Here is a 57,111-nt window from a genome sequence, read left to right on the forward strand (position 1 = left end):
ATATATAAATCGTCAGGGCGCTCAAACACAGGCTCACCGCGCACAAAACCGAGCGGTAAGCTCTGCTGCTCTTGTTGTAAGGCGAAGTCGCTGCTCATTTAAAACTCAAAAGGACTCGGGTCACCTTGCCCAACCCGAATGAGGCTCACATCACCGTCTGCTAAGTCCACTACAGTGGTAGGCTGCTCGCCAATTCGGCCACCATCAATAATCACATCCACCTGGTTCTCTAGGGCATCGCGAATGGCTTCGGGGTCTGCCTCGGCAAATGTTTCTCCTGGCAAAATCAGTGTAGTGGACATTAAAGGCTCTCCCAGCTCTGTTAACAAAGCCTGCGCCACTACATGGTCGGGAACACGCAAACCAATAGTTTTTCGCTTCGGGTTTAATAGCCGGCGTGGTACTTCCTTCGTGCCTTTCAACACAAAGGTATAAGCCCCTGGCGTATTGTTTTTAATCAAGCGAAAGGCTTGGTTGTCTACCCGCGCATACTCGGACAGCTCGGACAAATCGCGGCACATCAAGGTGAAATTATGGTCTTTGCCAATGTCCCGAATACGGCAAATGCGCTCAAGGGCGTCTTTATTTTCCAATTGGCAGCCAATGGCGTAGCCTGAGTCTGTGGGGTACACCACAACAGCGCCCCGACGAATTAAATCGGCTGCTTGGGAAATGGTTCGACGGTGCGGATTCACCGGGTGCACCTCAAAATACTCTGCCATATGCCTCACTCCTTACGCTAAATTCCAACTCGCCCAAATGGGCCGGCACTCCGCCGGTAATGTTAGGTTTCGGCCTAGTTCGCGCCAGCGACCTGGGTAATGAAAGTCTGACCCAACAGAAGCGGCCAAGTCATAGTCTTGGGCTAATTGCGCCAATAACTGGCGCTGCTTCGGCTCTTGTTGGCCCGACGCCACTTCCATGGCTTCGCCTCCAGCTTCTTTGAAGGCCACAATTAAGCGCTTCAGCCATTTGCTGCTCAATTGGTATGCCAATGGGTGGGCTAAGCCCGTAAAGCCACCGGCTGCTTGAATAGCTGCAATTGCTTCGTCAATACTGCACCAGGGCGTAGGGACATACGCACACTGCCCTTTGCCTAAATAACGTCGAAAGGCGTCTTGCACACTGCTCACATAACCGTGAGATTGCAGCGCAGCGGCAAAATGGGCACGGGTTAAAACCTGGCCCTCAACGGGCGGTGGTAAATGCTCAGCTGCAACGCCTTGTTTCACCAGTTTGGCGCCAATGGCTGCCGCTCGATCGCGCCGTGTTTGTTGCTGCTGCGTTACTAAACGGGTCATGGCTGGGTGCTGTACATCAAAATGCCAGCCTAAAATATGAATTTCAAACCCTTGCCATTGGCAGCTAAACTCCACGCCAGAAATAATGTCCGGCGCCCCTTTTCCATAAGCCTGTGCGGCGCTACGCGCCCTTTCCACACCTGCCACTGCGTCATGGTCAGTCAGCGCCAAATAATCAAGCTGCATTTGCGCGGCACGCATCACCAGCTGCTCTGGCGTTAACTGCCCGTCCGACAGGTTCGAATGGCAATGTAAATCAATACGTATGGGGGCTTTCTGCTCTGTTATTGTCATAGGCCTATAATACGTGCTTTAAGGGTGAAAAAATACACATAAAAAAGAAATCTTGTTTTCTTATTGACAACTACAGCAATGCACGTTAGTTTTTAAATACGTTTATATTTTAGGTAATTGAATCATGGCTCACACAGCTATTTCTTTCAGTCAACATACTACTTGGTGGTGGCACTTGCATCTTGCGGGTGTTGCTATGCTGTGGCTGAAATAACGTGTTGTAAACCATTTCTGTTACCGTAAAAAACCCGCTCCTGCAGCGGGTTTTTTCGTTTCTGGAGCGGCATAAAAATAATTATTTACTATAAAGGCGAGTCGTTCCATGTCCGAAACCATTAACCAAGCGCCCTCTACACTTGCCAAAGGCCAAGTGCTACCCCTGGTGCTTTCAACCCCATACCATGCGGACCCACTCAGTACTTTTGCTAGCTTGCGTAGCCATACGGGCGAACATGTGCTGTTAGAGTCTGCTGAAGTAGACTCTCGGGAAAACCTAAAAAGCCTCATGCTCATTGACGCCTCTTTACGCTTTGTGTGTCAAGGCAATACTGTCACCGTGACGCCGCTCACAGAGAATGGCCAGGTATTACTTCAGTGGCTGCAGCTTGTGTTACCTAGCACGATTCAGCAGCAACTAAAGCCTTCGGGCGAACTTGCCTTAACCATACCAGCGCCAGCTGCCGACCTTAGTGAAGCAGACCGTTTGCTTGCTGTCAGTAACATTGAGCCATTGCGCACTGTCCAACAACAGCTACAAGCACAACATGAACACCCTCTGGCGGTGTTTCTTGCTGGTGTATTTGCCTACGACTTATTGGCAAGCTTTGAACAGCTTCCCGACGTTGCCACGGGCGCTAACCATTGCCCCGACTACCAGTTTTATCTTGCAGAAACCTTGCTGATTATCGACCACCAGGAACAACGTACCGAGTTACTTGGCTGTCTTCCCGGTGGCGAAAACTTGGACCAGCGCCACCGCAGCCTTAGTCAGCGCATGGGCGAATTGCTTTGTCGCATGCAGTTTCCAAGTGCTACGCCCCCTTCCGCTCCAGTGTCCACAACAGAAGCAGCCCTTGTAGCCCAACCCAGTGCAGGTGACTTTCAACAGATAGTACGGAATATGCAAAAAGCCATAGCCGCTGGAGACATTTTTCAAGTGGTCCCTTCGCGGCAATTTCAACTACCCTGCTACGACGCTCTGGCCAGTTATGCCCAATTGAAAGCGCACAACCCCAGTCCCTACATGTTCTATTTACAAACGCAAACCTTTGAAGTGTTCGGTGCTTCGCCTGAGTCGGCCCTAAAATACTCCGCCGCTACCGGCCAAACCGAGCTGTACCCCATTGCCGGTACGCGCCAACGAGCGCGCCGAGCCGACGGCTCCATCAATTCAGATCACGACTCCCGCATTGAGCTTGAACTGCGGTTGGACAAAAAGGAACTTGCCGAACATTTAATGTTAGTGGACTTAGCCCGCAACGACCTGGCCCGCATTGCCATACCCGGCAGCCGTTATGTTGCCGACCTGCTCAAAGTGGACCGCTATTCTCATGTGATGCACTTAGTGTCGCGGGTTGTGGCCACACTGCGCCCCGAGTACGACGCCTTACATGCCTATCAAGCCTGTATGAACATGGGCACCTTGGTTGGCGCACCAAAAATTCGTGCCGCCGAGCTCATTCGGCAGGCAGAGCAACAGCGCCGTGGCAGCTATGGCGGAGCTGTGGGTTATCTCACAGGCACCGGCGACATGGACACCTGCATTGTTATTCGTAGTGCTTTCGTCAGCCAAGGGGTTGCCACTGTGCAAGCAGGAGCTGGCGTGGTGGCTGACTCTTGCCCACAAGCAGAACAGTTAGAAACAGAGCAAAAGGCCAGCGCTGTAGTGCAAGCCATTCGCCTTGCCAATGAAGGAGCCAATCAATGAAACCGACATTACCGCCGCACACCCAAGGCGTGGTGTTTGTGTTAGACAACCTGGACAGCTTTACCTATAACCTGGTGGACGAATTTGCGCAGTTAGGTTTTTATACCCAGGTGTTTCGTAACACCTTGCCCTTAGCAAGCTTACTTGCTCATTTAACCGAACTGGAACAAGTAGCCGCCGACCATGGGTTAGGGCCTGTTACTCTAGTGCTGTCGCCCGGCCCTGGCTACCCGGCCCAAGCGGGGCAACTCATACCGCTGATCAAAGCCTGTGTCGGCCGAGTCCCTATGGTGGGGATTTGTCTAGGTTTTCAAGCCCTGGTCGAGCACTTCGGGGGCCACATTGGCCCCTGCAGCAACCCCGCTCACGGCAAGTCGGCCGCAATTCAAACCCAAGCGCACCCGCTTTATCAGCAGCTGCCACAGCCTTTGCTTGTGGCCCGTTACCACTCCTTGCAGGCCACCCAAGTGCCTTCAGAGCTCGAGATTATTGCCCAGCTTGACACTATACCTATGGCCATTTGCCACAAGCAGCACGCTATTTTAGGGCTGCAGTTCCACCCTGAATCCATTATGACCACCACAGGCAGCCAGCTTCTTAGCAACTGCATTCAGTTTTTGGAGAACCAATATGCGTGAACTTGCCGTGTTACTAACAGGTGCGCCGTTAAACCAAAACGACACCAAGAAACTTTTTGATCACCTTATTGCTGGGCAGTTAACGCAAGCACAAATTGCTGCTTTGTTGGTGGCTATGAAAGTTCGAGGCGAAGTACCTGCCGAAATCGCCGGTGCTGCACAATCGCTCCGCGCTGCCGCAAAGCCCTTCCCCCGTCCCGACAGGTTATTAGCCGATACCTGTGGTACCGGCGGTGATGGCAGCAACACCATCAACATTTCCACAGCCGCCGCCCTTGTGGCCGCCAGTATGGGCATTGCTACCGCCAAACACGGCAACCGCAGTGTGTCTTCACGTTCGGGCTCAGCCGATGTACTGGAAGTCTTAGGCGTGCCTCTTGAAGGCTCACCAGCAGATAACCGTGAACTACTCGACCGCTTTGGTTTTTGTTTTTTATTCGCCCCTCACTTTCACCCAGGTGTGCGTTATGCCATGCCGGTCCGTCAAGAGCTGCGTACCCGCACCTTGTTCAATTTGCTTGGCCCCCTGATAAACCCCGCCCAACCCGACATTCAGTTACTGGGGGTGTATCATCCGGACTTGTGCAAGCCGGTGGCCGAAACCTTAAAACTGCTTAATTGCCCACGAGCTATGGTGGTCCACGGCAGTGGACTTGACGAACTCGCCCTGCATGGCCCCACCCAGGTCAGCGAATTACATGAAGGCGACATTCGACACTACCAGCTAACCCCTGAAGACTTTGCTTTACCCCGTGCCGACGTGAGTGATCTCGCCGGTGGAGATGCAGATGAAAACGCACGCTGTATGACCCGCGTTTTTGCCGGCCAAGGGCAAGCATCACATGCTCACGCCATTGCCATGAATGTGGCGGCTCTTACCTATATGGCTGGACACCACAGCTGTTTAAAACATGCGGCCGAAGCCGCCTTAGACCATATACAAGCGGGCCATACTCTCGCCCACTTACGTTCCATGCAGGAGACTTTTTCTTATGTCTGATGTATTACAACGCATTGTGACACAGCGCAAAGTACGTTTAGCTGAAATGCAGCAGCATTACCCAGAGCGTGACATTACCACAACTGCCGCCCAGCACACCTTGCAGCGGCGCCCTCGCAGCCTGAAAAAACACCTGCAAGCCCAGCAACCAGGGTTTATTTTAGAGTGTAAAAAAGCCTCGCCGTCGAAAGGGCTGATTCGGGACCCTTTTGATCCTGTGGCTATTGCCCGCACTTACGAGCCTTATGCAGCCGCTATTTCGGTGTTGACCGAGCCTGATTTTTTTCAAGGCAGCTTTAGCTACTTACAAGCCGTGCGCCAACAGGTTCGCGTGCCTGTGCTCTGCAAAGACTTTATCTTCAGTCGTTACCAGGTGGCTTTAGCCCGCTACTTCGACGCCGACGCTATTTTATTAATGCTGTCCATTCTCGATGACGCTCAATACCTCGCCTTACGGGATTATGCCGAACAGCTGCAATTAGAGGTGCTAACAGAGGTTGCTAACACCGCGGAAATGGAACGCGCAGTGCGCCTAAAAGCCCCTATTATTGGTATAAACCACAGAGACTTAACCGACTTAAGTGTCGACTTAACCCGGACTGAACGGCTCGCTCCTTTAGCACCAGCGGGTACGCTCATTGTGGCCGAGTCTGGTATTTACCAACACCAGCATGTGCGCGACCTCGCTCCCCATTGCCATGGTTTTTTAGTCGGCAGCTCCCTGACCGCTGAAGCGGATATTGACCAAGCATGCCGCCGACTTATTTATGGAGAGCACAAGGTGTGTGGCCTGACTCAACCCGATCAAGCCCTCGTCGCCGCCGCAAGTGGTGCCGTGTATGGGGGTTTAATTTTTGCCAAGCGTTCGCCCCGTTGTTTAACGGAAAACACAGCCAAACAGGTTATCGAAAGTGCGCCACACCTGCACTATGTGGGGGTGTTTAGTGCCAACGACACGGACACGCATGAACAAGCAATTGCTCACTATTTGCATCTGCAAGCGCAGCTTGGGTTAGCGGCCATACAGCTGCACGACTACCATCCTGACAGCCCAGATACGGCAAGGCTTTTACAGCTGTTACGGGCGCAATTACCCGCTGAATGCCAACTCTGGTTAGCACTCCAAGTCACAGGGCCGCTCACAGCACTTCCAACACTGCCAGTGGAGCGGTTCGTGCTGGACCATGGCCAAGGCGGCACGGGTAGGGCCTTTAACTGGGGCTATTTAACGACCTCTTTACTGGAACAACAGGGCCATCGCATTTTGTTAGCCGGCGGCTTAGGTCCCGACAATGTAGCACAGGCAGCAAGTTTGGGCTGTGCCGGCTTGGACTTTAACAGCTGCCTTGAAGCCGCTCCCGGGGTGAAAGACCCTCACCGAATTCATACCACGTTTCAAAATTTGCGCAACACCCTGTCTTATGTGCAGGACACAGTTTTTAAGGATATATCGTTATGAGTAAATACGACCCATACTTCGGCGAATACGGTGGCCAATACGTGGCGGAAATATTAATTCCTGCCCTCGACCAGTTGGAAAAGGCGTTTCTTGATGCCCAAAGCGATGCCGATTTCCAAGCAGAGTTTAAACAGTTACTCAATACCTACTTAGGCCGACCAACCCCGTTAACCTTGGCCCGCAATTTAACGGCTGGCAGCCCGGTGAAGCTTTATCTGAAGCGGGAAGACTTGCTTCACGGTGGAGCCCATAAAACCAACCAAGTACTGGGGCAAGCCCTGCTTGCTAAACGCATGGGGAAAACCCGTATTATTGCAGAAACAGGAGCCGGTCAACATGGTACCGCCACGGCCTTAGCCTGCGCTTTACTTGGCCTTGAATGCATTATTTATATGGGACAAAAAGACGTAGAGCGACAGCAACCCAATGTGTTTCGCATGGAGCTTATGGGCGCAACGGTTATTCCTGTCAATACGGGCAGTGGCACCTTAAAAGACGCAGTGAACGAAGCTTTACGAGACTGGACCGCAAGCTACGAAAACACCCACTATTTATTGGGTACTGCGGCGGGGCCTCACCCATTTCCAACCATTGTTCGAGAATTTCACCGCATGATAGGTGCCGAAGCCAAAGCCCAAGTGCTGGCTGCGGAAGGCCGTTTGCCCGACGAGGTAATTGCTTGTGTGGGCGGTGGTTCCAACGCCATTGGTATGTTTGCAGAGTTTATTGATGAAGCAGGCGTTGCCCTGACGGGCGTGGAGCCTGCAGGTAAAGGCATTCACAGTGGTCAACATGGGGCGACCATTGCCGCCGGAAAACCCGGAGTTCTGCACGGCTGTCGCTCGTACTTAATGCAAAACAGCGACGGTCAAATTGAAGAGTCTTATTCTGTTTCCGCTGGCCTCGACTACCCGGGCGTAGGGCCACAACACGCTTACCTTCACGACATTGGCCGCGCCCAATACGTGGGAGCCACAGACCAAGAAGCCCTCGACGCTTTTAAGCTCTTGTCTGAGAAAGAAGGGATTATCCCTGCGCTGGAATCGTCCCATGCCTTAGCCTACGCCTTAAAGCGCGTACGAGAAGCCAGCCAACCTGAAATCCTGATCGTTAATTTATCCGGTCGAGGGGACAAAGACATTGAGCACGTCCGCAGTATTTTTGCCCAGAAAGCCACCCAAGGAGCACGATAATGAGCCGCTATGAAGCCATGTTTAGCCAACTCACCGCCAAGGGCGAAGGCGCTTTTGTGCCCTTTATTACCTTAGGTGACCCCTGCCTTGCGCAAACCGAACACATCATAGATGCACTCATTGCAGGCGGTGCCGACGCTCTTGAATTGGGTTTGCCTTTTTCTGATCCTGTGGCCGACGGCCCCGTTATTCAGGAGGCAAATATTCGTTCCCTCGCCGCAGGAACACGTATTCAAGACTGTTTTGAACTATTAGCACGCGTGCGGGCCCGCCACCCTCAGGTTCCTATGGGCTTATTGGTTTATTGTAATTTGGTGCATGCCCAAGGGTTGGAGGCTTTTTATGCCCGTTGCCAACAAGCTGGGGTCGACTCAGTGTTAATTGCCGATGTGCCTTTGCGGGAATCCGCGCCCTATCGCCAGGCGGCTGAACAACAAGGCATAGCACCCGTCTTCATTTGCCCACCCGACGCAAGCAGCAACGTCCGCCAGCAAGTTGCTGAGGCCAGCCAAGGATATGTGTACTTGTTAAGTCGAGCGGGGGTCACCGGCACCGGTGATACACTGCAACTACCAGCTGGTGAGGCCATCCAAGAGCTCAAACAGTATGCTAGTGCTCCCCCATTGCTTGGTTTTGGCATTAGTCAGCCAGACCATGTACGCCATGCTATGACGAGCGGCGCTGCGGGTGCCATTAGTGGTTCTGCGGTGGTCAAAATTATTCAGGCCTATCAGCTTAACCCTGAACAGCTAGCGCAGCAGCTACACAGCTTTGCTGCGGCCATGAAAGCCGCAACCCTGTTACCTACAGACTAAACGTAAATATTGATGACGCTCGGCGGGCGGGTAATATCCACGGTGCTTTTTAAGTTATCGAAGGGGTAACGAACCGCCGCGCGGTTGAGGTCTTTATGGGTGCGCAGATAGTCTGCAACACGAGTACGCTCTTGCTCCGGCGCTTTGCGCTGGGCATTTTGGCGCTGTAGCTCCTGTTGCAGCCCTTTGCGCTCATTCAACACTTGGCTGGCCCCACGCCAGTATGGGCCTCGCACCGCGGTTTCTATCATACGGAGCTGTCTCCTTTGTCTGCCGGCACCTGCTCGGTTTCTGCGTGCACGACTTCGTCGCCGCTTAACAAAATAGCCAACCAACGCGTGCCTGGGTTTTCCTGCAGCACAATTTTCACCATCATGGTGAGGGGCACAGAAAGTAACATGCCCACAGGGCCGAGTAACCACCCCCAAAAAATTAAGCTCAAAAACACCACCAAGGTGGACAAACCCAAACGCTGTCCCATTACACGCGGCTCCACTATGTTGCCCATAATAATGTTAACGGCAGCAAACAATAAAGCGACAGCCCCAGCCATGGCCGGATTATACTGAATAAGTGCAATACCAATGGCAGGAATGGCGGCAAGAATAGAACCAATGTTCGGTACGTAGTTCAACAAAAAGGCGAGAACTCCCCATAAAACATAGTGATTCACCCCCATAAGCCACAGCACCACACCTATGGTTAACCCTGTAATCAAGCTAATGACGGTTTTTAAAGCCAAGTATTTATTGACCGCCACCAGTAAAGAAGTGAGGGACTGCAATTGGTCTTCGGCTTTATCAAAGGCCATACCCACTTTTCGAGGCATATTGGCCGCTTCAGCCAGAATAAACACCACCAAAAGAATCACCAAAAAGGAGTTCGTCATCATGCCGCCAACGCCGGAAAGCATGTTCACCATTAAGCTGACCAAGCGGCTTGAGTCTAGCTGGCTTTGCAGCACGTCTAAATTAATATCAATATTAAAGCCGGCTAAAAAAGTCACCAGCCACTGAAACTGCTCGGTCATACTGGCCCGATAACCCGGGAAACTTTCTAAAAACTCATTCACCGACTGCACAATGAGCATGCTGAGGAAAAAACCAAACACTGAAATTAAAATAAACACGGCCACAATGGCCAACGCCTTTGGCAGGCCACGTTGATGAAACCAGGTCACCACAGGCTGAGTGATAATGGCAATAAAAATCGCAAGTAGCAGCGGCACAATAATCATGCTGGCAGCTTTCACACCAGCCAAAACAATCATAATCGCAGCAGCTATCATAAAAAACCGGCTTACAGGCGCCAGCCCATCGGGTGTTCCGTTCATGTTTATTCCTAGTTTTCAATGGGTTTAGCAGTATAAAGCAAAGAATAAGAAACCAGAACACAATCTTATAACATTTTGGCCTCGTTCGCTTTCAACTTGCCAGCACCCCACAGAGTTCATAGACTTAGTATGCACCTATGTTAAGGAGTGGGTATGAACATCTTGTTTACGGGGGGCACGGGCCTCATTGGTTCGGCTTTTATCAAAGGCATTGGTCAGGACTATCACTACACTGTGCTCACGCGCCAGCCAGAGCAAGCCAAGTGTATTCTCGGGCCCAAAGTGAAAACCATTACACGCCTCGACGCACTAAAAGACCTAAACGCCTTTGACGCAGTAATCAATCTCGCTGGCGAACCCATTGCTGACAAGCGCTGGAGTGCAGCTCGTAAAGTCAAATTAGAACAAAGTCGCTGGGCTTTAACCGAGCAACTTATTCAGCTCATACAAGACTCGAACGCACCACCTCAAGTATTTATTTCCGGCTCTGCTGTGGGCTACTACGGCCGTCAAGGCCAGCAGCCGATTACCGAAGAAAGCGCCACACCGCACCCCGAATACAGCCATACTCTATGTAAGGTCTGGGAAGACACAGCGCAAGCAGCGGCGGATAAAACCCGTTTGTGCATTGTCCGTACTGGCATTGTGTTAGCGCCCAAAGGCGGCGCCTTAGCCAAAATGGCCACGCCTTTTAAGCTTGGTTTAGGCGGCCCTATTGGCTCTGGTCAGCAAATGATGTCGTGGATTCATCTTGACGACATGGTACGAGCCCTGCATTTTTTATTGCAAGAGGAAGCCTGCCAAGGGGCATTTAACGCCACCGCTCCTCACCCGGTGAGCAATCGTGAGTTCAGCCAAACTCTGGCTCGTACGCTTAACCGCCCTTGCTTTTTTAAAGTGCCCGCTTTTGTTATGCGTGGCTTGCTGGGTGAAATGGCCGACTTGGTGTTAACCGGTCAAGCCGCCATTCCAAAACGCCTGCAAGACCATGGCTTTGAGTTTGAATACCCCAACTTAGTTCCTGCCCTGCGCCATACTTTGCAGGGTTAGCTAATCAGCCGAATTAAGTCCGCCGTGCGCTGCTGCATCAGGCGGCCTATGCTCAACCAGCCTAAGCTTGCAACTAAACAAGCGCCTACTAGGGGTCCTAGCAGCCAAAAGCGTGGGTGCACACTAGCGGGCATTTGAAACACCTGGCTTTGCAGCACAAACACGCTCAGCTCCATGGCCAGGGCAGCAATAAAACCGGCCAGCGCTCCCAGCACCAAAAACTCATACCAAACCGCTTGACTCAACAACCGCTGCTTCGCCCCTAAGGTGCGTAAAATAACCAGCTCTTGCTGTCGCTCATCCAAAGACGCTTGCACCTGCGCAACGAGCACCAGAGCCCCTGCCAAAATAACCAGCACCATCACAAAGGTAATGGCTAAGGACACATGCCCAATCACAGTGCGCACTTGCTCCATGACCCCGGCTATATCAATCAGGGAGATCTGCGGGAAGCTAGTAAACAAGTTATACAGTTCAGGTTGACGCGACTCCGGCAAATAAAAGCTGCCGATATAGGTTACGGGTACCTGAGCAAAGGCCGCAGGGCTAAAAATCATGTAGAAATTCGGCTGCATGCTATTCCAGTTCACGTCTCGAATACTGCGCACCGGTACTTGAATATCGTCTGCGCCAATGCGGAAAGTCAGTATATCCCCTAATGCAATCTGCATACGCTCGGCCACACTGGATTCCACAGACACCCCTTGATAGTCCGCTTCTTCAGGCCACCAGCTGCCGGCCACTAAGGTATTCTCCGGCGGCAGCTGAGCCCGCCAGGTTAGCTGCAATTCGCGCCCGAAGCCTTGCCGCTGAGGAGCTTTTTCACCTTGCTCCGACGCTGGCACCGCGTCGGCTACAAGTTCGCCATTCACCGCCAATAGTCGCCCAGGCGTTATTGGATAAAAGTCCGTCGCCTCAATATTGTTCTCAGCAAATACCCCGTGCAAAGGCTCTATTTGCTCTCCTTTCACATTCACCACAAAGTAATTGGGCGCATTTTCAGGTAACTGTTTTTGCCAGTCGGCCAGCAGTTCGTTGCGTAATGCAAGCACCAGCAAAAACAACATAATCGCCGTGGCAAAACTGATCATTTGCAAGCTATTTTGGCGGCCACGGCGTTGCATATTCGCCATGGCTAAACGCCAGCTACTGCCCGCCTGCATACCCAAGGTGCGACTAAGTCGGATAAACAAGCGCCCCACCAATAACAACACCACAGCGGCTACTATGCCACCGGCAAACAGCGCCGCCGACAGCAGCCAATTGCCACTATAGAGCAACATCAGCAGGTACACGCTTAAGCCGCAAAACAGACCATGCAGCCAAACACCCCAGCGGCCGCCTTCAAGCTCCCGGCGCAGTACCCGCAGCGGTGGTATTTGCAGTAGCCGTATCAGCGGATACAAACTAAATAGAATGGCCGTCAGTAAGCCCGTTGCTAACGCCAGCCACCATGGTCCCCAGCTAGCCGCAGGCAAGACATAACCCAATTGCTGGCTGACAAAAAAGACCACCACCGTTTGCAACAGATAGCCCAACAACAACCCGAGACCAATGCTAAACAGACTAAGTAGGGCTAAATGCGCAATAAAAATTCCACCCACCACGCGCTTACGCCCGCCCAAGGCTTTCATAATAGCTACCGCGTCATAGTTACGCTGGGTATAGCGCTGGGCCGCCACAGCAACGGCGGTAGCGGCTAAGACCACCCCTAACAAACTCGCCAGTAACATGAAGCGATTGGCTCGCTGCATCGCAGCGGCTAAAGGCGAGTCGCCCCCTTCGACACTGCGCCAGTCTTGCGTTAATGGGTCCAGTTGGGGCAGCAACCAGTTTTCAAAGGCGCTTAATTGAGTCAAGGCCCCTGCGAATAAGCCATGGTATTGAACCCGGCTGCCCGGCTGAATTAAGTTTGTTGCGGCTAGGTCTGCTAATGGAATCAGTACCGTGGGCTGGTCATTAAACAGGTTTAAGCTCGCATCGGGCTCTTTTATTAATACCTGCGTAATGGTGAAGCGTTTATCTCCCACTTCCACTGTATCGCCCAGCGTCACATTCAACTGCCCCATTAAGCCCGAATGCACCCAAGCCTCTCCGCTTGCAGGCAAACTCTGTGTGGCCTCGCCAGGGGCAAATGCCTCCGTAGCGACCAGCAGTTGGCCCCGCAGCGGATACCCTTGCCCCACCGCCTTTACTTGCGCCAAGGCAAGCTGATCCTGGCCAAAGATCATGGAGCTAAAACTCACTCGCTCGGTATATTCAAGGCCCGCTTCTGTTGCTTGCATAAACCATTGTTCGGGCAAGGGCCGACTACTTTGTAACACGCGATCTGCCGCCATAAAGGCACTGCTTTGTGCCACCAGGCCCTGTTGTAAACGTTCACTAAACAACGACAGTGACAGCACAGCCGCCACGGCTAAGGCCACGGCCAATGCCATAATGGTCAGTTCCCCACGACGCATTTCGTGCCGAAGCAAGCGCCATGAAATCCGGAATTCACGCCTCATACTTGGCTAACTCCTGTACCCGCCCGTGGTCAATATTGACCGTACGCCCACACTGAGCCGCAAGTTGTTGGTCGTGGGTCACAATGATGAGGCTAGTGCCATAGGCTCGGTTTAAGTCAAACAGCAATTGCTCAATTTTTTTTCCTGTGGCCCTATCTAAATTCCCTGTCGGCTCATCAGCAAATAGCAACTGGGGCCGGCCAATAAAAGCCCGGGCAATGGCCACTCGCTGTTGCTCGCCACCCGACAATTGGTTCGGATAATGGTGGATGCGATCAGCTAAACCCACTTGGGTTAATAGCTCTTTGGCTTGCGCTTCCGCTGCCTCAGCACCCGCAAGCTCCGCAGGGAGCATGACATTTTCAAGGGCCGTTAAACTATGCACCAACAAAAAAGACTGAAACACAAAACCCACCTGCTCACCCCGGAGGACAGCACGCTGTTCTTCCGACAAGTGCGACAGGTTCACTCCGTCTATGCTGACATGCCCCCTATTGGGCAAGTCCAGCCCTGCCAACAAGGCCAACAACGTAGACTTCCCCGAGCCAGACGCTCCCACAATCGCGAGCGTTTCGCCCGCATCAATGGTAAGGTTAATATCGTCTAATATAGTTAAACGCCCTTCTGGGGTATCCACGTAACGATGAATCGAGTGAGCTTGAATAACTGCCATATGAAAAAAAATTCCTTTCAGTTTGTACTTTTTATTGCCTTACTTTGCTTTATACGGCCTGCGGCTGCAAATGTATCACTGCTGATTCTCGGTGACAGTTTAAGTGCAGGGTACGGTATAGCCGCTGCCGACAGCTGGCCGCAAGAAGTACAGCGGCGTTGGCAGCAAAACCACCCCAACTTACAACTTATCAATGCCAGTATAAGCGGTGAAACCACAGCAGGGGCTCTTCGCCGTTTACCTCAACTGATTGAACGACACCAACCGGACTGGGTGTTTATCGAGCTGGGCGGTAACGACGGGTTACGCGGCTTTAGCCTTCGCACCATGCAAGCCAACTTAAGCCAGATGATTCAGCTCCTCGAAAGCGCGAACATTAAGGTAGCACTGAGCGAAATCCACATCCCACCGAGTATGGGCCCGCGCTATACCCGCATGTTCCGACAAAGCTTTCCGCAGTTAGCGGAACAACACCCAAACGTGGTGCTCATTCCTTTCTTTATGCGCGACATTGCCCTTCAGCCAGACTATATGCAGGCTGACGGCATTCATCCCAATACAGCAGCGCAAGTGCCCATAGCAGATATCCTAGAGCCGCAACTACGTCAGCTATTGCTACAAGAGGTGAATTAATGGCTTGGTACTATTTAAGTTTAGGCAGTAATGTGGAACCAGAGCGGCACTTGGGGCAAACCCTGCGTACCCTCAGTCAAGAGTTTGGCCCCTTACTGGTATTGCCCGTCGTACAAACCGAGCCCTGCAACATGGACAGCCCCCATGCATTTTTAAATACCTTGGTTATTCTGCAAAGTGGTCTCGACTGGCAACCCTTAAAACAATACTTTAATCGCCTAGAAGAAAAAGCCGGGCGCGACAGAAGCGACCCAGAGCGAGCCCACAAAGACAGGCCCTTAGATATCGACATTATGGCCCATTCCACTCAGCTCAGTTTGGCGCCGTTCCACGCCAGCACCGAGCCCTACTGTTTAGCGAGCGTGCAGGCTTTACAAGAAAACACTTCTAAAGCCCCTTGTGTGGGCTTACGTGTGGGCTCGAAAACCTTATCCGGCCACAGCGCGGCCACCGTCCACACGCACTACAGCAGCGGTCATGTATTCATTGTTGAGGATACTATAAATACCCTGCTCCAACGCTTCGAAGCCGCCTTCAGTAGCTAACAGGGTTTCTGACAGCACCTGCTTTTTTTCTGCTTGGGTATGACTCGGCAGGAACTTAACTGGCCCTGGCTGAATGGCGTTCACGCGCACCCTTGGCGCCAGTAATTTAGCGAAACTCACCATCAGGTTCTCAGCGCCCGCTTTGGTAGAGCAATACAAGGCAAACGCCGGGTTTGGGTTATTCACATAAATATCCGTGATATGAATAATATTTCCCGTGGGTCGTTGGCTTTGCGCAAGGGCTGGTGCTAATAGTTGGTTCAGTCGGGCCGGTGCCTTCATATGAATGCGGTACAGGTCATCATAAAAGGCCATTTGTTCCGTCGCACAGGCAGCATAGGCGGTGTCTTTTTCGAAAATAGAAGCGTTATGCAAAAGAAAGTCGAGCCCACCATAACGGTTTAACAGCATATGGCCGAGCCCTTCCACGGCTTGCTCACACAGCAAGTCACAACAAACAATGTCTAAATGCTCTGAATCGAGCGAGGTCAAGCTTTCGCCCTCTGTTGTAGGGTTTGGCTCAATGCTGCGGGTTACGGCCACCACGTGCCACCCCTGGCTTAATAACGACTGTGTCATGAACAAACCTAAGCGACGTCCGGCGCCTGTCACCACGGCCACTGGACGGCCCTGTTCATGTACGTGTGTTTGCTCCGCCATGCTTTCCTCTTTATCAATGAACCACTCACTTGAGTGTACCTGAGAAAACATGAGGGAATAAAGGAAATGCGAAAATCCTGCACGAGGCAGTCTTATTTTGAACGAAAAGGAGTGATTTAGTTTGAGGTGTCGTCAGCAGAAGTGGCGTCCCCTAGGGGGTTCGAACCCCTGTTACCGCCGTGAAAGGGCGGTGTCCTAGGCCACTAGACGAAGGGGACGCAGTACTTGCTGAAACCTTCTGTAAGTGTGTGTTAGTAAGATGGCGTCCCCTAGGGGATTCGAACCCCTGTTACCGCCGTGAAAGGGCGGTGTCCTAACCACTAGACGAAGGGGACGCGGTACTTACTTAACTTACATTGTGCTTTATGTGAAATGGCGTCCCCTAGGGGATTCGAACCCCTGTTACCGCCGTGAAAGGGCGGTGTCCTAACCACTAGACGAAGGGGACGCAACATATTCACATTGTCAAACCGAAACGTTATTGGTGGAGCTAAGCGGGATCGAACCGCTGACCTCTTGCATGCCATGCAAGCGCTCTCCCAGCTGAGCTATAGCCCCAAAACGTGTCGTTTTGTTTGTCAGGCAAACTGCCCTGACAGCGAGGCGCATTCTAGAAACAGCAGCCCTCGCTGTCAACTCTTTTTTATGAATAAATGTTTGTTTGGCTATTTTTATAGCGAACCGTGTATTTATTCGTCATTTTTAGCAGTTTACTCACCATACTGATAAATAGGATCCACATCTTCAAGACTGCGAATAGTCACATCTAAATCACGTGCAATCCCGTTTTTCAAACTATACACCCAGCCATGAATGGCTAACTGCTGTCCTTTTGCCCAGGCGCCTTGAATAATTTGATTTTGCGATAAGTTATGTACCTGCTCAATCACATTCAATTCGCACATACGGTCGAGCTGCTGAGGCGCTGGTAATTCATCCAGTGCTTGCTTGTGCGTGCGATAAATATCTTTAATTGGGTGCAACCAGTGGTCAACTAAACCGTGACGTTTAGACTCCATGGCAGCCGCAACGCCACCACAACCGTAGTGACCGACAATCAAAATATGTTTCACTTTCAGTTGCGTGACCGCATATTCCACCACAGCAAGACAGTTAAAGTCTGTTTGTATAACCTGATTGGCTACATTACGGTGAACAAAAAGCTCACCTGGGTCCATGCCGACTATTTCATTTGCTGGTACGCGGCTATCCGCGCACCCTATCCATAAGTATTCAGGGTTTTGCTGCTTCGCTAAGCGTTCAAAAAACGTGGGGTCTTCGTCTTTGATGCTTTTTGCCCATTGCACATTATTGGCGAGCAAATCCTTAATCAATGGCATTAGCTTTGGTCCTCTCTTGCTTGTATGAAGTCAAGTGCAAGTCCAATCCGTGCAACAACAGTCTCTTGAGGGATTAAGGCTAAGGTGGCGTCGAGCGCTGGCGAGTTGCCACCACCTGTCACTGCAACCCGCAGTGGCATACCGACCTTCCCCATACCCACAGCCAGTGCTTCACAGGTGGCTTGTATGGCTTGTTGAATCGATTCGGCCGACCAGTCACTGATAGTTGCTAAGCGCTGCTGAATGTCGAGCAGTACTTCTTTGGCCACAGGGCGTAAGTGCTTTTTCGCTGCTGCTGCATCAAATTCAGTCACTGGCGTATAGAAGTAACGGCTGATCTCCGCCATTTCTTTCAGGGTTTTTACCCGCTCTGCCTGTAGTTTAACAACATCGACCAGTGCAGGTCCGTCCTCCGTCGCCACACCTAATTGCTCAAAATGCCATCCTAACTCTGCTGCAACCTGTTCACCTGGAAGGGTTTTCATGTAGTGCTGGTTTAGCCAGTTCAATTTTTCTGTATTAAAGGCAGACGCTGCTTTATTAATGTCGCTCAGCTTAAACAGCTGAATCATTTCTTCACGACTAAATACTTCTTGGTCACCATGAGACCAGCCTAAGCGTACTAGGTAGTTCAACACGGCTTCTGGCAAGTAACCATTGTCGCGGTACTCTGTCACACTCACAGCACCATGACGCTTCGACAGTTTCTTCCCATCATCGCCTAAAATCATGGCCACGTGTGCGTATTCAGGTAAAGGCGCGTTGAGTGCACGCAAAATATTTATCTGGCGGGGCGTGTTATTAATATGGTCTTCACCACGCACCACATGGGTAATGCCCATATCCCAGTCATCAATCACCACACAAAAGTTATATGTAGGCGTGCCGTCGGTCCGCGCAATAATCAGGTCGTCTAATTCACTATTCGCAATTTCAATGCGGCCGCGCACATGGTCGTCGAATACCACAGTCCCTTCTTGCGGGTTACGGAAACGAATAACAAAAGGTTGCCCTTCTTTTTCTTCTCGCTGCTCTGGTGTTAGGTCACGGCATGTGCCGTCGTAACGGGCTTTTTCGCCCGCCGCCATTTGTGCTTCACGCATTGCGTCTAAACGCTCAGCCGAGCAGTAACATTTATAAGCTTTGTTTTCTTCCAGCAACTGGTTAATAAAAACGCCGTAGCGATCAAAACGCTGGGTTTGGTAGACAGGCTCTTCATCCCAGTCTAGGCCGAGCCACTTCATACCGGCAAAAATAGCATCGATGGCCGCTTGGGTTGAACGCTCTCGGTCCGTGTCTTCAATACGTAGCACAAACTTACCACCCGCAGCGCGGGCGACCAGCCATGCATACAGCGCAGTACGGGCGCCACCAACGTGTAAATAACCAGTAGGACTAGGAGCAAAACGAGAAACTACAGACATGGGATATATTCCTGCTAAACAATTAAGTGTCTATGAAAGAAAAAGTTAGCCGGGATTATAGCAGAAAAAAAAAGGGGTCAGCGCAACTAATTTTGCTCTGACCCCTTCTTTATTTGGTGGATGGTACTGGGCTTGAACCAGTGACCCCCGCCTTGTAAGGGCGGTGCTCTACCAACTGAGCTAACCATCCGAAATGTGTACCACCATGTAAAATTGGTGGATGGTACTGGGCTTGAACCAGTGACCCCCGCCTTGTAAGGGCGGTGCTCTACCAACTGAGCTAACCATCCATCCTGTGTTATCCATTCCCTGAACAACGAGCGCTATTATAGGGGCGTTATAGAAACTGTCAACTGTTCATCTGCTCTTTTTCGCATGTTTTGGTTCGTTTGCTGAAAAAAAGAACATTGCGGCGACAATCTAGTCAGTTTCTACGTGCCGTAGGTTTTAAGGGCCTCTCGCAGCTCGTGAATTTCGTCGCGCATGGCCGCAGCCTTTTCAAACTCCAGGTCTTTTGCTGCTTTATACATAGCCGCTTCTTGCTCTGCAATTTTCGCCAACAATTCCTTTTCCGTTTTAAAGGTGCGCATGGTCACCAACTTACGGGCTTCTTGCTCCCGCTCACGGCGGCGACGACGGTTCGGGTCACCGCCCATGTCCATCACATCTGTCACCCGCTTATTCAAGCCCTTCGGGGTAATGCCATGCTCTTCGTTATGCGCAATTTGTTTTTCCCGGCGGCGATTGGTTTCATCAATGGCCTTTTGCATCGAACGGGTTATTCGGTCGCCATATAAAATAGCCTTACCATTTAGATTTCGAGCAGCACGGCCTATGGTTTGAATCAGTGAGTTTTCGGAGCGCAAAAAGCCTTCTTTGTCCGCATCAAAAATGGCCACCAAAGAAACCTCAGGCATGTCCAAACCTTCTCGCAAAAGGTTAATACCTATCAACACATCAAACTCACCTAAACGCAGGTCACGAATAATCTCCATCCGTTCAACTGTGTCTATGTCCGAATGCAAATAACGAACTTTAATGCCGTGCTCATCTAAATAGTCGGCTAAGTCTTCTGCCATGCGTTTGGTTAAGGTGGTAATTAATACCCGCTCATTCTGCTCCGCACGCAACCGTATTTCCGACATCACGTCATCGACTTGGGTTGCCACAGGGCGAATTTCTATTTCCGGGTCAATCAAGCCCGTTGGCCGCACCACTTGTTCTATTATTTCGTCACCGCAACGTTCTAATTCATACTTACCAGGCGTGGCCGACACATAAATTGTTTGCGGTGAAATGGCTTCAAACTCTTCAAACTTTAAGGGCCTGTTGTCAAGCGCCGAAGGCAAGCGGAACCCATAGTTCACCAGGTTTTCTTTGCGGGAACGGTCCCCTTTATACATGGCCCCCACCTGCGACACAGTCACATGGGACTCGTCAATAATGAGCAAAGCGTCATCCGGCAGGTAATCCATTAAAGTCGGAGGTGGCTCGCCCGGTGCTCGGCCCGACAAGTAGCGCGAGTAGTTTTCAATTCCCGAGCAATACCCTAGCTCCAACATCATTTCTATATCAAATTGGGTGCGCTCGCGAATCCGCTGTTCTTCAATCAGCTTATTACCACTCATAAACTGTTCCCGGCGCTCTTTTAGCTCGGCCTTTATATGCTCAACCGCGTCCACAATTTTTTCTCGTGGGGTGACATAGTGAGTTTTCGGATACACGGTATAACGGGCAATATCGCGCTGAACAATTTGCCCCGTTAAGGGTTCGAAAATAGAAATACATTCTATTTCATCGTCGAATAACTCCACCCGTACCGCTAAGTCTTCCGACTCAGCCGGGAAGATATCTATAATTTCACCTCGCACACGATACGTACCGCGAGCAAAGGCCTCGTCATTTCGTTTGTACTGTAAGGTCGCTAAATTCCGCAGCATATCGCGCTGATCGATAATGGCACCGCGACGTAAATGCAGCATCATTTTCATATATGAATCTGGGTCACCTAAACCATATATCGCTGAAACCGACGCAATCAGTACAACATCTCGGCGTTCCATTAAGGCTTTGGTAGCCGAAAGACGCATTTGCTCAATATGCTCGTTTATCGCTGCATCTTTTTCTATAAAGGTGTCTGTGGTGGCCACATAGGCTTCGGGCTGGTAATAGTCGTAATAGGAAACAAAGTATTCCACCGCATTGTTCGGAAAGAACTCCTTCATTTCACCATACAGCTGCGCAGCTAAGGTTTTATTGTGGGCAAGTATTAAGGTGGGTCGCCCTGTTTGGGCTATCACGTTGGCCATGGTAAAGGTTTTTCCTGAACCTGTTACCCCAAGCAAAATTTGACTGGCGAGTCCCGCATCAATGTTGTCAACTAGCGCCTCAATCGCCGCTGGCTGATCACCCGCTGGCTGATATTCAGACACTAGTTCAAAAGGACGAGCCTTCTCGTTTACCAGCTGCTCAACCCGTTGTTTGTCACTCACTGCTATCCACCTGTTGTTTTAATTCATTTTGCTGTTGCGCTTGCCCCTGGGTGACACGCATAAACCAGCGGTAGGCCACCACAGCTGTGAACACATTGGCGACCACACCACCAATAAATAACCCCATCAAGCCGGCAACCGCATTCCCCACGATCGACAAAGGAATAAAGGTAACAAATAACCGTACCACACTTAACGAAAGCGCCTGCATCGGTTTATGCAAGGCATTTAGTGAAGAGTTGGTTAAAATAATCCAACCTTGCAGCCCGTAACCTAGTGGCATGATCCAAATAAATAAAGCCAGCACCTCGGCCACGGCCGCGTCCCGTGCAAAAGCCGCCTGAATCCCGCCGCTCAGTAGCACCAATAAGGCATACACCAGCAACTGAAACCCTAAGCAAAACATTAACGCCGTGCGGTACGCAGTGCGCACTCGTAACATATTGCCTGCACCAAAGTTTTGCGAAATAAAAGGCGGCAGGCTCATCGACAGTGCCAATATAATCACCGAAGCCAACGACTCCAAGCGCACTCCCACACCAAAAGCGGCCACCGCAGGTGCTCCATGGGTTGCTACAATGGCCGTTAATACAGCCATAGCAAAGGGAGTTAACATATTCGCTCCTGCGGCCGGTAGACCTATCGCCAGCAAACGTTTACAAGAGCGAACAAATAAAGGCAAAGCGGGTGGCCGACCATCAATCACTTTGCGTCGCCACACCAACCAATAAATAATAAGTACGAAGCCCAGTGCCCAGGAGATCACACTGGCATAAGCGGCGCCTTTTAACCCCAGTGCTGGGAATGGGCCTAAGCCAAAAATAAGCAGCGGGTCTAAAATAGCATTCGACAAGCCCCCTAGCCCCATAATCAAGGACGGTGTTTTCGTGTCTCCCGACGCTCTTAACACACTATTCCCTACCATAGGCACTACCAGCAAAATAGCACCTGCGTACCAAATGTACATATAGTCTTTAATATGCCCCATCAGCTCAGCTGTAGCTCCAAGGGTTTGGAAAATTGGTTCGGTAAGCAAAAACAAAAGAAACGCCAGGCAACCCACTAACAAAGCCGACAAATAAATAGCACTACTACCCGCTTGCCGGGCCCCTTCTGTATCATCACTTCCGAGTTTACGGGCCACCACTGCCGAGGTGCCTATGCCTAAACCTATGGTTAGGCTAATAACAGTAAAGCTCACAGGGAAGGTAAAGCCCACTGCCGCAAGCTCTTCGGTGCCTAAAAAGCTAATAAAAAGCGTGTCTATAAAATTAAAGCTAATAAGGGTGGCGACACCAAACACCACAGGCCATGTCATGGACCAAAGTGTGGGGCCAACGGGCCCTGTCAGCAACGTGCGAGGCGCTGGGGCTGGAGGCATGCGAACTCCTTGAATAAATCGCGCAAAATCGAGCCTGTCATGGTACTGAAAATGCCTGTTAAATACCAATGGATCGGGCGATCTGACTAGACATTCTTCGCCTACAACCCTATAGTCTGTCATGCATTTTTATTGGGTTTATAGCCTGTCCAACCATCAACGACTTAGTTAGGTACCTTTGTGGAATACAAACTTTCTCAACGCGTTAATGCTATTCAGCCTTCGCCTACCCTTGCCGTCAGTCAAAAATCGGCCGAGTTAAAAGCAGAAGGGCATAATGTTATTGGTCTTGGTGTCGGTGAGCCCGACTTCCCTACTCCGAAATTTATCTGTGAAGCGGCAAAAGTAGCCATTGACCAAGGCCATACCCGTTACACGGCGGTCGACGGCATTCCAGAGCTAAAGCAAGCCGTGATCAACAAGTTTAAACGCGACAACCAGCTTGACTACGGCATGGATCAAATTCTGGTGTCTGCAGGCGGAAAGCACTCTATTTTTAATTTACTTAGCGCATGGATTAATGACGGCGACGAAGTCATTATCCCTGCTCCGTTTTGGGTGTCTTACCCCGACATGACCATTTTACTGGGTGGTGTCCCTGTTATTGTCGAAGCAGGCATTGAACAGGCTTATAAAATCACCCCCGAGCAATTAGCCGCGGCTATTACCCCAAAAACCCGCATGCTCTTTTTAAACAGTCCTTCAAACCCAACCGGTATGGCTTACACAGCCGAAGAACTGCGTGGCCTCGCAGAGGTATTGCGCCAACACCCACAGGTGCTGGTCGCCACCGACGATATGTACGAGCATGTACTTTGGAGCGACGAGTCCTTTCATAACATCGCCATGGTCGCACCTGACTTGATGGATCGCATTGTGGTTCTTTCTGGTGTATCTAAGGCCTATGCAATGACAGGTTGGCGCATTGGTTATGCAGCAGGTCCAGCACCTATTATTGCCGCTATGAAAAAAATTCAATCACAAAGTACTTCCAACCCATGCTCTATCGCCCAACACGCCGCTTTAGCCGCGCTCGAAGGTGACCAGAGCTTTATCGGGGAAATGGTCACTGAGTTTAAAGCACGCCACGAGCGCTTGGTAGAAGGCTTGAATGCCATCGAAGGAATAAAAGCTATCCCAGCCGACGGTACTTTCTATAGTTTCCCAAATATTGAAGGTCTTATGGCAGCAAAAGGGGTTTCTACCGACGTTGAACTCTGTGAGTTGCTGTTACAAGAGCAAAAGGTTGCCTTAGTTCCAGGTACTGCCTTTGGTGCTCCTGGCCACTTTCGTTTGTCTTTCGCAGCAGCACAAGAAGTACTTGACGACGCTGTGCGCCGTATCGCGGCCTTTGCAGCCAAGTAAGCTCTCCCTCCTATTAGGTACTTTTAGCTGCTGGCTGAAAGTACCTAATTATCTCAAAGCAGGCCTTTGCTACAGAAAAGCAGCTCTCTGCACGCTGCAAGGCAGGTAATAAGAAAGAAAACGCGGTATTTTGTGTCTCTATCTGCATTTTCATTCATTCTTGTTTGTGCATTTTAAAGGCATATTTAGCGGCCACCTACATATTCCATTTTATTTTTTCAATCCCTTAAAACTTCGTATCACACCACACCTTGCCGCATACTTTTCCACCGTTTTGACTTGATAATACACAAACAGGCAGTTTTCACTGTAATATTTTTATAACAAAAGGCTAGTCTTTGCTCGCTTCCAGCACCAAAGCTAAATCATTGATATTAAAAGAAAATAAAAACCATGCCAGAAAGTGCTCAAATAAAAAAATCAGCTATAACCCACATAGTTACTACACTTCCACAGACTTAACCACAAAGTTATCCACAGAAACAGTGGATAAGATCCTCTAGCCCGTACAGGTCGTGCCTTTGTGCCCCATTCAAGCAGCGATCGGTAAATTTTGCGGTTTGATGGAAAATCGAGCTACAGCAAGCAATTTACGTGGAAATTGTAAAATTAAGGGCTTTGCGCTCAAAAATACGCCAAATACGCATAATTGTATGTTTTTCCCTCGATCAAACCTTTTTTTATGAAATTATTCTTTTCTATGGTTGACACCGCTCACGACTCCCATTAACATTCTGCCCCGTTAAGCGATTCCCCAGTAGCTCAGTTGGTTAGAGCGGTGGACTGTTAATCCATGTGTCGTTGGTTCGACTCCAACCTGGGGAGCCATCGCTAACAAAATAAACCTTCAACATGAAGGTTGTATGATAAGCTTCCAGCAATTCCCCAGTAGCTCAGTTGGTTAGAGCGGTGGACTGTTAATCCATGTGTCGTTGGTTCGACTCCAACCTGGGGAGCCATCATACTTCAGCCCGTTCGTGGCACCTTTCCCTCGTACCCTATTTTATTTAGCCCCTGCGTTTATTCAGCACGAAGCGAATGCGTGTGTGCGTTATTGGATCAATCCAATAAACAGCATGCCAATACCCGTTCCTAAAATCGCACCAGCAATCACATCACTTGGGTAATGAACCCCAAGCACAATGCGCGACATAGCAACTAACACAGCCCATAAGTAAACGGCACTCGACCAAATAGGAAAGCTAGTAACCACTAGAATGGCAAAAAGAAATGCGGCCGTGGAATGGCCAGAGGGAAAGCTAAATTCATCAGCTGGAGTAATGGCCGCCTGAAACGCTGGTCGGTCAGGACGTGCCCGTTTCAATACGTGCTTCAAGCCAATAAACAAAGGTATTTCCACAGCGAAGGCAATCAAGAGGCGCTGCACAAACAACCAACTACCTTCCACCGTTGCAATGACCGCTAGTAAAGCAAACAAGGCGTAATAAGGCCCATCGCCGCTGCGCGAGAACCAAAAAACTAGGCGTGTCTTGCGCAGCCCCGCTGTTTTCACAAACAGCCAGTAAAATACGGCTTCATCGAGCGCACGCAAACGGTGAAATAACTGAATCAAGTGAGCTCCTTGCACTGGCCTATTCGCCTGCTCCTAACCTTCAAAGGCCGAATAGTAACTAAATCTAACTGTGGGTGCATATATTATTACACACCCTGCTATAAAAGCAGCCAAGTGCTGGTTGTTAAACCTTGCTTAAAAAAGGATAATAGCAGTATTCACTTTCTGAGGTCTAATGCCTCCTAACACGCGAATGACAGAGTTCCATGACTGAAATCTTGCTTCTTCTTATAGCGACAGTATTGGTAAATAACTTCGTGCTTGTGCAGTTCCTCGGGCTTTGCCCCTTTATGGGAGTTTCGGGCAAGTTAGAAACAGCCATTGGCATGTCGGCCGCAACCACCTTCGTGCTGACCTTGGCTTCTGTATGTAGTTACTTGGTGAACCAATATATTTTAATCCCCCTCGAGCTTATGGCACTGCGCACCCTAAGTTTCATTTTGGTCATTGCCGTGGTGGTGCAATTTACTGAAATGGTGGTGCATAAAGTAAGTCCTACTTTGTATCGTTTGCTGGGTATATTCCTGCCTCTTATCACCACCAACTGTGCTGTGCTTGGGGTCGCTTTATTGAACATCACCAAACAACATCACTTTGTCGAGTCCATTTTTTACGGGTTTGGTGCAGCTTTAGGCTTTTCCATGGTGCTTATTCTTTTTTCTGCAATTCGTGAACGTATAGCCGCTGCAGACGTGCCTGTGGCATTCCGTGGGGCCGCCATCGGCATGATCACCGCCGGCTTAATGTCGCTGGCGTTTATGGGCTTTACAGGATTGGCAAGCTAATGGTGTGGCTCATTGGACTTTTAACCCTGGCTGGGCTGGCCCTGTTGTTTGGTGTCATCCTTGGCTTCGCAGCCGTGCGCTTTAAAGTAGAAGGCGACCCCTTGGTGGACCAGCTCAATGAGGTTCTGCCTCAAACCCAGTGTGGTCAATGTGGGTACCCGGGCTGCCGGCCCTATGCAGAAGCTATTGCCAATGGCGAAGAAATTAATAAATGCCCGCCCGGGGGCGAAGCGACCATTCAAAAAATAGCCGACATGACAGGTCGCGACCCTAAACCGCTCGACGCCGCCCATGGGGTCGAAGAAGTGAAAACCGTGGCCTATATTCGTGAAGACGAATGCATTGGCTGCACTAAATGTATTCAGGCCTGCCCAGTGGACGCCATTATTGGTGCCACTCGGCAAATGCATACTGTTATTGCCGACGAATGTACCGGTTGTGACCTCTGTGTTGACCCATGCCCTGTAGACTGTATCGACATGCTCCCGATTGAGCCTAACACGAGTCGCTGGCAATGGGACTTAGAGCGCATTCCGGTGCAAACCATCGACGTTAGTCAAGCACAACCGATTACTCTAAAGAATAAACAGGAGTCGTCATGAGTCAGCCTCATTCGCCTGTGAAACTTTGGCGATTCCATGGTGGCGTGCACCCACCAGAACGCAAAACCATTGCCAATACCACGGCTATTCGCACGCTGCCGCTACCAAAAGCTTTGTATATCCCTTTGCGACAGCACATAGGTGTGTCTGGCGACGTTTGCGTTCAGCCTGGCCAACAGGTTTTACGGGGCCAAGCCTTAACAGAGCCGGGGGTCTATGGCGGCTTACCCGTCCACGCCCCCACTTCGGGCATCATTGGCGAGGTGGTCGAGCATCCAAGCAACCACCCGTCACAACTGCCAGAGCCCGTGCTGACCCTTATTCCCGATGGTCAGCACACGTCTGCTTCTTTGCAGCCAGTTGCAGACCCCTTCTCCTTAAGCGGACTTGAACTTATTCAACATCTGCACGACATGGGAGTAGCAGGTTTAGGTGGCGCAGGCTTCCCAACTGCGCAAAAGCTGAGTCAGGCTCGGGCTATCAACCTCATTATTATTAACGGCGTTGAATGCGAGCCTTATATTGTGTCGGACGACCGACTTATGCGCGAGCATGCCAAGGACATAGTGCGTGGTGTGCAGCTACTACAGTATATTTTAACGGAAGAAAACCAGGCGCCAAAGGCTGTTATTGCTATTGAAGACAATAAGCCAGAAGCCATTGCCGCCATGGAGCAGGCCATTGCTATTTCGCACGCTCCTATCCAATTACAGGTTATTCCTACCTTGTATCCTTCCGGGGGCGAAAAACAGCTGATTGAAATTTTAACGGGCAAACAGGTTCCTGCCCGCGGTTACCCCGCCGACATTGGTATTCTCATGCAGAACGTGGGTACCGCCTTTGCCGTGGCAGAAGCCATAGACCAGGGTGAGCCCTTTACCCGACGTGTAGTTACACTGACCGGCGAGTCGTTCCAACAGCCTGGTACCGCATGGGTTTTACTCGGTACGCCTATTCAGCACCTGCTTGAATGCGCAGAATTACAACCGGACACCCCTCAGCGTATTATTGTTGGTGGCCCCATGATGGGATACACGATTGCCGACCCACGCACGCCCATTATTAAAACCAGTAACTGTATTTTAGCACCCACCAACAAAGAATTACCGGCGGCACAAAACGAGAGCCCTTGCATTCGTTGTGGAGCCTGTGAACAAGTGTGCCCTGCTAAGTTATTACCACAGCAACTACTATGGATGGCCAAAGCACAGGACCATGAAGGACTGAATCAGCACCACTTGTCCGACTGTATCGAATGTGGTGCTTGTGCCTACGTGTGTCCAAGCGAAATTCCACTGGTACATTACTACCGCAAAGCAAAAGCAGAAATTCGCGAAGAAAAGATTGAACAGCAAAAGTCGGAAGTAGCGCGTCAACGCTTCGAGGCTCGCCAGGAACGCTTAGAGCGCGAGAAGCAAGAGCGCCTTGAACGCCATAAAAAGGCAGCAGAGGCCCGAGCTAAAGCGTTAGCTGAGCGTGAAAAGCTAGCAGAACAGCAAGCAACCGCTACGGGTGCTCCTGCCTGTGATGATGAGACAGATCCGATCAAAGCTGCGGTCGCTCGTGCCAAAGCCAAGCGCGCCCAGCAGCAGGCGGAAGCCAGTAGCGACAGCGAAGACCCGCAAAAAGCCAAAGTGGCCGCAGCGGTCGCCCGTGCCAAAGCTAAGCGCGCCCAGCAGCAGGCGGAAGCAAGTAGCGACAGCGAAGACCCGCAAAAAGCCAAAGTGGCCGCAGCGGTCGCCCGTGCCAAAGCTAAGCGCGCTCAGCAGCAAGCGGAAACGGCTGCTAAAGCATCCGATGCGTCAAAGGAAAAGGACGAATCATGAGTTTTTATATTGCGTCATCTCCCCACCACCACGTGCGACGTACCACCCACGACATTATGCGCTGGGTTTTACTGGCCATGGTGCCGGGCGTGCTTGCCCAACTGTACTTCTTCGGCTGGGGTGTTTTATTTCAACTTGTGTTGGCTATCTGTGTTGCTTTATTCGCTGAAGCGGGCGCCCTCTTTTTACGTCACCGGCCCATAAAGCCCGCATTGCATGACTACTCCGCCGTGGTTACCGCCGCTTTATTAGCGGTCAGCATACCGCCCCTTGCTCCTTGGTGGGTCATTCTCATTGGTACCCTGTTCGCCATTTTAGTGGTGAAACATATGTTTGGTGGTATTGGTCAGAATATTTTCAATCCTGCCATGGCCGCCTACGTCATGTTGCTGGTTTCTTTCCCGGTGCAAATGACAGCGTGGATGCCACCAGCCGTTGCTGGCTACCAAGCCCCAGGGCTCTTTGACAGCCTCTGGCTGTTCTTCACCACTTATACAGCTGAAGGCTACAGCCTTGAGCAGGTTCGCTTGGTTTGGTCCGAGTCAGGCCTAGACGCCATGGCCATGGCCACGCCCTTAGACCATATAAAAACCGAAGTAAGCCGAGGCTTTACCTTGGCTGAAAGCATGCAGTCGGCCATTTTTTCTTGGTTTGCAGGGGCCGGTTGGCAATGGGTCAACTTAGCCTTTCTCGCAGGCGGGCTCACCTTATTAGTTCAGCGTATTATTACCTGGCATATCCCCGTGGCTTTGCTTTCCAGCCTTGGTCTCTGTGCCATTCTAGGTGCCTTAGCCTCGCCCGATTTACTGCCTGGTTTCAATATTCACTTGCTCAGTGGGGGCACCATGTTGGCGGCTTTCTTTATCGCCACCGACCCTGTTTCTGCTGCCACTTCCAACAAAGGCAAGCTGGTATATGCAGCCTTAATAGGCCTGCTGATTTATATTATTCGGACCTGGGGTGGTTACCCCGACGCTGTGGCCTTTGCCGTGCTGCTTGGGAATTTGTGTGTACCTGTTATTGACCAATACACACGACCACAAACTTACGGCCATGGAGAACCTCGCCCATGATGACATCAATGCGCCGCAATGGACTTATCCTCGCTGTTTTTGCGTTGGTAGCAACCGGGCTGCTGATGTTTACCCAGCACCTCACTGCCGACCGAATTGCCGCCCAACAGCGCAACGAACTTATGCGCACCCTGCATGAGCTCATACCCGACGCCAGTTATAACAACGACTTATACGCCGACTGCACCCAGGTACACGCTCCCGAAGCACTCGGTAGCCAGTCGCAACAACCCATATATCGAGCCCGCTTACATGGTCAGCCCGTCGCCTTGGCCATTCGCACCACAGCGCCGGACGGTTACAGTGGCGACATTCACCTGCTGGTCGCCATAGCGAACAGCGGCACCGTGCTCGGTGCACGAGTACTCGAGCACCGCGAAACACCGGGTTTAGGCGACAAAATCGACGTCCGACGCAGCGACTGGATAGAGAGTTTTGCCAATGAACAGGTACAAAGCGCCACAGACCCTCGCTGGGAAGTACGTCGCGACGGCGGCGCTTTCGACCAGTTTAGTGGCGCTACCATTACCCCGCGTGCCGTTATCAATGCCATTCAACGTACTGTGGTTTGGGCTAACCAGCAGCAGGCAGCGTTATTTGCTTTACCCGTAACCTGTCAAAGCAATAGCCCACTGCAAGAGGAGCCAGCCCATGAGTGATCAAGAACTGTCCAATGAACTCAAAACCCTGGCCCGGAATGGTTTATGGGAGAACAACCCGGCCTTAGTTCAACTGCTCGGGCTGTGTCCCTTGTTGGCGGTGACCGGCACAGTCACCAATGCGTTAGGCCTAGGCCTCGCCACCTTGCTGGTGCTAGTGGGCTCAAACGTTACCGTGTCCTTGGTGCGAAACTGGGTCCCTAACGAGGTGCGCATCCCCGTCTTTGTGATTGTTATTGCCACCTTTGTGACCTTTGTAGAGCTCATGATGCACGCCTTCACCTATGGGCTATTTACCGCCTTAGGTATTTTTATTCCTTTAATTGTCACCAACTGCGCCATTATTGGCCGAGCCGAAGCCTATGCGTCGAAAAACCCTTGGCATAAAGCCGCCTTTGACGGACTCACCATGGGGGCAGGTTTTGCGCTGGTGTTAGTCTTACTTGGTGCATTACGAGAAATTATTGGTCAAGGAACGCTGTTCGATGGAGCCGACTTACTACTCGGCTCGTGGGCAGCAGGCCTGCGCATTGAACTTATTCAGTTTGACTACCCACTCCTGCTTGCGGTACTTCCGCCCGGTGCATTTATTGGTATGGGTATTATGATTGCTGTGAAAAACGTTATCGACCGTCAGCGCAATGAAAAAGCTGCACAAGCACCGGTTGAAAAAGCACAACGTGCGCGTGTCACCTCTCAGTAAAGGCACTATAGAAACAACATGAACCAAAAGAAACGTATTGAAATTTTAACCCGCTTACGGGACAACAACCCGAACCCCACCACCGAGCTTAACTTCTCAAACCCTTTTGAGTTGCTTATTGCGGTACTCCTTTCGGCGCAAGCCACCGACGTGGGGGTCAACAAAGCAACAGGGCCATTATTTAAAGTCGCCAACAACCCTGCCGACATGCTGGCGCTCGGTGTCGAAGGAGTAAAGGACTACATTAAAACCATCGGCTTATTTAATACCAAAGCAGAAAACGTGATAAAAACCTGCCGCATGTTGCTCGAGCTGCATGGCGGGGAAGTTCCTGAAGACAGAGCTGCCCTCGAAGCCTTGCCTGGCGTCGGTAGAAAAACCGCAAACGTAGTGCTAAACACCGCCTTTGGCTGGCCCACGATCGCCGTGGACACGCATATTTTTCGGGTCAGCAACCGCACCAAGTTCGCCCCAGGAAAAACCGTGGACCAAGTGGAACAACGCTTATTAAAAGTGGTACCTGCCGAGTTTAAGTTAGATGTGCATCACTGGTTTATCTTGCATGGCCGTTACACCTGTATCGCTCGTAAGCCCCGCTGCGGCTCTTGTATTATTGAAGACTTGTGCGAATACAAAGACAAAATAGAAATCGAGTAATCTAGCATAATGACGAAATAAAAAAGGGGCTTTCAGCCCCTTTTTTTATACCTTCTTTGCAGTCTTATGCTTGCAAGCGATGGCGGCGACGACGTAACCACACCAGTGGCAACGCAAGGGCCGCAATAAAGGCGCCGAAGCTACCTTCGTACCACTTCTTGCTTTCTTTCGGTAAAACAGTGACCTTCGCTTGTGCAACACGGGTTTCATACCCATCCGACACAGACACTTCAAAGGTTAAGTCTGTTTGAGCCTGCACACTAGGTGCAATAAAGCGGGCTTCAACCGTGTTCGCGTTGGCAAGTGACACATCCGGACCGCCCACCTGTGACCAGGTAAAGCTTAGCGTGTCACCGTCCACGTCGCTACTTTCTGCTGCGCTTAACGTAACTTCTGCACCGGTTCGCACAGTTGCCTGATCTACACTGGCTTTTGCAACAGGTGCTGTATTGTCACGCTCAACCACAACCGTCACAGTACCCGCCGTAGTTTGTTGACCATTCACACCCTCTGCAACAAAAGTAAAGCTGTCGGTACCAACAAAGCCTGCTTCTGCTGTATACACAAACTGTCCCGGTGTTCCTTCCACAGGAACAACTGCACCATGCTCTGGCTCTGTTGCAATCACAGCTTGCGCTGTTTCACTTGGCAAAATAGAGAATGGTTGAATAGAACGATACTCTTCTTGTGCCGCTGTGACCAAGGTTCCTTTACTAATGAACCCAGTGCTGCCCGTCGTGAAGGCATTCGTAAGGTCAATCGTAACAGGCTCTTGCTCGACGGTGCTCACATCAGTGTCTTGAGCCGCCCCAAACACACTCGGTTCCACCTGGTAGTTCAAGAACACAAACCCTTTTTCGCCTTCCGCAATACCTGCGCGCAATGCTTCACCCGTGACTGGGGCTGTACCTTGTGTGGCAGCAAATGCATTGGCGTAGTAATAGGTAAAGCCTTTCGTACCTGTTATGTCTTCAATACCAACGGTGAGGCTGTCTGGTACTTCTGGAATCGAGACATAGTTAAAGTACACCTCGTCGGAACCCATTTTCAGCCAAATGGAGAAGGTGTATTTAGTTGCTGTCGGGTCCACAATCAGACCATCGGCATCCATTTTTGCTTCCGTCACGTCTTGCCATTCAAACACTAGCCAGTCGCTGGTGCCGTCGTTTGCCACCACAAAGTTTACTTGGCCACCATGCTCGCCACCCACCACTAAGTCAGACCAGAACGGTGCAATAATGGCGTTAATCGCATCTTCTGTCGGCAACACAGTGTTGTTATAGCTTAGGTAATAGCTTTGTGGTGCGGCCGTTATAAAACCATTGGGTGAAATGGTAATTTCTTCTACTAGCTTACCATTCCAAATAAAGCCACCGTATTCACCAATGGACATATCAAATGGCAACTCATCGCAACGAGACGACTCACACGGCAAGGTCGGCGCATCGGTAATGCCCAAGTCCGCTAGCGTCGCGCCAGCAAACAAGAAGTCACTGCTTGGCTCCACTAACTGAGCACCTTCGTCTTGTGAAATCTGGCCTGTCCAAGTAATGGTACGTTGATCTTCAGACACGGTCAGGCTGGTTTCAGTGGCCAAGCTCATCTCTGTTTGTACCGAGTCCAACACCAAGTTGGTGCCTTCAGGCACTTCCGCCGTCACCGTCACGTCTTCATTGCTACCTGGGTAGCCGGCGCGCACACTTAAACCAAGGAGGTCATCGGCTGTCACTTCACCGGCTGCTAATAGCGCCGTTAAAACACTGGTGTCATCACTTTGCCTTGCCATGACGGCAATAGGCATGTGAGCTGTTGGGTACTGGCCGGTACTATCCGTGAAAACAACCTGACCAAAGGTCCAGCCTTCGTCCGCATAGGTGGTATCGACATTCACGGTAAAGTTGGCTGTTGCCTTATGCTCTTCTTCCTCGTTTTCTGAGAAGGTGGTAGGCGCTAACTCAATGCTTGGCGTCGACACAGTGCCCGTTACATGACTGTCAACAAACTCTACCCGAGCGTACCAGGTACCCTCTTCAGCAAGTAAGTTCGTCACGGTTCGTTCGAAGCTACAAGAAGCTACACACGCAGGCGACACGAAAGAAGGCTTGTCAAAGCTAATGGCTGTTTTGCTCGCTGCATCCATATCCATTAAGCCGGCACCTCGGTCAAACGGCGTGGTGTCCGAGGTAGAGTCATGGTTTTTCACCTCAGGGTTGCTCGAGGTCATAAGAATCGACTTTATTTCAAAGGCGTTCAGCTCGGGTCGCATTTGGCGAAGAACCGCCGCAGCACCCGCTACATGAGGGCTAGCCATCGACGTCCCTGAGTTAAGCTGGTAATTAGCCACTCCTTCTTCTTCTGTCGGATAGGCCGACAGTATATCCGAGCCAGGAGCTGCAATTTCAGGTTTAAGGAAACTGCTGTCACCATTCGGACCACGTGAACTAAAGTCGGACATGCTATTTTTAGCAAGAGAGCTAAACAAAGCTTGGTTGCGTGTAATGGTGGCTGAGCTGCCTTGCGTCCAAGCTTCCAGCACAGACTCGCCTTGCTCTTGTGAAATCGACACGCTCGGCAAGGTCGCATCAGGCATGGACATCACCAAACCACCTGGGGCATTATTATACAGCACCATGGCCACTGCACCCGCGGCTTCTGCATGGTTTGCTTTGTCGCCAAAGCTACATTCACCTCGTGAAATAAAGGCGATACTCCCTTCAAAGGCGCCGGCCGGGAAGGGTTCACAGGCCAAAGCATTTGCTTCATCCACTTCCATGGCTGGCAGTAAAGGCGCCGTAATATCTGCCGATAGTTCAAAGTTACCTGAGCCAGGTCGTGCATAAATCGTGTCGACACCTGGGGCTGTTAATAAGCTTCCGAAGACACGCCCCGTTTGGGTGCTCGCAACGGTAATACCTGCTTCAACGCAGCCTGGGCAGCCAACAGTTTGTGCACCTGGGCCGTCATTTCCCGCAGCGGTGACCAACACCACACCAGCAGCTTCTGCGTTGGTGAAAATAGAACGATACACACTATTCGATGGATCGCCTCCAGCACCACCACCCCACGAGTTATTAATTACGTCGGCACCATCGGCTACAGCATCTTCTAGGGCCGAAGCTAAATTAATAGAGCTTCCTGTACCTTGACCTTGCGGGTTAATGTACAAAGCTTTGTAGACCATCAGGCTAGCACCAGGGGCTACCCCAGAAATATTGACATCCATTGAGTCATATTCTGCGTAAACCGCATTACCAACAGCGGTACCCGCCACATGCGTACCATGACCACCGAAGTCTTTTGGGGTCAACGTTTCATCCGGATGAGCCGCGCCAAGTGGCTCATAATAACGCGCCACAACCAGCTTACTATTACAGAAGGTAGGGTCTTGGGTTGCACAGTAGTCATCCGTCGGTAAACCTTCCGGACGCTCATGACCTACACCACTAAACATCGGGTGGTGGGGTGTAATCCCCGTATCAATCACAGCCACTTTCACGCCTGCACCGGCTGAGTCTTGGCCGCCGGCCTGCGCCCAGGTAGTCGGGGCTTTTATAATGTCGAGAGAGGCGTCCATTTGGGTGTAGAAGATTTCGTTCTCATATACTTTTTTCACCCCAGTCACCGACTGCAGTTGCGCCACCACATCGTCCTGACGGGGAACGCTTACCACAAAACCATTTAAGGTCACATTGAAGTTACGCTCAATGGAAAGACTCGGTAGCTTAGCCTGTAACGCAGACGCCACACGCGCCTGTTGCGTCTGTAAGTACTGGGTGTAGGCAATGGCTTCAACAGAATCGGTTTCTAAGCGCTCAGCACTTGTAAAAGTACGCGCCGTTGGCGCTAAACCACGCACACCACCGCTATAAGTAGCTAATGGAGCGTCTTCAAGTTCAACAATAAAGTACGCTGGTTGACTCCGTTGCAGTGCTGCCCGAGGCACCTTCTGAATGTTTTCATTCGCTTCTTTTGGCATCGGCCCCTGCTGCATAGGAACCGGCGTTAATGTGTTAGCAACCGCACCGTACGACAGCGCTGATGCTACGAACGCAGCAAGCGCTGTGAGTTGTGGCAGTGTCTTTGTTGATGACTGCATGTAAAGCCTCTTATTATTTATTTTTTTGAGTAAGGCAGTATCAGCAAAGGCCCTCCCTAGCTAACACTGCAAGGCAATAGTGCATGAAGCCCATGCATTCAACAAGGAAGCAAAATAGGGAAAAGCGTGAGTTTGTTATAAATATGATGCAAAGCGGTGTCTGTTATGGCTTACGCAATTGTTTCTAAATATTACACTTCGTCACACATCAGGCTCAGGCTGAAGAAATTCAGCCTGTAAGCCCAATGTAAAGCCTTATCGGCTACTTAATAAGCCCTGATCAAAGGGACGGCTGATTTGCACCACAACGCGGCGGTTTTGGCTACGCTCTAGCTCGTTTTCATTGCCCGCCGAATGGCGCATTTCACCATGGCCTTGAATGGAAATTTTCGACTCGTCTAGCCCTCGCTCTACCAAAAAGTCTTTCACCTCTTGGGCTCGAGCCACCGACAGGGTTTGGTTTTCATCGTAGCTACCATAGGCGTCCGTGTAACCGGCCACCAGCACCAACTCAATGTTTTGATCATGGCTTAGGTACTCGCCAACCCGGAGTAATTTACGCTTCGAGCTATTGGTTAGCTCTGTGGACTTTTCATGGTAATTCAGCACAGTAAAGGAAATATCGTCAAATCCAAATGGCAGCAGCCCCGACACACAGTCCATGAAGTCGTCATAGCGTTGCTGAAAGTTAATCGCTGAAATTCGCACCTGCACCTGGTCAACTTGGTTGTGCCAGTCCGCGTAAGAAATCAGTGGCATCATGCCCTTTTCCAGCTCTGTTAACAGCACCCAGGACATTTCCTTTCCCAGTTCACTTTCGTATTGTCGGTACAAAGGCAAAGTACCTAGTTTCCGCGGTGCTTCTGTGGTTCGCCAGCTCGGGGCAACACTATACACTTGGGCTTCACTATAGGTGTCCGGCAAGCGACGCATACCCAGCACCACGCGCATGTTGAGTTCGCGGCTGGCCTCACTTTCAAAGCGCACTTGCCCATAGCGTGGAATGTCGTGCTCCAGGGTGCACTGCAGCGGTGAGTACTCGCTTACCCGCCACTCAGACCGTTCCATCACAGCGCCGTAGGAACGTGCAGCAGCCTTGGCGTCGGCAACGGAAAACCACAAACACGTAGACACGCCCACGGCTAGCAAAAGCGTTCGAATGTGCATACACACCCCTTCTTTATTTATAACTTGCTTCTTGTATCGGCCAGGCTTACCGGTCCTTTAGCAATCAAGCCTTGTTTCTGGCATACTTCCCTGTCTAATTTAAGGAGCATGCATGGCAAGTCACGATGAACTTATGAAGACGCGATTTCGCGGCTACTTACCTGTTGTTATCGACGTAGAAACAGCTGGCTTTAACGCCCAAACCGACGCCCTACTGGAAATTGCAGCAGTCATCCTCGACTTCGACAGTCACGGAGACCTAAAGCCCGTGGCAACACATCACGCGCATATCGAGCCATTCCCTGGGGCTAATATTGAACAAGCAGCTATTGAGTTTAATGGCATAGACCCACACAGTGCTTTGCGGGGCGCCGTAGAAGAAAGCGAAGGTTTGCGAGAAATATTCAAAGCCATTCGTAAGGCCCAGCGCAAAGCAGGCTGCCAGCGGTCGGTGCTGGTTGGCCATAACGCCACCTTCGACCATAAGTTTGTGATGGCAGCGGCAGAGCGCGGCAACTTAAAGCGAAACCCATTTCACCCTTTTGTCACCTTTGACACGGCAGCCTTATCCGCCGTGTTCCTTGGCCAAACTGTGCTTATTAAGGCATGCCAAGCGGCGGGTATTCCTTTCGACTCTAACGAAGCGCACTCGGCCATTTACGACACAGAGCGCACTGCTGAACTCTTTTGCTATATGGTCAACCGCTATAAACAGCTCGGCGGCTGGCCATTAACCTGATAGGCCCAAACGACGCGTATAAAATGCGGGTACTGGAAGACACCTTGGCAGAGCCTCTCCTATTGCAGTCGCTGCCTATGGCGGCCCCAGCAGACAACTCCTTAAGGTCTCACTGGGCCACGTTGCAGCTAACCGGCGGCAAAAAAGACAAACTACGCCCTGGGGATATCGTGGGAGCTTTAACGCGCGACAACCAGATAAGCCAAGAGCAGCTTGGTAAAATAAAATCCAAAGCAACTGGAGCTTTGTTACCGTCCATCAAGCTTTGGCAAAGCGCGCGCTCACGCTCTTTAATCAAGACAGAATCAAAGGCAAACGCTTCCGCGCTCGTCTTCTCTAAAACCCTAATAAAAAAGGCCGCTTCAGTGAAGCGGCCTTTTGCTATTTATGAAGAAGCGAGCTTATAGCTTGTCTGCGTTCTTCGTTAGGTATGCAGCAACACCTTCAGCGTCAGCTTTCATACCTTCTTCACCAGCTTCCCAACCTGCTGGGCACACTTCACCGTGCTCAGAGTGGAAGTTGAGTGCGTCCACCATGCGTAGCATTTCATCAATGTTACGGCCTAGTGGTAGGTCGTTTACTACCTGATGACGTACAACGCCTTCTTCGTCAATGAGGAACGACGCACGGAAAGCAACGCCCGCTTCTGGGTGTGCAACGTCGTAAGCTTCCATAATTTCACGCTTAATATCAGCAACCAGTGGGTACTTCACTTGGCCAATACCGCCGTCTTCAACAGCAGTATTACGCCATGCAGTGTGCGTGAACTGAGAGTCAAGTGAGCAACCAATCACCTGTACTCCACGCTTTTCAAACTCTGCTAAACGCTTGTCGAAAGCAATCAGCTCAGAAGGACATACAAATGTAAAGTCTAGCGGGTAGAAGAAAAGTACCGCTTTTTTACCTTTAATGTGCTCACTAAAAGTAAAGTTTTCAACGATTTCACCAGTACCCATTACGGTCGCTGCTGTGAAGTCTGGGGCCTTGCGGCCTACTAATACAGCCATGTTAAATCTCCATATATTGGTTAATGTAAAAAATCACTGCATTTCAGCAGTATGATGCTGCTCAACAGCACCTTACTCAGCGGCTGGCGCTTCTGGCGCAGCCTCTGCAATAAGAGGCTCTAATTCGCCCTGTTGGGCCATTTCTAAAATAATATCACAACCGCCAATTAACTCGCCTTTCACCCACAGTTGCGGGAAAGTTGGCCAGTTTGCAATTTTTGGCAGTTCTGCGCGAATATCTGGGTTTTGCAAAATATCAACATAGGCAAATGGTTTGCCACAGCTCATTAAAGCTTGAGAAGCCTGTGAAGAAAACCCACAGCTTGGCAGATTTGGTGAACCCTTCATGTAAAGCAACACTGGGTTCTCGTTAATTTGCTCTTTAATGCGTGCATGTACTTCTTGAACTTGCTCTTCGTTTTGCATCTATCTTACTCCGCTCCAAACTCGACAATATCGGCTCTGTGTACTGGGTTTATTATATCATACAGAGAATATGAACGCGCCCTTGAAATACGCTTTCTTTATCCCCATATAGGTATTGTAAGTAAAAAAAACAATCCCCTAGAGAAGCGCCCAACGAGGGTGCTATACTGAACATTAATGGCTGCGCTGTAAACCAGCATGGCACATTTCTTTATACATTTATCGGATAACGGAGAGCAGATAATGGCTTTTGAATTACCCGCACTGCCATACGAAATGGACGCACTTGAACCACACATTTCAGCAGAAACTTTAGAGTACCACTACGGTAAGCACCACCAAACCTACGTGACCAACCTAAACAACCTTATCGCTGACACGGATATGGCTGGTAAGTCCTTGGAAGAAATTGTTCGTTCTTCAGACGGTGGCGTGTTTAATAATGCTGCTCAAGTCTGGAACCACTCTTTCTACTGGAACTGCTTAAGCCCGAACGGTGGTGGCGAGCCAACAGGCGCACTTGCTGACGCTATCAACGCTAAATGGGGTTCTTTTGCAGCATTTAAAGAAGCATTCACCCAAAGCGCAGTCACTAACTTTGGTTCTTCGTGGACTTGGTTAGTTAAAACGGCCGACGGCAGCTTAGACATCGTCAACACAAGCAACGCAGCAACACCACTAACTGAAGAAGGTGTTACACCTGTCATGACTGTTGACCTGTGGGAACACGCCTACTACATCGACTACCGCAACGCGCGTCCTAAGTACATGGAAGGCTTCTGGGCCTTAATTAACTGGGACTTTGCAGCGAAAAACTTCGCTTAAGTCTTTCGGTTAAACAGCAAAAAAGCGAGCCTCGGCTCGCTTTTTTTATTCTTATTAACAAGACCCGTCGCTTATTCAACAAAGTTTTCAGGAAGCGAGTCTCGTATCTGCATCCAGATCTTCGCAGAGTTATAGCCGTATTCGCGCACAAGCGCCATCGCTTCCGTGTAATCGCCCTGCTCCGCTAATGTAGCTAAGCGTGCATAATAATCACGTGCCAGCTCTCTTGCTTCTGGCTTCGAGAAATAAAACTGACCAATCCGTGCATACAAGCCTTTGAATCCATTTAACACCAGTACATACACTTTATTACCCGAAGCATGGGCTAGCTGTTGGTTTAATTGGTAGTCAAACTCTGCAAAGGCACGGCCTGTATCTTCCAGATCTTCAGCACCTGCTAGGGCGTCCATCGCCTTGGCTTTGTTGTGGCGTAAGGCCGCACGAATATAAATAGCGCTAATGTTTGTGCGGGCCGACAGTAAGTCGTCTATTAAGTCAGGCATGCCTTCTTCGTCAAGGCGGGCCAAGGTTTCTAAAATATTTAAGCCTGACGTTTCCCAGAAATTATTTACTTTCGTAGGCTTGCCATGTTGAATGGTCAGCCAGCCGTCACGGGCCAAACGCTGTAATACTTCACGCAGCGTGGTTCGGGTTACCCCAATAAGTTCAGAGAGTTCACGCTCTGCAGGCAAAATAGAGCCCGGAGCAAAGTCCCCTTTCCAAATAGACTTAACAATAAACTCTTCTGCAAAACCCGCGGGGCTTTTCGCTTTAATAATCATGTGTGCCAAAATAAAAGTCCTGTATAAAGCATTAGGGTGTCAAAAACGACATCCCATTTGCATTCAAGATTGTAACCCGCTTGCTATGGTCGGACAAGTATTACCCTGTTCTCGAGCAATGGCATAATTTATGGTACTTTCCATGACACTATAACAACACTCTTATTCACAGGTATATGCATGTTATCGAGCCTTACCCGCGCCCTATCTAATTGGCCCCACAAGCGTTGGCCTTGGGTTTTACTTGCCACCACTGCCACTTTACTCACCTTAACAGCCCTGTACTTTCAGCACGTGCTTCAACTGGAACCGTGCGAACAGTGTATTTACCAGCGCACCGCTGTCATAGCCATTGCGATTGGCGCTTGGGTGGCCGCCATAGCACCGCACCTTTTCGTGCTACGCTTGGTGGGCTACATAAGCTGGGGCTGGGCTGCTATTGCAGGGTTTGCTAGCGCCCATTATCACGTGTGGGTCCAAACGGGCATAAATGCATTATTTGCCAGTTGTAATCTTGAGCCTAATTTCCCTGTGTGGTTACCGTTACACGAATGGCTGCCAAGCGTATTTGCTGTTACTGGGCTTTGTAGCGACGCCAACTGGCAGTTTTTGAATATGGCCATGAGTGAATGGATGCGACTTATTTTTGCTCTCTATATAGCCGCAGCGGGCATCATCATTGGCTGCCGCCTTTGGCACAAGCGTATGCCTTAAGGCGCCGTATGCAAGGGCCAACGAATAATAAGCAGGTCGTCTTCGTCAAGCTCGTCGGCGTCGGAATAAAGTGTATAACCTGTGGTGGCCATACCGGCTGCCACCATGGCCGCCCGCGAACCGTCGTGGCGTAACGGGTGCCATGAAGGTAAGGGCTTACCTTCCGCTAAACGCCGATACGCACAGCTCGGTGGCATATAGTGCACTTCATCAATTTTTTCCGGTGTCAGCACCACACATTCTGGCACATGATCCAACCGATTTTCATAGTGCCGGCACTGACTGGTCTGCGTGTCTAACAAGCGGCACGCCACGTTCACAAAGTGCATGGTGTCGTCAGGGCCCATGGGCGCATCGTCAGGCACATCCTCTCGAGCTTCCAGCACTTTATGTAGGCAGCATTTACCGCAACCGTCGCAGAGCAGCTCCCACTCCTCTTGCGACATCTGCTGCAGCGACTTTTGTTGCCAAAAATCAGGCGAAATACTCATGGAGAACTAGCGACCTAAGCGAATGCGGTCAGCCAAGTGTCCCACCACTACCACGAAGTAATTCGAGCGGTTCCAGTCCATGAGCACATCCCAGTTGGTATAGCTTAAGTACACACGGCCTTTTTCGTCGTCAGGAATCACTAAGCCCGCGGTAATATCCCGAGTCGGTAAGTCACTCCCGTCGTAGCGGCGCACACCCAAGGCTTGCCACTCGGCAAGGCTACGTTTGTTCTGGCGACCGGCTAGACTTAAGTCAAAGTCACTTGGTAAACGCACCTGCCGACCCCAGGTTTTGCTGTCGTCCCAACCGGCGCTTTTTAAGTAGTTTGCCGCAGAAGCAAACACGTCGCCCTGGCTGTTCCAAATATCAATTTTACCGTCTTGGTCATAGTCCACCGCATAGGCTAAAAAGGAGCTTGGCATAAACTGGGTTTGGCCCATAGCTCCCGCCCAAGAGCCCCGCATTTGTTCCGGATCAATATGGCCAGCTTCAATGATTTCTAAAGCCTGCATGAGCTGCTTCTTAAAAAAAGCTTCACGGCGACCTTCGTAGGCCATGGTTGCTAAAGCCGACACCACCTTAAAGTTCCCGGTATAACGACCAAAGTTAGTTTCCACCCCCCATAACGCCACAATAAAGCGTGGCTGCACACCGTAGGCGGCACCTATCTCTTCTAAAAGCTCTCGGTGTTGGTTGTACATTTCAATACCTTGGCGCACCTTCCAGTCTGGCACTGCTTTCGGTAAATAAGTGTCTAAGGTTAACTTAAATTCCGGCTGGTTCCGGTCCGCTGACACGGCCCGCTGATAAAACGTCGCATCGGCGAACGCTCGCGTTATGGTATTTTCTGAAAAGCCTTGGCTTCGTGCTTCTTCTTTTAGCTGCTCCACATAGGCTGGAAAACCAGCAGGATCCGCAGCAAACACAAGGGAACTAAACAACACACTAGCGGCTGTGACCAGTCGCAACAGGGACAACAACATAAGCTTATTCCTCGTCTTTTGAAGGGGTACGTGAATGCAGGTAATCCGGCGCTGCCGCCGGTAAAGGTGCGTCGTGGGCTGGCGGCAATTGCAAGTAGTAGCCGGGCTCAGCTAAATGCTCTAGCAGCTCAGCTCCCGACAACCGAGCCAGCTTTTTCTCTGCCGTAATATGCAAAGTCATGGCTGTTTGCTGGGGTGTAAACAACACCTGCAACGACTCTGGTAAAGCATCAAAATCCGCATCTTTCGGTAAATATAAGTAGGTATCGGGTTTCTTCGTCGACTTAAGAACTGTACACAACATAAGGGGTATCCTTTTACTCGATCTTAAATACGCGGCTGTTATAAGGCATCCGCAAGGGCTAGTACGGCTTCACCTGCTACCTGGTAACGCCAGCTCGACAACATTTCAGGCTTAGGTACTTGTGCTTTGACAGCAGGATCGGTGAATTTGCTCCACACAAACACCTCATTTATTTGTTTTCTCGACCCAAGTAGCTGCGGTGCCACGCCAGCCTGAGTCGCACGCTCCTTAATTAACGTTTTGGCCTCTTTAAACCACTTCTTATAACCGCTGTGGTCGTCCAAGCGCGGTATGGCCCGAGGCCATGCTTGCTCTGGTGTGCTAAGCCCCCGTTCTATGGCAGCCAAAATATCTTTCCCGCGCTGCCTTAACACTTTCGGGTGCAACTCTGACACTTCGGCCAACGCTTGTTTGCTCCGTGGTTGTGCATGGGCTATTTCCGTTAGCACGTTGTCTCGAAGCAAGAACGGCAGGGCAATGTCCTCTTGCTGGGCGCAGCTTAAGCGCCACTTAGCAAGCTCGGCTAATACAGCCCGTTCAACCCCCTGCATTTGCGCATAACCACCTACATCACGCCAAGCAAACTCCGGGTTCGCGACTCGGCTCCGCTTTTCCACCTGAAACGCACATTCTTGCACAAAGAAGTCATATTGAGGCGACTGCTCTATCTGCTTTTTCAGTACCGGGTAAACTTTTGCCAGGTATAAACTATCCGCCGCCGCATATTCCAGTTGCGCCTGTGATAGCGGGCGTTTCAGCCAGTCCGTGCGCGACAGTGACTTGTCTAAAGTCACCCCACACATTTCTTCCACCATGCCTGCATAACCAATTTGCGCACCTTCGTGCAAAAACGACCAGGCAATTTGGGTGTCAAACATTTGTTTTGGTGCGGCGCTACATTTGCGGTTAATAATTTCCAGGTCTTCCCCTGCTGCATGCATCACGGTTAACACTTTGTCTTCGCTCAGCAATTCCCATAGGGGGCTCATATCCACATCCAGCAGCGGATCGAGAATCAGCCACTCATCAGCAGCCCAAAGTTGCACCAGGCCAAGCTTCGCATAGTAGGTCCGAGTTCTTACAAACTCTGTATCGAGAGCGACCCAGCCAACTTCACGGGCTAGATCGCAAAACGCCACCAAATCTTTGGTGGCGTTAATTAAGCGGAAATTATCTTGCATTCACGACTCTTCTTCTTTTAATGCACGGCGAAGTATTTTGCCCACATTTGTTTTTGGCAGTTCTTCCCGGAATTCAACCAACTTGGGTACTTTATAGGCGGTTAAATTCTCACGACAATAATCACGCAACTCACGCTCGCTCAGCGAATCGTCTTTCTTCACCACGAACACTTTGACCACCTCACCCGAGGTTTCGTGCGGCACGCCAATGGCGGCCACTTCCAGCACTTTCGGATGCGCAGCCACGACATCTTCAATTTCGTTCGGGTACACGTTAAAGCCCGACACCAAAATCATGTCTTTTTTCCGGTCCACAATTTTGAAGAAGCCCTGTTCGTCCACAGTTGCCATATCTCCCGTAGCAAACCAGCCGTCTTGAATCGCTTCTGCTGTCGCTTCGGGTCGACCTAAGTAACCAGGCATCACTTGTGGGCCTTTTACTAACAGCTCACCTGGCTCGCCAAGGGGTACTTCCTCACCGTGTTCGTCCACTATTTTCACATCGGTGGACGGCACCGGAATACCAATACTGCCGGTATAAGTTTTTATGTCGTACGGATTAATCGACACCACAGGCGCACACTCGGTTAAGCCGTAGCCTTCCAGCAACACACTGCCGGTTACTTTCATCCAGTTTTCCGCTACGGCGCGCTGTACCGCCATACCGCCACCCAGCGCAACTTTCAGGGAAGAAAAGTCCAGCTCGGCAAAGCCTGGGGTATTCAGTAGCCCATTAAACAAGGTGTTCACTCCTGGGAAAACCGTTATCTTATGCTTCGCCAGCTCTTTCACAAAACCTGGCATATCCCGTGGGTTGGTAATCAGGACGTTCAAACCACCGTGCTTCATAAAAGTCAGGCAGTTCGCTGTCAGTGCAAAAATATGGTACAGCGGCAGTGCGGTCACAACGACTTCTTTACCGTCTTCCACCAGTGGGTTCACCACCGCAGACACCTGCTCTAAGTTCGCCACCATATTACGGTGGGAAAGCATAGCCCCCTTGGACACACCCGTTGTGCCACCCGTGTACTGTAAGAAGGCTAAATCACTGGCTACAACTTCAGGCCGTGTGTAGTTGCACTTCTTGCCACGCTTTAACACCTGATTAAACTGTAATTCATTTTCAAGTTGGTAACTCGGAACCATTTTTTTCAGGTAGCGAACCGCTAAATTCACCACCCAGCGCTTAGGCGCAGGCAACAAGTCACCTATTTCTGTTACTATAATTTGGTCGAGTTCCACTTCATGCTGAATTTTGTCCAAGGTGCAGGCAAAGTTTTTCAAAATAACAATGCCTTTGGCCCCAGAGTCTTCCAGCTGATGCTTCAATTCTCGGGCTGTATACAGGGGGTTTACATTCACCGCCACCATGCCAGCTCGCAAAATACCAAATAAAGCTACTGGGTACTGCAGCAAGTTCGGCATCATTAACGCAACCGGGTCGCCTTTCTTCAGCCCTGTACTTTGCAAGTAGGCAGCGAAATCTTTTGAAAGCTCATCGAGCTCTTTAAAAGAAATATAACGATCCATGTTCACAAAAGCAGGACGCTCAGCAAAATTTTTGCTACTTTCTTCAAAAATGTCTAATAGCGACGAATAATGATCAGGATCAATTTCGTTCGGTACCCCAGTTGGGTAACGTTTCTGCCATATCTTTTCCACAGTATTAGCTCCTGCTCTCGTTATTCTTATCTTTGTTCAGTTCAGTGTAGCAAGGCCTTAGAGGCCCCTAGCTAGTTCATGAGAAATATTTTGACACATACGACCAGTGAATCCTAGTTTCTCAGTTCAGCCGACGAAGAAATGCGTTTATTTCCTTCGCAACCTGTTCCGGGTATTCTAAATGCACATGGTGTCCGCCGCTCAGTTCCACCTGCTCAAAATGCGTCAAGGTTCCTGACCATTGCTGTACGGCCCGTGTCAACTCAGGAAACCCTTGCTCTCCTCGAATAAGCTGCACAGGACATTGAATACCTGCCATCAAGTCATTGGCTTGCTCCAATGTGAAGCGAAATGGCGAGCCCAGTCGCACCCGAGGGTCAACCCGCCAACTCCAACCACCTTCCACAGGCATTAAATTGCGCTCGACAATGCCAACAATTTGCGCCGGTGTCACCTGACTTGTTTCCGCTCGCACCCGAATAATGCGTTCTTTGTCTGGGTATACGGGTGCGCGTTTGCTCGCTAACTCACGTCGCTGCACCAAGGCTTTCTTTAACTTTTCCCGTGTTTCTTCCGCCTTGAAGGTCAGCATACCAAACCCTTCTATCAGGCTCATGGCAGCAATTCGTTCAGGCATCACACTCGCCACCAACTGGCTAATAAACGCGCCCATGCTGTGTCCAATTAAATGCACCTGTTGCCAGTCGTATTGCTCGATAAGGGCAATAATATCTGCTGCCCATTCAATAAAGTAATACGCAGCCCCTGCAGATCTGTGGCTCGACAAGCCATGTCCAGGAAAGTCCAGGGCTAATAAAGGGTGCGTGTCTAAGTGTGGCCAAAGAGGCGCAAAACTTGCCGCATTATCCAGCCAGCCATGTAAGGCCAGGGTAGGTGTTTCTATTTGCTCAAGCGGGGTCGATGTAGAGCTGAAGCCCGCAAGCTCCAGCTCGTTGATGTGAATTGAAATGGGGATCATTCTTGCTTTAAAGCTCTTTGCGAGCTTCTCAACTCTTCTCGTGAACTCGACATAGGGCGCGGTCTATTGTCCTGCGCCCCTGAGTTAGACTTACTGCCGCTGTCTTGGTGACGCACACGGATAGTGCCTGGCATATAAAATGGATGACGATAGTAAGGCGACCCAAAACCGTAGTACATCATGACATCCACTTGCTGAGTTTCGTCTTGCACCCGCCATAAGTGCACCCCTTTGCTTTCTATCACTGGAAAGTCATAAACAAACTCACCAATTTTGTCGGTTTCCTTGCCCACATAGGTGCCATACACAGTGACTGAACGACCCGCAGTAAACACATCTGGGTCCACAAATCCATTCACCCGAATGCGGAACCGGCCTGCGCTTTGTTCATTGACCACAGGGCGGCCCGAGCCTTTTAAGGCCATTTGCACCACCTCAATGGTGGACGTGGTTTCCGTATTGGTCACCTCAGCCACGACTCCTCCCCAACGGGCAAGCTGCCCAACACCTTGTTCTTCGGTATTGATTGCTTGGGTAAAGGGTAGTAATGCAGCAGCGTCGTCAGCGCGAATATTTTCAGGCATTCGGCTTGCGCACGCGCTCAGCGTTAAGCCCGCTAAAGCAACAAGCACGACCCGTAAAAAAGAGTATTTTACATTGGAGAACATGGTGTTACCTCCGTCATTCGTTTCCCCGACCCGGCAGTTTCTGCCAAGTCACTTCATTTCGTACATAATGCACTTCGAAGGCTTCAGCAGCAACCGCTTTACCTTCCCTAAACATGGCGGCACCTAACACCAGCATATCCTCTGCATGGGGTAAACGCACCTCCGTTTGCTGAACCTGTACGCCCTCTTGGCTGAGTTTTTCTAGCAAGTCTGGGTATGCAGCAAACCCTGTGCCTACCGCATGCCAAACTCTCTCCGTTTGCTCTTCTTGGTGAGGCAAGGTCACTGCTTGGGGGGCCGCCACCTGCTCTTCCGTTACCGGCTGCATCACACCGCCGACATTTCTATAGTAAGCATAGTAAACCTCGCCCATGCGTGCATCTATGGCCGCTAGTACGGCTTCAGCACCCAGCAGGCGGTGGGCTTGTTGGGCCATGGCTTGCAAGCTCGACACCCCGACCACTGGCAGGTTTTGACTAAAAGCCAAGCCTTGGCCAATGCCTGCGGCAATTCGAACCCCAGTAAAGCTGCCAGGGCCTCGGCCTATCACTAAGCCGTCTAAGTCTGCTAACGACATGTCCGCTTCGGCCAGTACTTCTTGCACAAAAGGAAGAATAAGCTGCGCATGTTGTCGGGGGGCTTCTTCACCCCGCACCACAGGCTCCGCTTTTGTATTCACCGCTGCAGAGCAAAACTCCGTTGCTGTGTCTAATGCTAATAATCGCAAGAAAAACCTCTCAAAATGAGTACTTATACTTAGGGGCTATTGTACCAGACTTTATGCTTCCGGCTCACGGCCTAAAAACGCCAATGCCTTACCCAAGGAGCGCGTTCGCCCCATGGGAGGCAAGCTTGCTAAAAACAATTTGCCGTAGTGGCGGGTCACTAGTCGGTTATCACAAATAATCAGCACTCCTTCGTCGTTTACCGAACGTACAAGCCGACCGGCCCCTTGTTTCATAGCTAAAATAGCTTGTGGCAACTGCACTTCTGCAAACGGGTCTCTACCTCGCTTACGGCAGTCTTCCACCTGTGCTTGCAATAAAGGGTCGTCAGGCGAGGCAAAGGGCAATTTGTCAATCAGCACACAACGTAACGCGCTTCCGGCCACATCCACCCCCTCCCAAAAAGAGCTGGTACCCAATAACACAGCGTCCCCGGCCTCGGTGAAAGCCTCCATCAGCTCACGCTTCGACGTGGTGCCTTGCACCAACAAGGGCCGTTCTATCCGGTCTGCCAGTCGTTTCGCTACTGCCTGCAGCATGCGGTGGCTGGTAAACAGAATGAAACTACCACCATAGTTATGCTCCGCTATTTGTAAGGTTATTTCTGTCAGCGTTTCCACCATGCTGCGCTCGTGGGGCTCAGGCAGATAACGTGGTAAACACAACAGCGCTTGCTCTGCGAAGTTAAAAGGGCTTTCCAACTGCAGGGTTTGTGGGCTTTCTAAGCCTAAACGTTGATTAAAGTAATCAAAACGGTTGTTCACCGTTAAGGTGGCCGAGGTGAATACCCAACGTGCTTCCTGCTCTGCCATGGCTCGGCTAAAGGGCTCTGCCACCGAAAGAGGAGTGCGATGAAAACTGACATGGTAGCGGGTACTTTCATACCAAAAACTATAGCCCGTGCGTTCCACCGACAATACGTCTTCGAAGCGTTTTACAATCAACTCCAAGCGCTCAATAATATTGTCTAAACCTTTGTCGCGGCCCACATGGGTATTACAAATACGCAATAGGTTGTCTAATTTTTCCTGCAACTCCGACACACTGTTCGTCACTTTGTCGCTGTCTAACGCCTGACGCAAGTTGCCTCGCTCTGGGTCTATATTAAACTGAAGCCGCAGGTCTTTGGCGGTGCGCTCTACCTGCTGTGCCATTTGCGACATGGCGCGGGCATCCTTAAGCGCCGTCATATACACAGCTTCTATGTCTTTACATAACTCCGTTACCTGCCGGGTCGACACTGTGTCACTAAAATACTGGCTGGCAATTTCTGGCAACTGGTGCGCTTCATCAAACACCACCAAATCGGCTTCCGGAATAAGTTCACCAAAGCCTGTGTCCTTCAGCACCAAGTCGGCACAAAATAAATGATGGTTCACCACCACCACGTCCGCTTCTAATGCCGCTTTGCGCGCATGCACCAAATGGCATTCGTCATAATGAGGACAGTCTCGACCTAAGCAGTTGTCTTGTGTACTGGTCACAAAGGGAAGAATGGCAGCCCCTTCAGGCAAGGCTGACAATTCACCTATATCACCGGTTTTGGTTTCATTGGCCCACATTCGCACGACTTTTAATTGCTTCATGGCGTCTTGGCTGCCACCTTGCGGATGGGCGCTAAACTGGGCTAAGCGCTGTATACATAAGTAGTTAGAACGACCTTTTAACAGAGTCACTACTTTTTCTGGCCCCAACACTTCACGTAGCCGCGGCATGTCTCTATGATAGAGCTGCTCTTGCAGATTACGGGTTCCCGTTGACAGTATGACTTTACCGGTGCCCAGCAAGGCCGGGGCTACATAGGCAAAGGTTTTACCTGTGCCGGTTTCAGCTTCAACCACCAGCTGATCCCCTGCTTTTTTCAGCCCCTGAATGGCCGTCGCCATTTGCAGCTGAGCATCGCGGGGTTGAAAGTCAGGTAGTGCTTTACTTAGCGCGCCATCGGCGCGAAAAACATCAGATATACGGCTCATAAAACAAATGTGTTAGGCTTAGGGCTCTCAAATTAAAAATGACATATAGGGTTACACGCATGGTCCGTTGCTGCAAGCAACTCCGCTTCGCATTATTACTTCTTTTTGTCAGTTATGTCGTCGGCTTTCAGGCGCAAGCCATTGAAGCGAACAACATTTCCGACGACGAGCTACGCGCAGGCTATCTAACGGCTGTGATGCGCTATATCACGTGGCCAGACGAACCCGAGCGCCAGCAGCTCGTTATTGGTACTTTAAATGCGGGCTCCGTCAATGCGGCACTGCAAAGCACACCGTTACCTCGTATCCGTGGTATGCAAGTGCAACTGCGCGAAATTCACCGCATTACCCAGGTGGCTGAAGTAGACGTGCTCTATGTGGGCTCCCGCGCCGCTTCTCAGTTGCGCACCCTCGACCCCATTGCCCGCAATCATAATATTCTGCTTGTAACCGAAGGCGTTGTGGGCCGTGAAGAAGTCATGATCAACCTTATTTCTTCGCGCCAAAGTCGCTTTAGCTTTCAAGTCAATACCGACAAAATTCAAGACGCTGGCTTAGCGCCTTCAGAAAACCTTATTCGCATTAGTGGCCTAGAACTTGAAATGGTCGTTGCCTATCGCCGCAAACAACAAGAGTTACAACAGGTCCGCGCCCAACTAACAGAGCTTGAGCAAGCCCTGCATAGCAATGAGCAGCGCCAAAACTCGTTGCAAGAGCGAGTTGCCATGCTGGAAGCAGGCATTGAAGAGCGCGACTCCGTGCTACGGGCCCAAGCGGGCTCTTTAGAAGACAAGCAGCAGGTGATGGACTCGCAACAAACCACCTTGAACCGATTACTGCAAGAACTCGATGAGCAACGCATGCGGCTTTTCTCGCGGGAAGAGCAGCTGGCCATTATTCAACGCAACCTTGCCAATGCTGAACGTGCCCTTGCCGCCCACCAGGCTGAACTCGAGTATAAAGAGCGTCAGTTACAAGAAAAGCAACTTGAGAGTGACGCTTTAGCCGAGCGGATCGCTATTAACCGCAGTACGCTTGCCACACAGCAACAAGTATTACGCGACCAGCGAGCCGCTATTGCAGAACAGGTGTCCTTATTAGAAAGCCGCGAAGAAACCATTAACAAGCAACGTGAGCTGCTGATGTATGTGGGCATTGGCTTTTTTATTGCCCTCATCTTCGCCTTGCTCAGTATTTTGCTTTATTACAATAAACGCAAAACAGCTGCACAGCTTATGCAGGCCCTCGACGAGCTACACGACGCCCAGGACAAACTCGTTGAGGCTGAAAAAATGGCCGCCTTAGGTAACCTGGTCGCGGGTGTCGCTCATGAGGTCAATACACCTCTTGGCGTAGCACTGACAGCCACCACCATGCTGAACGACGGTCGCCAGCAGCTTGTTAGCACCATAGAGCAAGGCAAGCTAAGTAAGTCACAGCTCGACAAGTTTTTAACCAAAGCGGCCGAGTCCTTGCAACTGACCGAGCGGAATTTGGAACGGGTCGCGCGCCTTATTAGCAACTTCAAACAAGTTGCCGTGGAGCAAATGGTCACCGAGCGACGGGAAATAAACCTAGAAGAATACTTAGAAGAAGTGATGTCCACTTTATCCATTGAGCTACGCCGCGTAGGGGTTACTTATACCATTGAAAGTGACCCAAACATTACCATGCTCACCACGCCGGGGGCCATGGCGCAAATTTTTACCAACTTAACCACCAACGCCATACGCCACGCTTTCGATGGCCAAGGCGGTACCCTCACCATACGGGCTAAAAAAGCGCCGGGCGACAATATTCATATTGAATTTTGTGACGATGGGACAGGTATGGATGAAGAGGTACTTGGTAAACTATTCGACCCCTTCTTTACCACGCGCCGTAATGACGGCGGCACAGGCTTAGGAATGTCGATTGTGTACAACTTGGTGCGACAAAAACTACATGGCGACATTCACGTAAGCAGTGAACCTAACAAAGGCACCTGTTTTACCTTAGATATGCCGCGCGTAACACACCCCGTGGCTGCCACACAGTAGCCACAACCCGCGTTGCTACGCGTAGGTGTCTAAGTTGCGTCCTTTGTTGCTCGCGCCTTCTATGCCTGTGTCTGTTTCGTCGGGGCTTTCTTTCTCGGCGCTCTGCTGTTGCCCTTGCTGTCGCTTTTTTCGCTGCTCTTGCTGCTTGCGCTGACGCTCTTCTATACGGGCTTGTTGAGTATCATCATTGGCCTCATCGCCCGCCACGCCTTTTATTTTTTGTTTCTTCTGCAACTGACTCACACGATCCAAGCCGCTTTCCACCGCAACTGTGGTGTTACGAGGCAACAAAGGGAAGATGAGATCTTCACTGGCCATGGGGCGCTCCTTTTCTCAGTTATATAAATAAGTTTACCTTATATCGGCCGTTCTGGCGAAAAAACAAGCAGCAAGCGCTTTTTGCCATTTTCTTTTTGATTTTTCTTTACAGACTGAATTTGCTTCTGCTAGCATCTATACAACTTAATGAAGTTGTTTGAAATAAGAGAGCCCACATGCAGCCGATAAATATCAGTCAGCGACATCATCACCGCCATACTCATGTGCGGTCACTTCTTATTTAACGGCGAAATTTAACCACATAATAAGGTACCGCACAGCCGCGGTACCTTCCTTGCATACAGTCAGCCCCGGGAAGGTTTCCTTCTCGGGGCTTTTTTTTGCCAACAGGACATATTTTATGACAGAACCAACACGCCTCACTCTCGCTATACAAAAGTCGGGTCGACTCAGCAAAGAAAGTATTCACTTGCTAAAAGCTTGTGGCATTCAGTTTCAGTTGCATGAACAGCGCCTCATTGCACACAGCACCAGTTACCCTATCGACTTACTGCGTGTACGCGACGACGATATCCCTGGGCTGGTTATGGACGGTGTGGTTGACTTAGGCATTGTCGGTGAAAACGTGTTGGAAGAAGCCCGGCTCGAACGTCAGCAAGAACAAAGAGCCGCCAGCTTCACTGCCCTGCGCCAGCTCGACTTTGGCTATTGCCGACTTAGCTTAGCTGTGCCAAACGAGTTCGACTACCAAGGTGTGCAAAGCCTCAACAATAAAAAAATTGCCACCACCTACCCCCGTCTTACGGAAGCCTTTTTACGCCAGCAAGGCGTAACGGCACAAACCGTGATGCTGACAGGCTCCGTAGAAGTTGCCCCCCGAGCCGGCTTAGCCGACGCCATTTGTGATTTAGTTTCAACCGGGGCCACCTTAGAAGCGAACGGGCTGAGTGAACAAGACGTTATTTTTCGCTCCCAGGTTAAGCTCATTCAAAGTCAAACCCCGTTGCCAGAAGCCAAGCAGTCTCTGATTAACAAACTCCTCGACCGGCTCGATGGGGTGCAGCTGGCCAAGGAAAGCAAATACATTATGCTGCACGCACCCACCAAAGAAGTACAACGAGTGGCCAGTATACTCCCAGGCGCCGAGCGTCCTACGGTACTCCCCCTCAGTTACACGGACGAGCAAGTGGCTATGCACGTGGTCAGCACGGAAAATTTATTTTGGGAAACCATGGAACAACTAAAAACTCTCGGCTGCAGTTCCATTCTCGTAATGCCCATTGAAAAAATGATGCGCTAAGGACCCCTTATGAGTTATTCAATACCCACGTCTGTTCGCTGGAGCCAGCTTAACGCAAAGCAGCAGCAAAACTTGCTGCAACGGCCCGTGCTCACAACAGACACACGCTTACAAGCGGCGGTCGCTGACATTTTGGCCACAGTCCGTTGCCAAGGTGACGAAGCAGTGCAAGCCTATAGCCAAGCCTTCGACGGCATGCCAAGTCGCTTGCTCACCATCACCGCAGACCTTTCTGCTGGGCTCAATGCCCAAGTGAAAAAGGCCATCGACACAGCCTATGCCAATATCCGCCGTTTCCACCAACAGCAGCAGCCCAGCAATATACAGGTGGAAACCAGCCCTGGCGTACAATGCCAACTCAACTACACCCCGTTTGAGTCCGTCGGTTTGTATATTCCAGGTGGTAGCGCCGTGCTGCCCAGCACAGTGCTGATGTTAGGGGTTCCTGCACAACTTGCCGGTTGTCAGCAGGTGCTGCTTGCCACGCCGCCCAACCGTCATGGCGACGTGTCCCCTGCGGTGGCCTATGCTGCACAAAAATGCGGTATCCAACAGGTATTACTAGCAGGCGGTGCACAAGCCATCGCCGCTTTCGCTTACGGCACGGAAAGTGTTCCCGCCGTACACAAGATATTTGGCCCTGGCAATGCCTATGTCACAGCCGCAAAACAACAAGTGAGCCAACAGTTCGGTGGCCCCGCCTTCGACATGCCAGCAGGCCCTAGTGAACTGCTGGTGGTGGCCGACAGCAGCGCCGAACCCGACTTTATTGCAGCCGATCTGCTGTCCCAAGCAGAGCATGGCCCCGACTCACAAGTTCTCTGTGTGTCGCCCTCGCGTTCCTTGCTCCAAGCCGTAGAGAAAGCGTTACAACAGCAAGTGACCAGCCTGCCTCGACACGACATTGCATTGCAGGCGCTTTCCCAAAGCCGACTGATCGAAACCGACAGTTTGGCCCAAGCCTATGCCATTAGCCAAAACTACGCCCCTGAACACCTCAGTGTGCAAGTTGCCCCTGAACGCGAGGCTGAGGCCCTGCAACATCTCACCCGAGCGGGCTCCATTTTTGTGGGCCACTACACGCCCGAGTCGGGGGGAGACTACGCCACAGGCACCAACCATGTACTGCCCACATATGGCTTTGCCAAAAACTACAGCAGCTTAGGTTTACTCGACTTTTATCGCCGCTTCACAGTGCAGCGCATCAGCCCGCAAGGGCTCGCCGAGCTAGGTGGCACCATTCAGTGCTTAGCCCAGCTTGAAGGATTAGAAGCCCATGCCCGTGCTGTTAGCCTGCGCCTCCAAAGTGAACGCTTCCGCACCGACAGCACCTTAACAGGAGTTTCTTCATGAGCAGCATTCAAAACTTATTACGCCCTCATTTACGAGGCATGCAGGCCTACCCCTCGGCCCGCCGTAGTATGTCCGGCGGCACCTTGTGGTTGAACGCCAATGAGTCGCCCTACCCAGGCCCTGGAGGAGAAAGCACTACGGCAAACAACAACCGCTACCCGAATTTCCAGTCCACCGACCTGAACCGTGCGTATGCGGCCTATGCGGGCATTGCGGCCAACCAACTACTCAGCCACCGTGGCAGCGACGAAGGCATTGACTTGCTTATTCGTGCGTTTTGCCAACCCTGTGAAGACGCTGTGCTTATTTGCCCACCCACCTATGGCATGTACGCTATTGCCGCGCAGTTAAATAACAGCCCCGTTGTAACGGCTCCTTTGCTGCAACAAGGTAATGACTTCCAACTCGACCTGGCTGCCATTGAAGACGCCCTGAACCCAAGTGCCCCAAAACAGCCTCGGGTGAAGGTTATTTTCTTATGTAACCCTTCGAACCCCCTCGGCAACCTGTTAGAGCCGAAGGACATCGAACAAGTCCTCGCCCTCGCCGCCGGCAAAGCCATTGTGGTGGTGGACGAAGCCTACCTTGAGTACGCAGAAACCAGCACCCAGCAAACCACCGCCGAGCTCAGCTGGGCTTCCCGTATAGACACCTATGCCAACTTGGTGGTGCTGCGCACCCTATCGAAAGCCTTTGGCTTAGCAGGCATACGCGTTGGCTTTACCTTGGCCCAAGCGGAACTCATTCAAGCACTCGAGCCCGTGTTAGCGCCATACCCGCTGCCCGAGCCAAGCATACAGGTCGCCACCCAAGCTCTCGGCCTCGACGCCCTTATTCCTATGCGCCAGCAAGTCATTGAAGCGGTCACTGAACGTCAGCTACTGGCGCAGAAACTGCAAGCATTGTCTTGGGTAAAAACGGTATTCCCAAGCACCACCAATTTTATTTTATTGCAGGTGCCAGAAGCAGAAGCGGTGATGGCCTATTGCCAAGCTGCGGGCGTGCTGCTGCGCCAATTTAAATTTCCTTCCTTAGGGCCATGTATTCGCATCAGCGTCGGCAGCCCCGAGGAAAATGAACAACTTATGCGTATTCTTTCAGGTTTTGGAGAAACACAATGAACCCTATTTTATTTATCGACCGCGACGGCACACTTATTGCTGAGCCCGCCAGTGACAAACAAGTAGATCGCCTCGATAAACTCGAATATGAGCCGGGTGTTATTCCCGCTTTGCTTGCGCTACAGGCAGAAGGTTTCCGTTTGGTTATGGTCAGTAACCAAGACGGCCTTGGCACCGACAGCTTTCCTCAAGCCGACTTTGACGCGCCCCACCAGGCCATGATGGCGCTTTTTCGCAGTCAGGGCATCACCTTCGACGAGGTGCTTATTTGCCCGCACTTTGACAGTCAAAACTGCAGCTGTCGCAAGCCCAAACTGGGGCTGGTGCAAAACTACCTACAACAGGGCCAAGTCGACTTTCAGCGCTCCGCTGTTATCGGCGACCGGCA

General features: G+C 50.9%; 54 protein-coding genes and 8 tRNA genes (2 of these 62 running past the window's edge). 28 read left to right on the forward strand and 34 right to left on the reverse strand.

From position 1 onward, the window contains the following. The 3 genes in view from CWE15_RS07190 to CWE15_RS07200 are tightly spaced (at most 12 nt apart) and all read right to left on the reverse strand, a layout consistent with a single transcriptional unit that may run on beyond the window. Positions 1-98, reverse strand: partial view of a segregation and condensation protein A gene (locus CWE15_RS07190; RefSeq protein WP_126757410.1) — the 5' portion only. The gene continues 733 nt to the left of window position 1, outside the view; only the first 98 of its 831 coding nucleotides appear in the window; its start codon is at positions 96-98; its stop codon lies off the left edge, out of view. After that, entirely contained in the window at positions 99-722 is a 624-nt protein-coding gene (locus CWE15_RS07195) for an L-threonylcarbamoyladenylate synthase (protein WP_126757411.1), read from the reverse strand. A gap of 12 nt (positions 723-734) precedes the next feature. Continuing rightward, positions 735-1,595: a PHP domain-containing protein gene (locus CWE15_RS07200; RefSeq protein WP_241971869.1), complete on the reverse strand. Its 861-nt coding sequence runs from the start codon at positions 1,593-1,595 to the stop codon at positions 735-737. 322 nt (positions 1,596-1,917) lie between these two features. Here CWE15_RS07200 and CWE15_RS07205 point away from each other — a divergent pair, with 322 nt between their 5' ends. Genes CWE15_RS07205 through trpA form a run of 6 tightly spaced genes read left to right on the forward strand, consistent with a single transcriptional unit; the run spans position 1,918 to position 8,627 of the window. Next, positions 1,918-3,522, forward strand: a complete 1,605-nt coding sequence (locus CWE15_RS07205; RefSeq protein ID WP_126757412.1) for an anthranilate synthase component 1 — start codon at positions 1,918-1,920, stop codon at positions 3,520-3,522. After that, complete coding sequence (locus tag CWE15_RS07210; RefSeq protein WP_126757413.1) at positions 3,519-4,160, forward strand: anthranilate synthase component II; 642 nt, start codon at positions 3,519-3,521, stop codon at positions 4,158-4,160. The genes CWE15_RS07205 and CWE15_RS07210 overlap by 4 nt, the downstream gene beginning before the upstream one ends. Beyond that, positions 4,153-5,160, forward strand: coding sequence for an anthranilate phosphoribosyltransferase (trpD, locus tag CWE15_RS07215; RefSeq protein WP_126757414.1), 1,008 nt, complete (start codon positions 4,153-4,155; stop codon positions 5,158-5,160). The genes CWE15_RS07210 and trpD overlap by 8 nt, the downstream gene beginning before the upstream one ends. Beyond that, complete coding sequence (gene trpCF, locus CWE15_RS07220) at positions 5,153-6,619, forward strand: bifunctional indole-3-glycerol-phosphate synthase TrpC/phosphoribosylanthranilate isomerase TrpF (RefSeq protein WP_126757415.1); 1,467 nt, start codon at positions 5,153-5,155, stop codon at positions 6,617-6,619. The genes trpD and trpCF overlap by 8 nt, the downstream gene beginning before the upstream one ends. Next, a complete protein-coding gene (gene trpB / locus CWE15_RS07225; RefSeq protein WP_126757416.1) occupies positions 6,616-7,812 on the forward strand; it encodes a tryptophan synthase subunit beta in 1,197 nt (398 codons plus the stop codon). The genes trpCF and trpB overlap by 4 nt, the downstream gene beginning before the upstream one ends. After that, positions 7,812-8,627: a tryptophan synthase subunit alpha gene (gene trpA, locus CWE15_RS07230; RefSeq protein WP_126757417.1), complete on the forward strand. Its 816-nt coding sequence runs from the start codon at positions 7,812-7,814 to the stop codon at positions 8,625-8,627. Before trpB ends, trpA begins: the two co-directional genes overlap by 1 nt. Here trpA and CWE15_RS07235 read toward each other — a convergent pair. Beyond that, entirely contained in the window at positions 8,624-8,878 is a 255-nt protein-coding gene (locus CWE15_RS07235) for a hypothetical protein (RefSeq protein ID WP_126757418.1), read from the reverse strand. The two genes, trpA and CWE15_RS07235, sit on opposite strands and share 4 nt — an antisense overlap. After that, positions 8,875-9,960, reverse strand: a complete 1,086-nt coding sequence (locus CWE15_RS07240; RefSeq protein WP_126757419.1) for an AI-2E family transporter — start codon at positions 9,958-9,960, stop codon at positions 8,875-8,877. The genes CWE15_RS07235 and CWE15_RS07240 overlap by 4 nt, the downstream gene beginning before the upstream one ends. 153 nt (positions 9,961-10,113) lie before the next feature. Between CWE15_RS07240 and CWE15_RS07245 the strand changes: the two genes are divergently transcribed. Beyond that, positions 10,114-11,010, forward strand: a complete 897-nt coding sequence (locus tag CWE15_RS07245) for a TIGR01777 family oxidoreductase (RefSeq protein WP_126757420.1) — start codon at positions 10,114-10,116, stop codon at positions 11,008-11,010. Here the strand turns inward: CWE15_RS07245 and CWE15_RS07250 are convergent. Together CWE15_RS07250 and CWE15_RS07255 are read right to left on the reverse strand one after the other, a co-directional pair. After that, the gene (locus CWE15_RS07250) at positions 11,007-13,517 is read right to left on the reverse strand and encodes an ABC transporter permease (protein ID WP_126757421.1); all 2,511 of its coding nucleotides are present in this window, start codon (positions 13,515-13,517) and stop codon (positions 11,007-11,009) included. The genes CWE15_RS07245 and CWE15_RS07250 overlap by 4 nt on opposite strands. Further along, positions 13,507-14,190 carry an ABC transporter ATP-binding protein gene (locus CWE15_RS07255; RefSeq protein WP_126757422.1) on the reverse strand — a complete coding sequence of 228 codons (684 nt, stop codon included), beginning with the start codon at positions 14,188-14,190 and terminating at the stop codon, positions 13,507-13,509. Before CWE15_RS07255 ends, CWE15_RS07250 begins: the two co-directional genes overlap by 11 nt. Here CWE15_RS07255 and CWE15_RS07260 point away from each other — a divergent pair, their 5' ends adjacent. Together CWE15_RS07260 and CWE15_RS07265 are read left to right on the forward strand one after the other, a co-directional pair. Beyond that, positions 14,191-14,823: an arylesterase gene (locus CWE15_RS07260; protein WP_126757423.1), complete on the forward strand. Its 633-nt coding sequence runs from the start codon at positions 14,191-14,193 to the stop codon at positions 14,821-14,823. It abuts the gene before it with no gap. Continuing rightward, positions 14,823-15,368: a 2-amino-4-hydroxy-6-hydroxymethyldihydropteridine diphosphokinase gene (locus CWE15_RS07265; RefSeq protein ID WP_126757424.1), complete on the forward strand. Its 546-nt coding sequence runs from the start codon at positions 14,823-14,825 to the stop codon at positions 15,366-15,368. Before CWE15_RS07260 ends, CWE15_RS07265 begins: the two co-directional genes overlap by 1 nt. Here the strand turns inward: CWE15_RS07265 and CWE15_RS07270 are convergent. The 11 genes from CWE15_RS07270 to CWE15_RS07320 form a co-directional block, all read right to left on the reverse strand. Next, a complete protein-coding gene (locus tag CWE15_RS07270) occupies positions 15,252-16,028 on the reverse strand; it encodes an SDR family NAD(P)-dependent oxidoreductase (protein ID WP_157980731.1) in 777 nt (258 codons plus the stop codon). The genes CWE15_RS07265 and CWE15_RS07270 overlap by 117 nt on opposite strands. A gap of 142 nt (positions 16,029-16,170) precedes the next feature. After that, a tRNA-Glu gene (locus CWE15_RS07275) sits at positions 16,171-16,246 on the reverse strand. A gap of 42 nt (positions 16,247-16,288) precedes the next feature. Then, a tRNA-Glu gene (locus CWE15_RS07280) sits at positions 16,289-16,363 on the reverse strand. Between the two features lie 38 nt (positions 16,364-16,401). Continuing rightward, positions 16,402-16,476: transfer RNA gene (locus CWE15_RS07285), tRNA-Glu, on the reverse strand. A 34-nt stretch (positions 16,477-16,510) separates the two neighbouring features. Then, positions 16,511-16,586 (reverse strand) — tRNA-Ala (locus CWE15_RS07290). A 152-nt stretch (positions 16,587-16,738) separates the two neighbouring features. Further along, positions 16,739-17,368, reverse strand: coding sequence for a carbonate dehydratase (gene can, locus CWE15_RS07295; protein ID WP_126757426.1), 630 nt, complete (start codon positions 17,366-17,368; stop codon positions 16,739-16,741). Beyond that, entirely contained in the window at positions 17,368-18,792 is a 1,425-nt protein-coding gene (gltX, locus tag CWE15_RS07300) for a glutamate--tRNA ligase (protein ID WP_126757427.1), read from the reverse strand. The genes can and gltX overlap by 1 nt, the downstream gene beginning before the upstream one ends. A gap of 114 nt (positions 18,793-18,906) precedes the next feature. Next, positions 18,907-18,982 (reverse strand) — tRNA-Val (locus tag CWE15_RS07305). A 24-nt stretch (positions 18,983-19,006) separates the two neighbouring features. After that, positions 19,007-19,082 (reverse strand) — tRNA-Val (locus CWE15_RS07310). A gap of 141 nt (positions 19,083-19,223) precedes the next feature. Further along, complete coding sequence (gene uvrB / locus CWE15_RS07315) at positions 19,224-21,284, reverse strand: excinuclease ABC subunit UvrB (RefSeq protein WP_420807752.1); 2,061 nt, start codon at positions 21,282-21,284, stop codon at positions 19,224-19,226. Continuing rightward, a complete protein-coding gene (locus tag CWE15_RS07320) occupies positions 21,277-22,665 on the reverse strand; it encodes an MATE family efflux transporter (protein WP_126757428.1) in 1,389 nt (462 codons plus the stop codon). The genes uvrB and CWE15_RS07320 overlap by 8 nt, the downstream gene beginning before the upstream one ends. Positions 22,666-22,845: 180 nt before the next feature. On the opposite strand from CWE15_RS07320, the gene CWE15_RS07325 reads away from it, so the two are divergent. The 3 genes from CWE15_RS07325 (at position 22,846) to CWE15_RS07335 (ending at position 24,989) form a co-directional block, all read left to right on the forward strand. Further along, positions 22,846-24,030 carry a pyridoxal phosphate-dependent aminotransferase gene (locus tag CWE15_RS07325; RefSeq protein WP_126757429.1) on the forward strand — a complete coding sequence of 395 codons (1,185 nt, stop codon included), beginning with the start codon at positions 22,846-22,848 and terminating at the stop codon, positions 24,028-24,030. A gap of 751 nt (positions 24,031-24,781) precedes the next feature. After that, positions 24,782-24,858, forward strand: a tRNA-Asn gene (locus tag CWE15_RS07330). Between the two features lie 54 nt (positions 24,859-24,912). Further along, a tRNA-Asn gene (locus CWE15_RS07335) sits at positions 24,913-24,989 on the forward strand. Positions 24,990-25,081: 92 nt separating this feature from the next. Here CWE15_RS07335 and CWE15_RS07340 read toward each other — a convergent pair. Then, positions 25,082-25,603 (reverse strand): phosphatase PAP2 family protein, encoded by a 522-nt coding sequence (locus tag CWE15_RS07340; protein ID WP_157980732.1) that lies wholly within the window; start codon positions 25,601-25,603, stop codon positions 25,082-25,084. Positions 25,604-25,809: 206 nt separating this feature from the next. Here CWE15_RS07340 and rsxA point away from each other — a divergent pair, with 206 nt between their 5' ends. From rsxA to nth, 7 genes are read left to right on the forward strand one after another with little or no spacing between them, the layout of a single operon-like run. Then, positions 25,810-26,388 carry an electron transport complex subunit RsxA gene (gene rsxA, locus CWE15_RS07345; protein ID WP_126757431.1) on the forward strand — a complete coding sequence of 193 codons (579 nt, stop codon included), beginning with the start codon at positions 25,810-25,812 and terminating at the stop codon, positions 26,386-26,388. After that, positions 26,388-26,990 (forward strand): electron transport complex subunit RsxB, encoded by a 603-nt coding sequence (gene rsxB / locus CWE15_RS07350; protein WP_126757432.1) that lies wholly within the window; start codon positions 26,388-26,390, stop codon positions 26,988-26,990. Before rsxA ends, rsxB begins: the two co-directional genes overlap by 1 nt. Next, positions 26,987-28,816 (forward strand): electron transport complex subunit RsxC, encoded by a 1,830-nt coding sequence (rsxC, locus tag CWE15_RS07355; RefSeq protein ID WP_126757433.1) that lies wholly within the window; start codon positions 26,987-26,989, stop codon positions 28,814-28,816. The genes rsxB and rsxC overlap by 4 nt, the downstream gene beginning before the upstream one ends. Beyond that, a complete protein-coding gene (gene rsxD / locus CWE15_RS07360) occupies positions 28,813-29,889 on the forward strand; it encodes an electron transport complex subunit RsxD (protein ID WP_126757434.1) in 1,077 nt (358 codons plus the stop codon). The genes rsxC and rsxD overlap by 4 nt, the downstream gene beginning before the upstream one ends. Next, positions 29,886-30,548 carry an electron transport complex subunit RsxG gene (rsxG, locus tag CWE15_RS07365; RefSeq protein WP_198674991.1) on the forward strand — a complete coding sequence of 221 codons (663 nt, stop codon included), beginning with the start codon at positions 29,886-29,888 and terminating at the stop codon, positions 30,546-30,548. The genes rsxD and rsxG overlap by 4 nt, the downstream gene beginning before the upstream one ends. Continuing rightward, on the forward strand, positions 30,541-31,251 hold the full coding sequence (locus CWE15_RS07370; protein ID WP_126757435.1) for an electron transport complex subunit E: 711 nt from the start codon (positions 30,541-30,543) through the stop codon (positions 31,249-31,251). The genes rsxG and CWE15_RS07370 overlap by 8 nt, the downstream gene beginning before the upstream one ends. 18 nt (positions 31,252-31,269) lie before the next feature. Beyond that, positions 31,270-31,908 (forward strand): endonuclease III, encoded by a 639-nt coding sequence (gene nth, locus CWE15_RS07375; protein WP_126757436.1) that lies wholly within the window; start codon positions 31,270-31,272, stop codon positions 31,906-31,908. A 64-nt stretch (positions 31,909-31,972) separates the two neighbouring features. Here the strand turns inward: nth and CWE15_RS12125 are convergent, their stop codons facing one another. Continuing rightward, positions 31,973-36,004 (reverse strand): S8 family serine peptidase, encoded by a 4,032-nt coding sequence (locus CWE15_RS12125; protein ID WP_126757437.1) that lies wholly within the window; start codon positions 36,002-36,004, stop codon positions 31,973-31,975. Between the two features lie 255 nt (positions 36,005-36,259). Continuing rightward, on the reverse strand, positions 36,260-37,171 hold the full coding sequence (locus tag CWE15_RS07385) for a flagellar protein MotY (protein ID WP_126757438.1): 912 nt from the start codon (positions 37,169-37,171) through the stop codon (positions 36,260-36,262). 112 nt (positions 37,172-37,283) lie between these two features. Here CWE15_RS07385 and rnt point away from each other — a divergent pair, with 112 nt between their 5' ends. Then, the gene (rnt, locus tag CWE15_RS07390; RefSeq protein WP_126757439.1) at positions 37,284-37,910 is read left to right on the forward strand and encodes a ribonuclease T; all 627 of its coding nucleotides are present in this window, start codon (positions 37,284-37,286) and stop codon (positions 37,908-37,910) included. A 23-nt stretch (positions 37,911-37,933) separates the two neighbouring features. Beyond that, complete coding sequence (locus tag CWE15_RS07395; RefSeq protein ID WP_126757440.1) at positions 37,934-38,317, forward strand: DbpA RNA binding domain-containing protein; 384 nt, start codon at positions 37,934-37,936, stop codon at positions 38,315-38,317. Here CWE15_RS07395 and CWE15_RS07400 read toward each other — a convergent pair. Together CWE15_RS07400 and grxD are read right to left on the reverse strand one after the other, a co-directional pair. Further along, positions 38,312-38,917 carry a peroxiredoxin gene (locus CWE15_RS07400; RefSeq protein WP_126757441.1) on the reverse strand — a complete coding sequence of 202 codons (606 nt, stop codon included), beginning with the start codon at positions 38,915-38,917 and terminating at the stop codon, positions 38,312-38,314. The genes CWE15_RS07395 and CWE15_RS07400 overlap by 6 nt on opposite strands. A 72-nt stretch (positions 38,918-38,989) precedes the next feature. Further along, a complete protein-coding gene (grxD, locus tag CWE15_RS07405; protein WP_126757442.1) occupies positions 38,990-39,343 on the reverse strand; it encodes a Grx4 family monothiol glutaredoxin in 354 nt (117 codons plus the stop codon). Positions 39,344-39,586: 243 nt separating this feature from the next. On the opposite strand from grxD, the gene sodB reads away from it, so the two are divergent. Beyond that, positions 39,587-40,168 carry a superoxide dismutase [Fe] gene (gene sodB, locus CWE15_RS07410; protein ID WP_126757443.1) on the forward strand — a complete coding sequence of 194 codons (582 nt, stop codon included), beginning with the start codon at positions 39,587-39,589 and terminating at the stop codon, positions 40,166-40,168. A gap of 71 nt (positions 40,169-40,239) precedes the next feature. On the opposite strand, the gene fadR is transcribed toward sodB, so the two are convergent. After that, positions 40,240-40,950 (reverse strand): fatty acid metabolism transcriptional regulator FadR, encoded by a 711-nt coding sequence (gene fadR / locus CWE15_RS07415; RefSeq protein WP_126757511.1) that lies wholly within the window; start codon positions 40,948-40,950, stop codon positions 40,240-40,242. A gap of 180 nt (positions 40,951-41,130) precedes the next feature. Between fadR and dsbB the strand changes: the two genes are divergently transcribed. After that, positions 41,131-41,664 carry a disulfide bond formation protein DsbB gene (gene dsbB / locus CWE15_RS07420; RefSeq protein ID WP_126757444.1) on the forward strand — a complete coding sequence of 178 codons (534 nt, stop codon included), beginning with the start codon at positions 41,131-41,133 and terminating at the stop codon, positions 41,662-41,664. On the opposite strand, the gene CWE15_RS07425 is transcribed toward dsbB, so the two are convergent. The 9 genes from CWE15_RS07425 to CWE15_RS07465 form a co-directional block, all read right to left on the reverse strand. Further along, a complete protein-coding gene (locus CWE15_RS07425; RefSeq protein WP_126757445.1) occupies positions 41,661-42,155 on the reverse strand; it encodes a YcgN family cysteine cluster protein in 495 nt (164 codons plus the stop codon). The genes dsbB and CWE15_RS07425 overlap by 4 nt on opposite strands. 6 nt (positions 42,156-42,161) lie before the next feature. Next, a complete protein-coding gene (locus CWE15_RS07430; protein WP_126757446.1) occupies positions 42,162-43,139 on the reverse strand; it encodes a lytic murein transglycosylase in 978 nt (325 codons plus the stop codon). Positions 43,140-43,143: 4 nt separating this feature from the next. Continuing rightward, positions 43,144-43,443, reverse strand: a complete 300-nt coding sequence (locus CWE15_RS07435) for a YcgL domain-containing protein (protein WP_126757447.1) — start codon at positions 43,441-43,443, stop codon at positions 43,144-43,146. 38 nt (positions 43,444-43,481) lie between these two features. Beyond that, the gene (gene rnd / locus CWE15_RS07440; protein ID WP_126757448.1) at positions 43,482-44,624 is read right to left on the reverse strand and encodes a ribonuclease D; all 1,143 of its coding nucleotides are present in this window, start codon (positions 44,622-44,624) and stop codon (positions 43,482-43,484) included. Beyond that, positions 44,625-46,286, reverse strand: coding sequence for a long-chain-fatty-acid--CoA ligase FadD (gene fadD / locus CWE15_RS07445; RefSeq protein WP_126757449.1), 1,662 nt, complete (start codon positions 46,284-46,286; stop codon positions 44,625-44,627). It abuts the gene before it with no gap. Positions 46,287-46,407: 121 nt separating this feature from the next. Beyond that, positions 46,408-47,265 (reverse strand): alpha/beta fold hydrolase, encoded by an 858-nt coding sequence (locus CWE15_RS07450; protein WP_126757450.1) that lies wholly within the window; start codon positions 47,263-47,265, stop codon positions 46,408-46,410. After that, on the reverse strand, positions 47,262-47,933 hold the full coding sequence (locus CWE15_RS07455) for a Slp family lipoprotein (RefSeq protein WP_126757451.1): 672 nt from the start codon (positions 47,931-47,933) through the stop codon (positions 47,262-47,264). Before CWE15_RS07455 ends, CWE15_RS07450 begins: the two co-directional genes overlap by 4 nt. A 13-nt stretch (positions 47,934-47,946) precedes the next feature. Continuing rightward, entirely contained in the window at positions 47,947-48,660 is a 714-nt protein-coding gene (gene tsaB / locus CWE15_RS07460; protein ID WP_126757452.1) for a tRNA (adenosine(37)-N6)-threonylcarbamoyltransferase complex dimerization subunit type 1 TsaB, read from the reverse strand. A gap of 51 nt (positions 48,661-48,711) precedes the next feature. Next, positions 48,712-50,631, reverse strand: a complete 1,920-nt coding sequence (locus tag CWE15_RS07465) for a DNA repair helicase YoaA (protein WP_126757453.1) — start codon at positions 50,629-50,631, stop codon at positions 48,712-48,714. 59 nt (positions 50,632-50,690) lie between these two features. Between CWE15_RS07465 and CWE15_RS07470 the strand changes: the two genes are divergently transcribed. After that, positions 50,691-52,670: a YfiR/HmsC family protein gene (locus CWE15_RS07470; RefSeq protein WP_198674992.1), complete on the forward strand. Its 1,980-nt coding sequence runs from the start codon at positions 50,691-50,693 to the stop codon at positions 52,668-52,670. 15 nt (positions 52,671-52,685) lie between these two features. Here CWE15_RS07470 and CWE15_RS07475 read toward each other — a convergent pair whose 3' ends face one another. After that, a complete protein-coding gene (locus tag CWE15_RS07475; RefSeq protein WP_126757455.1) occupies positions 52,686-52,988 on the reverse strand; it encodes a hypothetical protein in 303 nt (100 codons plus the stop codon). 361 nt (positions 52,989-53,349) lie between these two features. Between CWE15_RS07475 and hisG the strand changes: the two genes are divergently transcribed. The 4 genes in view from hisG to hisB are tightly spaced (at most 9 nt apart) and all read left to right on the forward strand, a layout consistent with a single transcriptional unit that may run on beyond the window. Then, positions 53,350-54,249, forward strand: a complete 900-nt coding sequence (gene hisG, locus CWE15_RS07480) for an ATP phosphoribosyltransferase (RefSeq protein WP_126757456.1) — start codon at positions 53,350-53,352, stop codon at positions 54,247-54,249. 9 nt (positions 54,250-54,258) lie between these two features. After that, complete coding sequence (gene hisD / locus CWE15_RS07485; protein ID WP_126757457.1) at positions 54,259-55,602, forward strand: histidinol dehydrogenase; 1,344 nt, start codon at positions 54,259-54,261, stop codon at positions 55,600-55,602. Next, positions 55,599-56,723 (forward strand): histidinol-phosphate transaminase, encoded by a 1,125-nt coding sequence (hisC, locus tag CWE15_RS07490; RefSeq protein WP_126757458.1) that lies wholly within the window; start codon positions 55,599-55,601, stop codon positions 56,721-56,723. The genes hisD and hisC overlap by 4 nt, the downstream gene beginning before the upstream one ends. After that, positions 56,720-57,111 carry the 5' end (the start) of a bifunctional histidinol-phosphatase/imidazoleglycerol-phosphate dehydratase HisB gene (gene hisB, locus CWE15_RS07495; protein WP_126757459.1) on the forward strand. Its footprint extends 673 nt past the window's final position, so the window shows 392 of its 1,065 coding nt (coding positions 1-392); its start codon is at positions 56,720-56,722; the stop codon falls past the right edge of the window. Before hisC ends, hisB begins: the two co-directional genes overlap by 4 nt.

The sequence above is a fragment of the Aliidiomarina taiwanensis genome (genome assembly GCF_003987015.1).
Taxonomy (GTDB): Bacteria; Pseudomonadota; Gammaproteobacteria; order Enterobacterales; family Alteromonadaceae; genus Aliidiomarina; species Aliidiomarina taiwanensis.

Coding starts and splice junctions, on each gene's coding strand:
- CWE15_RS07205 (WP_126757412.1), top strand. CDS start 1,918: ATGTCCGAAACCATTAACCAAGCGCCCTCTACACTTGCCAAAGGCCAA.
- CWE15_RS07465 (WP_126757453.1), bottom strand. CDS start 50,631: ATGAGCCGTATATCTGATGTTTTTCGCGCCGATGGCGCGCTAAGTAAA.
- hisC (WP_126757458.1), top strand. CDS start 55,599: ATGAGCAGCATTCAAAACTTATTACGCCCTCATTTACGAGGCATGCAG.
- CWE15_RS07255 (WP_126757422.1), bottom strand. CDS start 14,190: ATGGCAGTTATTCAAGCTCACTCGATTCATCGTTACGTGGATACCCCA.
- CWE15_RS07250 (WP_126757421.1), bottom strand. CDS start 13,517: ATGAGGCGTGAATTCCGGATTTCATGGCGCTTGCTTCGGCACGAAATG.
- CWE15_RS07210 (WP_126757413.1), top strand. CDS start 3,519: ATGAAACCGACATTACCGCCGCACACCCAAGGCGTGGTGTTTGTGTTA.
- rsxD (WP_126757434.1), top strand. CDS start 28,813: ATGAGTTTTTATATTGCGTCATCTCCCCACCACCACGTGCGACGTACC.
- CWE15_RS07385 (WP_126757438.1), bottom strand. CDS start 37,171: ATGCACATTCGAACGCTTTTGCTAGCCGTGGGCGTGTCTACGTGTTTG.
- hisD (WP_126757457.1), top strand. CDS start 54,259: ATGAGTTATTCAATACCCACGTCTGTTCGCTGGAGCCAGCTTAACGCA.
- rnd (WP_126757448.1), bottom strand. CDS start 44,624: ATGCAAGATAATTTCCGCTTAATTAACGCCACCAAAGATTTGGTGGCG.
- CWE15_RS07245 (WP_126757420.1), top strand. CDS start 10,114: ATGAACATCTTGTTTACGGGGGGCACGGGCCTCATTGGTTCGGCTTTT.
- CWE15_RS07435 (WP_126757447.1), bottom strand. CDS start 43,443: ATGTTGTGTACAGTTCTTAAGTCGACGAAGAAACCCGATACCTACTTA.
- CWE15_RS07475 (WP_126757455.1), bottom strand. CDS start 52,988: ATGGCCAGTGAAGATCTCATCTTCCCTTTGTTGCCTCGTAACACCACA.
- nth (WP_126757436.1), top strand. CDS start 31,270: ATGAACCAAAAGAAACGTATTGAAATTTTAACCCGCTTACGGGACAAC.
- CWE15_RS07240 (WP_126757419.1), bottom strand. CDS start 9,960: ATGAACGGAACACCCGATGGGCTGGCGCCTGTAAGCCGGTTTTTTATG.
- trpA (WP_126757417.1), top strand. CDS start 7,812: ATGAGCCGCTATGAAGCCATGTTTAGCCAACTCACCGCCAAGGGCGAA.
- trpD (WP_126757414.1), top strand. CDS start 4,153: ATGCGTGAACTTGCCGTGTTACTAACAGGTGCGCCGTTAAACCAAAAC.
- CWE15_RS07470 (WP_198674992.1), top strand. CDS start 50,691: ATGGTCCGTTGCTGCAAGCAACTCCGCTTCGCATTATTACTTCTTTTT.
- CWE15_RS07425 (WP_126757445.1), bottom strand. CDS start 42,155: ATGAGTATTTCGCCTGATTTTTGGCAACAAAAGTCGCTGCAGCAGATG.
- rsxA (WP_126757431.1), top strand. CDS start 25,810: ATGACTGAAATCTTGCTTCTTCTTATAGCGACAGTATTGGTAAATAAC.
- CWE15_RS07195 (WP_126757411.1), bottom strand. CDS start 722: ATGGCAGAGTATTTTGAGGTGCACCCGGTGAATCCGCACCGTCGAACC.
- CWE15_RS07260 (WP_126757423.1), top strand. CDS start 14,191: ATGAAAAAAAATTCCTTTCAGTTTGTACTTTTTATTGCCTTACTTTGC.
- CWE15_RS07430 (WP_126757446.1), bottom strand. CDS start 43,139: ATGTTGTTGTCCCTGTTGCGACTGGTCACAGCCGCTAGTGTGTTGTTT.
- trpCF (WP_126757415.1), top strand. CDS start 5,153: ATGTCTGATGTATTACAACGCATTGTGACACAGCGCAAAGTACGTTTA.
- rnt (WP_126757439.1), top strand. CDS start 37,284: ATGGCAAGTCACGATGAACTTATGAAGACGCGATTTCGCGGCTACTTA.
- CWE15_RS12125 (WP_126757437.1), bottom strand. CDS start 36,004: ATGCAGTCATCAACAAAGACACTGCCACAACTCACAGCGCTTGCTGCG.
- fadR (WP_126757511.1), bottom strand. CDS start 40,950: ATGATTATTAAAGCGAAAAGCCCCGCGGGTTTTGCAGAAGAGTTTATT.
- CWE15_RS07235 (WP_126757418.1), bottom strand. CDS start 8,878: ATGATAGAAACCGCGGTGCGAGGCCCATACTGGCGTGGGGCCAGCCAA.
- sodB (WP_126757443.1), top strand. CDS start 39,587: ATGGCTTTTGAATTACCCGCACTGCCATACGAAATGGACGCACTTGAA.
- can (WP_126757426.1), bottom strand. CDS start 17,368: ATGCCATTGATTAAGGATTTGCTCGCCAATAATGTGCAATGGGCAAAA.
- CWE15_RS07270 (WP_157980731.1), bottom strand. CDS start 16,028: ATGGCGGAGCAAACACACGTACATGAACAGGGCCGTCCAGTGGCCGTG.
- CWE15_RS07455 (WP_126757451.1), bottom strand. CDS start 47,933: ATGTTCTCCAATGTAAAATACTCTTTTTTACGGGTCGTGCTTGTTGCT.
- trpB (WP_126757416.1), top strand. CDS start 6,616: ATGAGTAAATACGACCCATACTTCGGCGAATACGGTGGCCAATACGTG.
- hisG (WP_126757456.1), top strand. CDS start 53,350: ATGACAGAACCAACACGCCTCACTCTCGCTATACAAAAGTCGGGTCGA.
- CWE15_RS07400 (WP_126757441.1), bottom strand. CDS start 38,917: ATGGCTGTATTAGTAGGCCGCAAGGCCCCAGACTTCACAGCAGCGACC.
- gltX (WP_126757427.1), bottom strand. CDS start 18,792: ATGTCTGTAGTTTCTCGTTTTGCTCCTAGTCCTACTGGTTATTTACAC.
- dsbB (WP_126757444.1), top strand. CDS start 41,131: ATGTTATCGAGCCTTACCCGCGCCCTATCTAATTGGCCCCACAAGCGT.
- CWE15_RS07370 (WP_126757435.1), top strand. CDS start 30,541: ATGAGTGATCAAGAACTGTCCAATGAACTCAAAACCCTGGCCCGGAAT.
- rsxC (WP_126757433.1), top strand. CDS start 26,987: ATGAGTCAGCCTCATTCGCCTGTGAAACTTTGGCGATTCCATGGTGGC.
- CWE15_RS07265 (WP_126757424.1), top strand. CDS start 14,823: ATGGCTTGGTACTATTTAAGTTTAGGCAGTAATGTGGAACCAGAGCGG.
- CWE15_RS07395 (WP_126757440.1), top strand. CDS start 37,934: ATGCGGGTACTGGAAGACACCTTGGCAGAGCCTCTCCTATTGCAGTCG.
- CWE15_RS07450 (WP_126757450.1), bottom strand. CDS start 47,265: ATGATCCCCATTTCAATTCACATCAACGAGCTGGAGCTTGCGGGCTTC.
- CWE15_RS07320 (WP_126757428.1), bottom strand. CDS start 22,665: ATGCCTCCAGCCCCAGCGCCTCGCACGTTGCTGACAGGGCCCGTTGGC.
- rsxB (WP_126757432.1), top strand. CDS start 26,388: ATGGTGTGGCTCATTGGACTTTTAACCCTGGCTGGGCTGGCCCTGTTG.
- CWE15_RS07200 (WP_241971869.1), bottom strand. CDS start 1,595: ATGACAATAACAGAGCAGAAAGCCCCCATACGTATTGATTTACATTGC.
- rsxG (WP_198674991.1), top strand. CDS start 29,886: ATGATGACATCAATGCGCCGCAATGGACTTATCCTCGCTGTTTTTGCG.
- grxD (WP_126757442.1), bottom strand. CDS start 39,343: ATGCAAAACGAAGAGCAAGTTCAAGAAGTACATGCACGCATTAAAGAG.